At 75.4% G+C, this 44,613-nt stretch carries 4 protein-coding genes; all 4 read right to left on the bottom strand.

Annotation, left to right across the window (positions count from 1 at the left end):
* The coding region (locus QSK20_RS30805) for a type I polyketide synthase (protein WP_285792135.1) at nt 1-6,520 on the bottom strand (6,520 nt) is incomplete at its 3' end.
* A gap of 44 nt (nt 6,521-6,564) precedes the next feature.
* Nucleotides 6,565-21,363: a type I polyketide synthase gene (locus QSK20_RS30800; protein WP_285792134.1), complete on the bottom strand. Its 14,799-nt coding sequence runs from the start codon at nt 21,361-21,363 to the stop codon at nt 6,565-6,567.
* Between the two features lie 42 nt (nt 21,364-21,405).
* A complete protein-coding gene (locus tag QSK20_RS30795) occupies nt 21,406-31,704 on the bottom strand; it encodes a type I polyketide synthase (RefSeq protein WP_285792133.1) in 10,299 nt (3,432 codons plus the stop codon).
* Nucleotides 31,705-32,059: 355 nt separating this feature from the next.
* A partial coding sequence (locus QSK20_RS30790; protein ID WP_285792132.1) for a type I polyketide synthase occupies nt 32,060-44,613 on the bottom strand: 12,554 nt, incomplete at its 5' end.

The raw sequence follows: 44,613 nt of genomic DNA, 5'->3' as shown, positions 1-44,613 counted from the left end.
ACACCTCCACCCGGTCCAACCACGACTCGTCCTCACCGGTCAACACCGACACGACATCCACATCCAGGAACGGCGCGAACGCCCGCTGACACTCCGCGAGACGCGCATCGAACACCGGACAACGACCAACCAGACCCGCCGCCATCCGCGCCGACTGACCACCCTGACCCGGGAACACGAACACCACCCCGGCACCAGTCTCGCCGGCCGGTTCGGTCACCACGTTCTTCGCCGACGTGCCGGTCGCCACCGCGTCCAGCCCGGACAGCAACTCCTCGACGCCCGCCCCGACCACGGCGGCCCGGTGCGCGAAGGTCGACCGGGTGGTGGCCAGCGACCAGCCGACCGCCGCCGGGTCGAGCCCGTCCCGGTCGCGCAGGTGCCGGGCCAGCCGGGCCGCCTGGCGGGTCAGGGCGGTCCGCGACCGCGCCGACACCGGCCACACCGTCACGTCCGCGTCCACCAGACCCGGCGCGGTGTCCACCGGCGGCGCGATCTCGTCGGTCGCCTGCTCGATGATGGTGTGCGCGTTGGTGCCGGACACGCCGAACGACGACACCGCCGCCCGGCGCGGCCGGTCCACCTCAGGCCACGGACGGTTCTCGGTCACCAGCTCCACCGCGCCGGCCGACCAGTCGATGTGCGGCGACGGAGCGTCCACGTGCAGCGTCGCCGGCACGACCCCGCGCCGCATCGCCTGCACCATCTTGATCACACCCGCGACACCCGCGGCCGCCTGCGTGTGACCGATGTTGGTCTTGATCGACCCGAGCAGCAGCGGCACGTCCCGGTCCTGCCCGTACGTGGCCAGCAGCGCCTGCGCCTCGATCGGGTCACCCAACGTGGTGCCGGTGCCGTGCGCCTCCACCACGTCCACGTCACGCGGGGTCAACCCCGCCGACGCCAGCGCCTGCTGGATCACCCGCTGCTGCGACGGACCGTTCGGCGCGGTCAACCCGTTGGACGCGCCGTCCTGGTTCACCGCCGAGCCGCGCACCACCGCCAGCACCGGGTGTCCGTTGCGCCGCGCGTCGGAGAGCCGTTCGAGGAGCAGCATGCCCACGCCCTCGCCCCAGCCGGTGCCGTCGGCCGCCGCCGCGAACGCCTTCACCCGCCCGTCGGCGGCCATGCCGCGCTGGCGGGAGAACTCCACGAAGAGGCCCGGCGTCGCCATCACCGTCGCGCCACCGGTCAGGGCGAGGTCGCACTCTCCCTGACGCAGCGCCTGCACGGCCAGGTGCAGCGCGACGAGGGACGACGAACACGCCGTGTCCACCGACACCGCAGGTCCCTCCAACCCCAACGCGTACGCCACCCGACCCGACACCACGCTCGCCGCGTTCCCGGTGCCGCCGAACCCCTCCACCTGGTCGCCGGCCACCACCAACAGGGACCTATAGTCCTGACCGTTCGTGCCCACGAACACCCCTGTTCGTGAACCCCGCAACGACCCCGGAACGACCCCTGCCCGCTCCAGCACCTCCCACGACGACTCCAGCACCAGCCGCTGCTGCGGGTCCATGGCCAGCGCCTCACGCGGGCTGATGCCGAAGAAGGCGGAGTCGAAGTCGCCCGCGTCGTACACGAAGGCGCCCTTGTCGGTGTACGTGGTGCCGGGCTTCTCCGGGTCCGGGTCGACGAGGCGGTCGAGGTCCCAGCCCCGGTCGGTGGGGAACTCGCCGACGGTGTCCACACCGTCGGCGACGAGTCGCCACAGCTGCTCCGGATCGGTGACGCCGCCCGGGAGGCGGCAGGACATCGCCACGATCGCCACCGGGTCGTCGTCGACCGGCACGGACGGGGCGACGGTCCCGGTGGCGGCCCCCGTGTCGCCGAGCAGTCCGGCGAGCAGGAAACGGGCCAGCGTCACCGCGTTGGGGTGGTCGAAGACCAGGGTCACCGGCAGCGGCTGCCCGGTCGCGGCGACGAGCCGGTTGCGCAGCTCGACGGCGGTCAGCGAGTCGAAGCCGAGGTCCCGGAACGCGGTGCCGGCCGGGATCGCGGCGGCGTCGTCGTGGCCGAGCACGTCGGCGGCGAGTTCCCGGACCAGGTCGGTGAGGGTCTCCTCCCGCCGGTCCGGGGTCAGCTCGGCCAGTCGGCGACGCAGCGTCGCCGCGACGCCGTCGTCCTCCCCCGCGTCGGCCGGCACGCCGCCGTCGAGGGCCGCCTTCGCCTCCGGTACGCCCTCCAGCAGCGGCCGACGCCGGGCGGAGGCGTACGTGGGGGCGAACCGGGACCAGTCGACGTCGACCACGGTGAGGGTGACGTCGTCGTGGTCGAGGGCCTGGTGGAGGGCGCTCATCGCGATGGTCGGGTCCATCGGGGGCACGCCCCGGTCGCGCAGCTTCCGGTCGGAGTCGGCGGTGTGCATGCCGCCCTCGCCCCACGATCCCCAGGCGACGGCGGTGCCGGCCCGTCCGTCGGCGCGCCGCTGCTGCACGAGCGCGTCCAGGTAGGCGTTGCCGGCGGCGTATCCGGCCTGACCAGCGCTGCCCCAGGTGGCGGCGATGGACGAGTAGACCACGAACGCGTCGAGGTCCTCGTCGGCGAGGAGGTCGTGCAGGTGCGCGGCGCCGGTGGCCTTGCCGGCCGCCACCTCGGCCAGCTCGGTGGGGGTGACCGCCATGAGCGGGGTGGTCTGTGCGACGCCGGCGGTGTGCAGGACGACGCGTACCGGAGGGCCGTCGGCCCGGACGCGGTCGAGCAGGGCGGCGACGGCGGTGCGGTCGGCGACGTCGCAGGCGGCCACGGTGACCCGGGCGCCGAGGTCGCGCAGCTCGGCGGCCAGCTCGGCGGCACCGGGGGCGTCGGGGCCGCGCCGGCTGACCAGCACGAGGTGCTCGACGCCGGCCGAGGCGAGCCAGCGGGCGGCCCGGGCACCGAGACCACCGGTACCGCCGGTGATCAGCGCGGTGCCGGTGGGCGTGAAGCGCCGGACCGGGGGACGGCCGCCGAGGCCGGCGCGGACCAGGCGGCGGACGAAGACCCCGGAGGCACGTACGGCGACCTGATCCTCGCCGTCCGCCCCGGCGAGGACGGCGGCGAGCCGGTTGGCGGCCCGGCTGTCGAGGCGGGACGGCAGGTCGACCAGGCCGCCCCAGCGGTGCGGAGCCTCCACGCCGACGACCCGGCCGAGGCCCCAGATCGCGGCCTGCCCTGGGTCGGCCAGCCGGTCGTACGAGGCGACGGCCACCGCGCCCCGGGTGACCAGCCACAGCGGCGCGTCGACGCCGGCGTCGCCGAGCGCCTGCGCCAGGGTGAGGGTGGTGACCAGGCCGGGCAGGACGGCATTCCCGCCGGCCGGCGGTTCCCAGGCGAGCAGGGAGACCACTCCGGCCAGGTCGACGCCGGCCAGGGACGCGGCGAGCCCGGCCCGGTCGGCGTCGGCTCCGACGGTCAGCGGCCGGAGGTCGGCTCCGGCCCGGGTCAGCGCGGACCGGACGTCGTGCACCGCCGGGTCGTCGTCGAGGCCGGCGGGCAACGCCAGCAGCCAGGTGCCGTCGAGCCGGCCGGCGGTCGGTTCGGGGGTCACCTGCCAGTCGGCCCGGTACCGCCAGCCGTCGAGCAGGGAGTGTTCCTGCTGCTGGCGTCGCCAGCCGGCGAGAACGGGCAGCAGGGTGCGCAGCGAGTCGACCGCCTCGGCGTCGTCGACGGCGAGGGTGCCGCGCAGGGCGTCCAGGTCGGCGCGTTCGACGGCGTCCCAGAAGCGGTGGTCGAGCAGGTCGGCGCCGGTGACGGGAGCGGCGGGTTCCCCGGCCGGCACCCAGTAGTGCTGTCGCTGGAACGGGTAGGTGGGCAGGCCGAGGAGGCGACCGGAGCCACCGGCGAAGGCGGGCCGCCAGTCGACCGGTGTCCCGGCCACGTACACCTCGGCGAGGGCACGGTGGAAGCGGCCGAGGCCGCCCTCGTCCCGGCGCAGGCTCCCGGTGACCGTGACGGCGGCGTCGGCGGCCTCGACGGTCTCCTGCATCGCCATGGTCAGCACCGGATGCGCGCTGACCTCCACGAACGTCGAGTAGCCGGCCGCGACCAGACTCCGCACCGCCTCGTCGAACCGCACCGTCTGCCGCAGGTTCCGGTACCAGTACCCGGCATCCAGGGCAGCGGTGTCCAACCACTCCCCCACCACCGTCGACCAGAACCGCACCCCACCACTGCGCGGCGACAACCCGGCCAACAGCTCCAGCAGCCGCTCCCGCAGCGGTTCGACGTGCGCCGAGTGCGACGCGTAGTCCACCGGCACCCGGCGGACCCGAACACCCCGGGACTCGTACTCCGCGACCAGCTCGTCGAGGGCGGCCACGTCACCGGAGACGACGACCGAGGTCGGCCCGTTGACGGCGGCGAGGGCGAGACCGTCCCAGCGGGTGACCGTCGCGGTCGCCTCGTCGGCCGTCGTGGCGACCGACACCATGCCACCGGCACCGGCCATCTCCGCGATGACCCGACTGCGCAACGCCACCACCGCCGCCGCGTCGTCCAGGCTCAACGCCCCCGCGACGTGCGCGGCGGCGATCTCCCCCTGCGAGTGACCCACGACCGCCGAGGGGTGGACCCCGTACGACTGCCACAGCGCCGCGAGCGACACCCCGACCGCGAACAGCGCCGGCTGCACCACGTCGACCCGCTCCAGCGACGCCGCGCCCGGCACGCCCCGGACGACGTCGAGCAGCGACCAGTCCACGTGCGGACGCAACGCCTCCGCACACGCGGTCAGCTTCTCGGCGAACACCGGAGCGGTGTCCAGCAGCTCGGCGGCCATGCCCACCCACTGCGACCCCTGCCCCGGGAAGACGAAGGCGACCTCACCGGTCGCACCGGCGACCCCGGTGACCGCCTCCGCCACCGGACGGTCGTCGGCGATCCCGCCCAGCGCGGCGGTCAGCTCGTCCCGGCCGGCGGCGAACACCACGGCGCGGTGTTCGAGGGGCGAGCGGGAGACCACCGAGGTCCAGGCGACGTCGACCGGGTCGGCGTCGGCGGCGACGTACCCGGCCCAGCGCTCGGCCTGCTGCCGCAGCGCGGTACGGGTGCGGCCGGTGAGCAGGACGGGCGCGGGCGCGGCCAGCTCCGGTCGGGTGGCCTCGGCGGGGACGTCCTCGGGCTGTTCGAGGATGATGTGCGTGTTGGTGCCGCTCATGCCGAACGAGGAGACGGCGGCCCGGCGCGGCCGGTCGACGGCCGGCCACGGGGTCGGTTCGGTGACCAGGTCGACCGCGCCGGCCGTCCAGTCGACGTGCGGGGTCGGCTCGTCGACGTGCAGGGTGGCGGGGACGAGGCCGTGCCGCATGGCGTGGACCATCTTGATGATCCCGGCGATGCCGGCGGCGGACTGGGTGTGCCCGATGTTCGACTTGATCGAGCCGAGCAGCAGCGGGGCGGCGTCGCCCCGGTCCTGCCCGTACGTGGCGAGCAGCGCCTGCGCCTCGATCGGGTCGCCGAGCGTGGTGCCGGTGCCGTGCGCCTCGACCACGTCCACCAGGTCGGGGGTGAGCTTCGCGCCGGCCAGGGCCTGCCGGATGACCCGCTGCTGGGCGGGACCGTTCGGGGCGGTGAGCCCGTTCGACGCGCCGTCCTGGTTGACGGCGGAGCTACGGATGACGCCGAGCACCGGGTGCCCGTTGCGGCGGGCGTCGCTGAGCCGTTCGAGCAGCAGGACGCCGACGCCCTCGGCCCAGCCGGTGCCGTCGGCGGACGCGGCGAAGGACTTGCACCGCCCGTCGGCGGCGAGGCCGCGCTGCCGGGAGAACTCGACGAAGGCGCTCGGGGTGGCCATGACCGTGGCCCCGCCGGCCAGGGCCAGGCCGCACTCGCGTTCGCGCAGCGCCTGGCAGGCGAGGTGGACGGCGACGGACGACGACGAGCAGGCGGTGTCCACGGTGACCGTGGGGCCTTCGAGCCCGAACGTGTACGCGATCCGGCCGGAGACGACACTGGCGGCGGTGCCGGTGAGGACGTACCCCTCGACGCCGGGGGCGCGGTGCATGACGGCGGCGTAGTCCTGGCCGGAGGTGCCCACGAAGACGCCGGTGCGGCTGCCGCGCAACGACAGGGGGGCGATACCGGCGCGCTCGAACAGTTCCCAGCTGACCTCCAGCAGCAGCCGCTGCTGCGGGTCCATGGCGACCGCCTCGCGGGGCGAGATGCCGAACAGGGCGGCGTCGAGCTGCCCGGCGGCGTCGAGGAAGCCGCCCGACGCGGCGTACGAGGTGCCGGGGTTGTCGGGGTCGGGGTGGTGCAGCCGGTCGAGGTCCCAGCCCCGGTCGGTGGGGAATCCGCCGATGGCGTCGCCGCCGTCCGCGACGAACTGCCACAGCTCCTCGGGCGAGTTGATGCCGCCGGGGTAACGGCAGCTCATGGCGACGATGGCCACCGGCTCGGACTCCTCGGCGGTGACCTCACGCAGCCGCTGGCGGGTCTGGTGCAGCTCGGCGACGACCCGTGTCAGGTACTCGCGGAGCCGCTCCTCGTCCGACACGGTCGGGCGGGGACCCTCGTTCTCCACCGGCACGTTCGCCATGGTTGTCTCACTTCCTCGTTCTGCAGCGGTACGTGACGCGTGCCTCAGGAGAGCCCGAGGTCCCTGTCCAAAAGATCGAAAAGCTCCTGGTTGCTGGCGGTCCGCAGCCGGTCGGCCACGTCGGCGGCCCCGTCGGTCCGCTCGCCGTCACCCCGCTCGGCGGTACCGAGGCGCTCCAGCAGCCGGTGCAGCCGCATGGTGATCCGGACCCGGCCGATGTCGTCGGCCTCGCGGCCGGCGAGCGCCTCCTCCAGCCGGTCGAGTTCCTCGACGGTGGGCAGCGCCTCCACGGACGCCTCGCTGACCAGCTCGGCGCGCAGGTGCTCGGCGAGGGCCTGCGGGGTCGGGTAGTCGAACACCACGGAGCTGGCCGGACTGAGCCCGGTGGCCTTCGCCAGCCGGCCGCGCAGCTCCACGGCGGTCAGCGAGTCGAAGCCGAGGTCACGGAAGGGCCGGTCGGCCTCCAGGGCGTACGGGCTGTCATGGCCGATCACCTCGGCGGCGGCGGTGCGGATCAGGTCGACCAGCAGCCGGTTCTGCTCGGCGGTGGTGAGGTCGGCGAGCCGCTTGCGCAGGCCGGTGAGCACCTCGTCGCCGTCGCCGGCCGGGTCCGGTCCGGTGCGCAGCGCCGCCACCTCCGGCAGGTCGCTGATCAGCGGACGGGGCCGGGCGGAGGCGAAGACCGGGGCGAAGCGGGACCAGTCGACGTCGGCGACGGTGAGCACCGTGCCGTCGCCCTCGATCGCCGCGCGCAGGGCGGCCATCGCCGGCTCCCGGTCCAGCAGGGACACACCGCGTCGGCTCATCGCCACCGCGTGCTGGTCGCTGACCATGCCGCCGCCGGACCACGGTCCCCAGTTGACCGAGACCACCCGGGCCCGCCCGGCGGGCCGGGACTGCGCCCACGCGTCGAGGAACGCGTTGCCGGCGGCGTACGCGCCGTGGTCGCCGACGCCCCACGCGGCGGCGATGGAGGAGAAGTAGACGACCAGTTCCAGGTCGTCGGGGTCGAGGAACTCGTCGAGGTGCCGGGCGCCGGCGGTCTTGCCGGCCACCACGTCGGCGAGTTCGTCGGTGTCGACCACGCTGACCGGGTTGAGCCGGCCCACCCCGGCGGCGTGCACGACGGCGTCGACCGTCTCGCCGTCGCGCCGCAGGCCGGCGACGAGGGCGGCGACGGCGTCCCGGTCTGCCAGGTCGCAGGCGACGACGCGACCCTGCGCGCCGAGGTCGGTCAGCTCGGCCAGGGTGTCGGCGACGCCGGGTGCGTCGCCGCCGCGCCGGCTGACCAGGATCACCCGGCGGGTGCCGTGCCGGGCGAACCAGGCGGCGGCGTACCGGCCGATGGCCCCGGTGCCGCCGCTGATGAGCACCGTGCCGGGCGGCTGCCAGGCGGGGGTGTCGGGCAGGTCGACCCGGGCGGCCCGGACGAGCCGCCGCAGGTGCGTCCCGAGGGGGCGGACGGCGATCTGGTCCTCGGCGTCGGTGTTGGTCAACGCCCGTAGCAGGTGTCCCTCGACGGTCGGGTCCAGCTCGGCCGGCAGGTCGAGCAGGCCACCCCAGTGGGCGGGGTGTTCCAGGGCGGTGACCAGGCCGAGACCCCAGGTGGTGGCCTGGGCGGGGTGGGCGATCGGGTCGCCCGGTCCGGTGCTGACGGCCTGCCGGGTGAGCAGCCAGAGAGGGCCGGTCGGGGCGGCGTCGGTGACCGCCTGGACGAGGGCGAGGTTGCCGGTCAGTCCGGCGGGGACCGCCGGGTGGTCGGGGTGCGGTCGCTCGTCGAGGGCGAGCAGCGAGACCACCCGGGACGGGGTGCCGGTGCCCGGGGTGAGCATCCCGGCGAGGCTGCTGCGGGTGACCGTGGCCGGGTCGACGGCCACCGTGCGGACCGTGCCGCCGTGCCCGCCCAGCAGCGCGGCGATCCGGTCGCCGGTTCCGGTGGCCGCCCCCTCCGGGACGACCAGGAGCCAGTCGCCGGTGACCGGGCCGGCGGCGGGTTGCCGCTGCGGCCAGGTGATCCGGTAGCGCCAACCGTCGACCAGCGCGTCGGTCTGCCGCTGCCGGTGCCAGTGGGCGAGGGTGGGGAGCTGGGCGCGGAGCGGCTGGTCCGGGTCGACGCCGAACCGGGCGGCCAGCCCGTCGCCGTCCTCGGCGGTCACCGCCGCCCAGAACGCCTCGTCGACGGTGCCGGCGGTCGACGCCGGCGCGGTGGCGCCGACCACGGTGCCGTCACCGACCGGCCAGAACCGCTGGTGCCGGAAGGCGTACGTGGGCAGGGTGACCGGGTCGGCGGTGGGCAGCAGCGCCGCCCAGTCGACCGGTACGCCGTGACAGTGCAGCCGGGCCAGCGCGCCGAGCAGGGTCGCCACCTCGTCCCGGCCGTGCCGCTGCACGCCGGTGACCAGGGTGCGGGTGTCGTCGGGCAGGGCGTCGGCGGCCAGCGCGGTGAGCACCGTGTCCGGGCCGACCTCCAGCAGCGTGCCCACCCCGAGCGAGTGCAGGTGGGTGACGGTGTCGGCGAAGCGGACGGCGTCCCGGACGTGCCGCACCCAGTAGTCGGGGGTGCGGATCTCGTCGGGGTCGGCGACCCGGCCGGTCAGGTTGGAGACCAGCGGGACGGTCGGGGCGGCGTACTCGACGGTGGCCGCGACGGCGGCGAACCCGGCCAGCATCGGCTCCATCAGCGGGCTGTGGAACGCGTGGCTGACGGCGAGCCGCTTGACCCGTACGCCGAGGGCGGTGACCTGCCCGGCCAGCTCGGTGAGCGCGTCGACGTCGCCGGAGACCACCACGGCGGCCGGGCCGTTGACGGCGGCGACGGCCAGCCGGTCGGCGTACGGGGTGAGCAGTTCACGTACCTCGGCCTCGCCGGTGGCGACGGCGAGCATCCCACCGCCGGCCGGGAGGTCCTGCATGAGCCGTCCCCGGTTGCCGACCAGGGTGCAGGCGTCGGGGAGGGTGAGCACCCCGGCGACGTGGGCGGCGGCGATCTCGCCGACGGAGTGCCCGGCCACCAGGTCAGGGGTGATCCCCCAGCTCTCCACCAGCCGGTACAGGGCGACCTCGACGGCGAAGAGCGCGGCCTGGGTGAAGACCGTCTGGTCGAGCAGGGCGGCCTCGGCGCTGCCCTCGGGGGCGAAGAGCACCTCCCGGAGCGGTCGGGGCAGGTGGGCGTCGAGGTGCTGACAGGCCTCGTCGAGGGCAGTGGCGAAGACCGGGAACGTCCGGTACAGCACGCGTCCCATCCCGGCGTGCTGGGCGCCCTGGCCGGAGAAGAGCACGGCGAGGGTGCCGCCGGGCTCGGCGACGTCCCGGGTGAGGGCCGGGTGGCCCTGCCCGGCGGCGAGCGCCCGCAACCCGGCCAGGTACGTGTCCCGGTCGTCGGCGAGCAGCACCGCGCGGTGCCGCAGGTGCGACCGGCCGGTGGTCAGCGCACGGGCCACGGCGTCGTCGGTGGCCGTCCCGGTGGTGGCCCAGTCGGCCAGCCGGGCGGCCTGGGCGCGCAGTCCGTCCTCGTCGTTGCCGGAGACCGGCCAGGGCAGCAGCGGCAGCGCGGCGGCACCGGGGTCCGCCGGGGTGGTGTCGACGGCGGGCTCCGCCGCATCGTCCGGCTCCGGGGCCTGTTCGAGGATGACGTGGGCGTTGGTGCCGCTGACCCCGAAGGCCGACACGGCGGCTCGGCGTGGGCGGCCCGCGTCGGGCCACGGGGTGGGCGCGGCGAGCAGCGCGACGGCCCCCTCGGACCAGTCCACGTGCGGGGTCGGCTCGTCGACGTGCAGGGTGGGCGGGAGCACGTCGTGCTGGAGCGCCATCACCATCTTGATGACGCCGGAGACACCGGCGGCGGCCTGGGTGTGGCCGAGGTTCGACTTGACCGACCCGAGCAGCAGCGGCCGGTCGGCGGGCCGGTCCTGCCCGTACGTGGCGAGCAACGCCTGCGCCTCGATCGGGTCACCGAGCCGGGTGCCGGTGCCGTGGCCGTCGACGACGTCCACGTCGGCGGGGTCGAGCCGGGCGTTGGCCAGGGCCTGCCGGATGACGCGCTGCTGGGCGGGGCCGTTCGGGGCGGTGAGCCCGTTCGACGCGCCGTCCTGGTTGGTGGCGGAGCCACGCACCACGGCGAGGATCCTCCGGCCGTCCCGGCGGGCGTCGGAGAGACGCTGGAGCAGCACCAGTCCGACGCCCTCGCCCCAGCCGGTGCCGTCGGCGGCCCCGGCGAAGGACTTGCACCGCCCGTCGGAGGCGAGGCCCCGCTGCCGGGCGAACTCCAGGAACGGCCCGGGGGTCGCCATCACGGTCACGCCGCCGGCCACCGCGGCCTCGCACTCCCCGGCGCGCAGCGCCTGCACGGCCAGGTGCAGGGCGACCAGCGACGACGAGCAGGCGGTGTCGACGCTGACCGCCGGTCCCTGGAGACCGAAGGTGTAGGAGAGCCGTCCGGAGAGGACCGCGGCGACGTTCCCGGTGGCCTGGTAGCCCTCGGTCTCGGTCCGGGCGGCCATCAGCAGGGTCGCGTAGTCCTGGCCGTTGGTGCCGACGAAGACGCCGGTGTTGCTGTCCCGCATGTCGGCGGGGGCGATGCCGGCCCGTTCGAACAGTTCCCAGCCGGTCTCCAGCAGCAGCCGCTGCTGCGGGTCCATCACCAGCGCCTCGCGCGGGGAGATGCCGAACAGGCCGGCGTCGAACCCGCCGACGTCGCCGATGAACCCGCCCTCGCGCACGTACGAGGTGCCGGGGGTGTCGGGGTCGGGGTCGTAGATGGCGTCGAGGTCCCAGCCCCGGTCGGCGGGGAACGCGGCGATGGCGTCCCGCCCGTCGGCGACCAGCCGCCACAGGTCCTCGGGGCTCTCCACCCCGCCCGGGTAGCGGCAGCTCATCGCGACGATGGCGATCGGCTCGTCGAGGGCGCCGACGGCCCGGGTGGGCGCGTCGACAGGCGCGGTGACGCCGAGGATCCGGTCGGCGAGCCAGCCGGCGAGCAGCGCCGGGGTGGGCTGGTCGAAGACCAGGGTGGCGGGCAGTTTCAGCCCGACGGCCTCGCCGAGCCGGTTGCGCATCTCCACCGCGCTGAGCGAGTCGAAGCCGATCTCCCGGAAGGGCCGGTCCGCGCCGACCGCGTCGGCGGAGGCGTGGCCGAGCACCGCCGCGGCGTGCACCCGGACCAGGTCCAGCAGGGTACGGCGGCGTTCCGGTTCGGCGAGACCGGCGAGCCGGCCGCGCAGCGGGGACGCGTCGGCCGGTTCCTCGTCGTCGCGGGTCCGGGCGGCCAGGTTACGGGCCACCTCGGGAATGTCCTCGATGAGCGGTCGGGGGCGGGTCAGCGCGTAGGTCTGGTGGAACCGGTCCCAGGCGATGTCGGCGACGGCGAGGGTGACCTCGTCGGACGCGAGGGCCTGGGCGAGGACGGCGACGGCCAGGTCGGGGCGCATCGGCCGGACGCCTGCGCGGAACATCTGGTCGGCGCCCTCGGCCGCCATCATCCCGCCGCCGTCCCAGGCCCCCCAGGCCACGGCGGTGGCGGGAAGACCCCGGCGGCGGCGGTCCTCGGCGAGGGCGTCGAGGAAGGCGTTGCCGGCGGCGTAGCCGCCCTGGAAGCCGCCGCCCCAGACGCCCGCGCCGGAGGAGAAGAGAACGAAGGCGGCCACGTCGTCGCCGAACGCCGCGTCGAGGTTGACGGCGCCGGCCACCTTGGCGTGCAGGCCGTCGGCGAGCTCCGCCACGTCGGTCCCGGCGAGCGGGCCGGCCTGGGCGACACCGGCGGCGTGGAAGACCGCGTCGATCCGGACGTCCTGCCCGGCGAGCCGGTCGACCAGGGCGTGCAACGAATCGGGGTCGGTGACGTCGCAGGCCGCCACCGTCACGGTCACGCCGAGGGCGGTCAGCTCCGACTCCAACTCGGCCGCGCCGGGCGCCGCCGGCCCCTGCCGACCGGTCAGCACCAGGTGGGACGCGCCGTCGCGGGCCAGCCACCGGGCCACGTGCGCGCCGATCGAGCCGAGGCCACCGGTGACCAGGACGGTGCCGGCGGGACGCCACCCGACAGCCTCCGGCCGGGCCTCGACGCCGGCACGGACGAGCCGACGGGTGAACAGGCCGGAGGCGCGTACGGCGAGCTGGTCCTCGTGCCCGACGCCGGCGAGGGCGGCGGCGAGCCGGCCCCGGGCCCGCCGGTCCAGGACGGCCGGCAGGTCGACGAGGCCGCCCCAGCGGTCGGCGTGCTCCAGGGCGGCGACCCGGCCGATCCCCCAGACCAGGGCCTGCCGGGGGTGGTCGAGCGGGTCGGCGCGACCGGTGGAGACCGCGCCCCGGGTGGCGCACCACAGCGGTGCGGTGATCCCGGCGTCACCGAGGGCCTGCACGAGGGCGAGAGTGCCGGCGAGGCCGACGGGCACGACCGGGCGCTCCGGGTGGTCGGCCTCGTCGAGGGCGAGCAGGGAGAACACGCCGGCGACGGCACCGGCGTCGAGGTCGGCGAGCTGCCCGGCGAGCGTCACGCGGTCCGGGTCGGCGACGGTCACCGGCACGACGTCCGCGCCGGCCTCGCCGAGGGCCTGGATGGTCTGCCCGACCAGGGCGTCCCCCACGTGCGCGGCGGACGCGACGAGCAGCCAGGTCCCGCCCAGCCGGGCGGAGGACGCGGCGGGCAGCGGCTTCCAGCGCACCCGGTACCGCCAGGCGTCCACGGTGGACTCGTCGCGGCGGCGCTGCCGCCACTCGGACAGCACCGGCAACGCCTCGCCGAGCGCCCGCGCCCCGGACTCGTCGACCCGCATGGCGGCGGCCAACGCGTCGGCGTCGGCGCGCTCGACGGCGTCCCAGAACTGGCGGTCGGCGGGGTCCTCGGCGGTGGTGGCCGGTCCGGTCCGCACCGGCGCCTCGGGCCAGTACCGCTGGCGGTGGAAGGCGTACGTGGGCAGCGGCACGGCCGGGCCGGTGCCGACGCCGCAGACGGCGGTCCAGTCCGCGTCGACGCCGTGGACGTGCAGCTCGGCCAGGGCGGTGAGCATGCGGGGCCAGCCGCCCGCGCCCCGGCGCAGGGTGTTCACCACGGCGGCCTCGGGCTCGCCGGAGTCGATGGTCTCCTGCATGCCGAAGCTGAGCACCGGGTGCGGGCCGACCTCCAGGAAGACCTGGTGGCCGTCGGCGAGCAGGTTGCGCACCGCCTGCTCGAAGTTCACCGTCTCGCGCAGGTTGCGGTACCAGTAGCCGGCGTCGAGGGTGGTGGTGTCGGTCGGTCGGCCGGTGAGCGCGGAGTAGAACGCCAGCTCGGCGGGGCGGGCGGTGATCCCGTCGAGGCTGGCCAGGAGCCGGTCCCGGACGGCCTCGACGTGCGGACAGTGGGAGGCGTAGTCGACGTCGAGCAGGCGGGTGCGCACGTCGTCGGCCGCGCAGGCGGCGGCCAGCTCGGCGAGGGCGTCCGGGGCGCCCGCGACCACGACCGACCCGGGACCGTTGACGACCGCCACCCAGAGTCGGCCGTCCCACCGCGTCAGCAGGTCACGGACCCGGTCGGCGGCCAGGGCGACCGACAGCATCCCGCCCTGGCCGGCGATGTCGGCCAGCACCTGGCTGCGCAGGGCCACGATCCGGGCGCCGTCCTCCAGGGAGAGAGCGCCGGCCACGCAGGCGGCGGCGATCTCCCCCTGGGAGTGTCCGACCACCGCGGCCGGCCGGACGCCGAGCGAGCGCCACAGCCGGGCCAGGGAGACCATCACCGCCCACAGGGTGGGCTGCACGACGCCGGAGGCGACCAGCGGCGGGGTGCCGTCGGCACCGCGCAGCACGTCGGTCAGCGACCAGTCGACCCAGGGCGCGAGGACGGCCTCGCACTCGGCGATGGACGCGGCGAACACCGGGGAGGTGTCCAGCAGGTCGGCGGCCATGCCGGGCCACTGCGAGCCGTGCCCGGAGAAGACGAAGACGGGGTTGCTGTTGCGCAGGGCCGTGCCGGTCACCACGGCGGGAACGGTTTCCCCGTCGGCGAGTGCGGTCAGGCCCCGGATCAGCTCGGCCGGGTCCTGGCCGAGCACGACGGCCCGGTGCGGGAACGCCGCCCGGGTGGTCGCGAGGGCGTACGCCACCTCGGCCGGTTCGATCTCGGGGTGCGCGGCGAGGTGCGACCGCAACCGGACGGCCTGCTCCCGCAGCGCGGGCCGGGCGGTGGCGGACAGCACGAGCGGGACGAGCCCGGCGTCGGCGGCGACGCCCGGGGAGAACTCGGCGACGACGGTGGACTCCGGGGCCTGCTCCAGCACGACGTGCGCGTTGGTGCCGGAGATCCCGAACGACGACACGGCCGCCCGGCGCGGCCGGTCCACCGCCGGCCACGGCGTCGACTCGGTCGCCAGGGTCACGGCCCCGGCGGTCCAGTCGACGTGCGGGGACGGCTCGTCCACGTGCAACGTCGGCGGCACCGTGCCGTACCGCATCGCCAGCACCATCTTGATCACACCGGCCACGCCGGCCGCGGCCTGGGTGTGCCCGATGTTCGACTTGACCGATCCGAGCAGCAGCGGCCGGTCGGCCGGCCGGTCCTGCCCGTAGGTGGCGAGCAGCGCCTGCGCCTCGATCGGGTCGCCGAGGGTGGTGCCGGTGCCGTGCGCCTCGACGGCGTCCACGTCGGCGGTGGTCAGCCGGGCGTTGGCCAGGGCCTGCCGGATGACCCGCTGCTGCGAGGGCCCGTTCGGCGCGGTCAGCCCGTTCGACGCGCCGTCGGAGTTCACCGCGCTCCCCCGGACCACGGCGTGGATCCGCCGGCCCTCGCGCTGGGCGTCGGAGAGCCGCTGCACCAGCAGCACGCCCACGCCCTCGCCCCAGCCGGTGCCGTCGGCGGACGCGGCGAACGACTTGCACCGGCCGTCGGCCGACAGGCCGCGCTGCCGGGAGAACTCGATGAACGTCCCCGGCGTCGCCATCACGGTCACCCCACCGGCGAGCGCCAGGTCGCACTCCCCGGAGCGCAGCGCCTGCACGGCGAGGTGCAGGGCCACCAGCGACGAGGAGCAGGCGGTGTCGACGGTGACGGCCGGGCCTTCGAGGCCGAACGTGTACGCGACCCGTCCGGACAGGACGCTGCCGGAGGTTCCGGTGCCGATGTAGCCCTCGACCTCGGCCGGCTGGTCCATCAGTCGGCTCGCGTAGTCGTGGTACATCACCCCGGCGAACACGCCCGTGCGGCTACCGCGCAGCCGCACCGGGTCCAGGCCGGCCGACTCGAACGTCTCCCACGAGGTCTCCAGCAGCAGCCGCTGCTGCGGGTCCATCGCCATCGCCTCGCGGGGGCTGATGCCGAAGAACGCCGGGTCGAACTCCGCCGCCCCGAACAGGAACCCGCCGTGCCGGGCGTACGACGTGCCGCTGTTGTTCGGGTCCGGATCGAACAACGACTCCAGGTCCCAGCCCCGGTCGGCCGGGAACTCGCTGATCCCGTCCCCGCCCGCGGCCAGCAACTCCCACAACTGGTCCGGGTTGTCCACCCCGCCCGGGAACCGGCAGGCCAGGCCGACGATGGCGATCGGCTCGTCGAGGCGGGTGCCGGTCGCCACCTCGCTCGCGGGAGCCACGGCGCCCCGCCCGCCGGCCAGTTCGGCGTACACCTGGGCGGCCAGGATCTGCGGGGTCGGGTAGTCGAAGACCAGCGTCGAGGCCAGCCGCAGGCCGGTCGCGGCGTTGATCCGGTTGCGCAGGTCGACGGCGGTCAGCGAGTCGAAGCCCAACTCCCGGAACGCCCGGTCGACCGGCACCGCCTCCGCCCCGCCGTGCCCCAGCACCTGGGCGACGAGGCCCCGGACGAGGGCGTCGACCTGGTCGCGGGCCTCCTGGGGGTCCAGGCCGGCCAGCCGGTCGGCCCAGTTGCCCCGGCCGGCCTGGCGGCGGGCGGGGACCGCGCCGAGCAGCGTCCGCAGCAGCGACGGCACCCGCCCGGCGACGACCTGCGACCGCATCGCCGGTACGTCGACGACGGCGGGCACGAGCGCGGCCCGGCCCGCGACCACCGCGGCGTCGAGCAGTTCCAGACCCGTCTCGGCGCTCATCGGGGTCAGGCCGGCCCGCGTCGACCGGGCCCGGTCGACCTCGGACACCGACGCGGCCATGCCGGGTGTGTCCCACATGCCCCAGGCCAGGCTGACCGCCGGCAGGCCCGCCTGGTGGCGGTGCGTGGCGAGGGCGTCGAGGAAGGTGTTCGCGGCGGCGTAGGCGGCCTGGCCCGGGGAGCCGAGCACGCCGGCCACGGACGAGAACAGCACGAACAGGTCGAGGTCCAGACCGCGCGTGGCCTCGTGCAGCCACCAGCCGGCGGTGGCCTTGGGGGCCAGGACGGCGGTCAGCCGCTCCGGGCTGACCGCCGAGACCACGCCGTCGTCGAGCACGCCCGCGGTGTGCACCACGCCGGCCAGCCGGCCGGGGACGGCCGCGACCAGCGCGGCCACCCGGTCCCGGTCGGTGACGTCGGCGGCGACCACCTCGACCCGGGCGCCGAGGCCGGTCAGCCGCTCGGCGAGCGCGTCCGCGCCGGGGGCGGCCGGGCCCTGCCGGGAGACCAGCAGCAGCGACCGGACGCCGTGCGTGGTGACCAGGTGCTCCGCGACGAGGGCGCCCAGCGCCCCGGTGCCGCCGGTCACCAGCACCGTGCCGTCGCCGACGGTGGGCGCGGCGCCGGCCGGCGGGAGCGCGGCCCGGACGAGGCGGGGAGTCAGCACCACGTCGGCGCGCAGCGCCACCTGACCGCCGGTGGCCGGCAGGTCGTCGACGACGCCGGCCAGCACGGCGAGGGTGGCGGCGTCGGCGTCCCGGTCGAGGTCGGCCAGGACGATCCGTTCCGGATGCTCGGACTGGGCCGACCGGAGCAGGCCCCACACGGCCGCGCCGGCCAGGTCGGCGAGCCGGTCGGTGTCCCGGGCCACCACCGCGCCCCGGGTCAGCACCACCAGTCGCGAGTCGGCGAGGGCGTCGGCGGCCAGCCACGCCTGCACCGCCGCGAGCACGTCCGAGGCGGCCGTCCGGACCGACTCCGGCACGTCCACGCCGGACGGGGCGGCCACCGGCAGCACCAGGACACCCGGCAGCGACCCGGTGTCGGCCACGGTGGCCAGCACGGCCGGCACGTCGGCATACCCGGGCAGGTCGGCGGGGTGGGGTCCGGACGGGCCGGCGAGCAGCGCCCAGCCGGACAGGTCGTCGACGGGCGTGACCTCCTCGGCCTGCCAGGCGACCTCGAACATCGACCGGGCCGCGACGCCGGGGGCGGTCACTCCGGTCATCTCGCGCAGGACGAGGGTGTCCACGGACACGACGGGGGCACCCGCGCCGTCGGCGGCGACCAGTCGCACCACGGACCCGTCGCGGGTCAGCCGGACGCGCAGCGCCGACGCGCCGGACGCGTGGACCTGGACGCCCTCGAACGCGAACGGCACCCGGGGGCCGCCGGCCTCGCCGGCCAGCAGCAGCCCGACGGGGTGCAGGGCGGCGTCCAGCAGCGCCGGGTGCACCGCGAAGCCGCCCGCGGCCTCCGCGACGTCCTCCGGCAGGGCGACCTCGGCGTACACCTCGCCGTCGCCGGTCCACAGCCGGCGCAGCCCCTGGAACGCCGGCCCGTAGGTCAGTCCGCGCCCGGCCAGCGCGTCGTACCAGTCGTCGAGCGCGACCTCGGTCGCGGCGACGGGCGGCCACGCCCCGAGGCCGGGCTCGTCGGTGGCGGCCGGCTCCAGCACGCCCTCGGCGTGCCGGACCCAGCCGGCGTCCGGGTCGTCCTCGGCCTGGGCGTGCACGGTCACCGCGCGGGCGCCGGCGTCGTCGGCCGGGCCGACCCGCACCTGCACCCGGGTGCCGCCGGTGGTGGGCAGGAGCAGCGGCGCGGCGACGGTCAGTTCCCGGACCCGGGAGACGCCGATCTCGTCGCCGGCCCGCACCGCCAGCTCGATCAGCGCGGTGCCGGGCAGCACCACCGCGCCGGAGACCGAGTGGTCGGCCAGCCACGGGTGGGTGGCCAGCGACAGCCGGCCGGTGAGCAGCACCATGTCCTCGCCGGCGACGGAGACCGCCGCGCCGAGCAGCGGGTGCCCGGCCGCGCCCAGGCCGGCGCCGGAGACGTCGGCGAGCCGGCCCACCGGCTCCAGCCAGTACCGCTCGTGATCGAACGCGTACGTGGGCAGGTCGATGCGGCGGGCACCGGTGAGCAGGACGTCCCAGTCGACGACGAGACCGGCGGCGTGCAGTTGGGCGAGGGCCTCCAGGACGGCACGGGGCTCGGGCCGGTCCTTGCGGGCCAGCGGCACCAGCACCGCCGTCGGATCGGTGAGGCAGCTCTGCGCCATCCCGGTGAGCACCCCGTTGGGCCCCAGCTCGACGTACGTGCCGACGCCGGCCGCAGCCAGGTGGTCGACGGCGTCGGCGAATCGGACGGCCTCCCGCACGTGGCGCACCCAGTAGTCGGGGCTGCACAGCTGCTCCGGCTCGGCGACCCGGCCGGTCAGGTTCGACACGATCGGCACGGTGGGCGGCCGGAACGTCAGCCCCCGGGCGACCGCCGCGAACTCGGCGAGCATCGGGTCCATGAGGGCGCTGTGGAAGGCGTGACTGACCCGGAGCCGGTGGGTGGGCACGCCCCGCCCGGCCCAGTACGCGGCCACCTCGTCGACAGCGTCGGCGACGCCGGAGACGACCACGGCGGACGGGCCGTTGACGGCGGCGATGTCGACCCGGCCGGCGACGCCGGCCAGCGACCCGGTCACGGCCGCCTCGTCGGCGCCGACGGCGAGCATCGCCCCGCCGGCCGGCAGGGCCTGCATGAGCCGGCCCCGGGCGACGACCAGCGTGGCGGCGTCGGCGAGGGTGAGCACCCCGGCGACGTGCGCGGCGGCCAGTTCGCCGATCGAGTGGCCGACCAGGAAGTCGGGGACCAGCCCGAACGACCCGGCGAGCCGGAACAGGGCCACCTCGACGGCGAAGAGCCCGGCCTGGGTGAAGACCGTCTGGTTCAGCAGGGCGGCCTCGGCCGAGTCCTCCGGGGCGAACAGCACCTCGCGCAGCGGGCGGGGCAGGTGCGGGTCGAGCTGCGCGCAGACCTCGTCCAACGCGGACGCGAAGACGGGGAACGCGGCGTACAGCTCACGGCCCATTCCGGCGCGCTGTGCGCCCTGGCCGGAGAAGAGGAACGCGACCCGGCCACGGCCGGTGGCGGTGCCGGTGACCACGGCCGGGGCCGGCTCGTCGGCGGCGAGGGCGCGCAGCCCGGCGATCAGGTCGGTCCGGTCGGCGGCGAGGACCACGGCGCGCCGGTCCAGCCCGGCCCGGCGCAGCGCGGACGCGGCGACGTCGACCGGCCGGACGGAGTCGTCGGTGGCCAGGTGGTCGGCCCAGCGGCGGGCCTGCGCGGCGAGGGACTCGGCGCTGCGGGCGGAGAGCGGGACCGGCACCAGCGGCGGCGCGGCGGTCGGCGCGGCCGGCTCGGTCTCCTCGACGGCGGGGGCCTGCTCGACGATGACGTGGGCGTTGGTGCCGCTGATGCCGAACGACGACACGGCGGCCCGTCGCTCCCGGCCGGCCGCCGGCCAGGGGCGGGCCTCGGTGAGCAGTTCGACCGCGCCGGCCGACCAGTCGATGTGCGGGGACGGCTCGTCGACGTGCAGGGTGCGCGGCAGGACGCCGTGCCGCATCGCCAGGACCATCTTGATGATGCCGGCGGCCCCGGCGGCGGCCTGGGTGTGGCCGAGGTTGGACTTCACCGAGCCGAGCCAGAGCGGGTCGCCACCGGCGCGGTCCTGCCCGTACGTGGCGAGCAGCGCCTGCGCCTCGATCGGGTCGCCGAGCGTGGTGCCGGTGCCGTGCGCCTCGACCACGTCCACGTCCGCCGGGGAGAGCCGGGCGTTGGCCAGCGCCTGCCGGATGACCCGCTCCTGGCTGGGGCCGTTCGGGGTGGTCAGACCACTGCTCGCGCCGTCCTGGTTGACGGCGCTGCCCCGGATCACCGCATGGATGTGCCGGCCCTCGCGTTGCGCGTCGGAGAGCCGCTGGAGCAGCAGCACGCCGACGCCCTCGGCCCAGCCGGTGCCGTCGGCGGCGGCGGCGAACGACTTGCACCGCCCGTCGCCGGCGAGCCCGCGCTGCCGGGAGAACTCGGCGAAGACGCCGGGGGTGGACAGCACGGTGACCCCACCGGCGAGGGCGAGGTCGCAGTCGCGCTGGCGCAGCGCCTGCACGGCGAGGTGCACGGCGACCAGCGACGACGAGCAGGCCGTGTCGATGGTGACGGCCGGCCCTTCCAGGCCGTACGTGTACGCGACCCGGCCCGACACGACGCTGCCGGAGTTGCCGGTGCCCAGATACCCCTCCACACCCTCGGGCAGGTCCAGCACCCGGGAGGCGTAGTCGTGGTACATCACCCCGGCGAAGACCCCGGTGCGGCTGCCCCGCAGCCGGTGCGGGTCGAGGCCGGCGGACTCGAACGCCTCCCAGGCGCTCTCCAGCAGCAGCCGCTGCTGCGGATCCATGGCGAGGGCCTCACGGGGCGAGATGCCGAAGAGGGCCGGGTCGAACGCGGTGGCCTCGTAGAGGAAGCCACCCTTGTCGGTGTACGAGGTGCCCGGGTTGTCCGGGTCGACGGAGAAGAGTCGTTCCAGGTCCCAGCCCCGGTCGGTCGGGAAGTCCCCCACCCCGTCCCGGCCGTCGGCGACCAGCTGCCACAGCTCGTCCGGGTTGGTGACGCCGCCCGGGTAGCGGCAGGCCATGCCGACGATGGCCATCGGCTCGCGGTCCTTCGCCTCCACCTCGCGCACGCGCCGCCGCGCCTCACGCAGGTCCGCCGTGGCGCGCCGGAGGTAGTCGAGGAACTCTTCCTCAGTGGGCATCGAGCCACTCCGTATCGTGGTCGCAGGTCCGGGGCATCCGGGTCAGGCCATTCCGAGCTCGTCGTCGAGGAGGTTGAACAGCTCCTCGGCGCTGGCGGTGCTGAGGTTGCCGTCGCCCGTGGCGGCCTCGGCGGCGCCGGCCTCGGCGTACGTCCACACGGACAGCAGCTCCCGCAGCCGGGCGGCGACGGCGGTGCGGTCGGTGTCGTCGGCGGCGACCGCGCGCATGGCGGTCTCCAACTTGTTCAGCTCGCCGAGCACGGAGAGCGCGGTGGTGGTCCGCTCGGCGAGCAGCGCGGCGCGCAGGTGGGCGACCATCGCACCGGTGGTCGGCCGGTCGTAGATCAGCGTGGACGGCAGGCGCAGCCCGGTGGCGGCGGCGAGCCGGTTGCGGAACTCCACTGCGGTCAGCGAGTCGAAGCCCAGCTCGACGAAGCCCTTCTCCTCGTCGATGTCGCGGATCGAGGCGTAGCCGAGCACCGCCGCCGCGTGGGTGCGGACCAGGTCGGACAGCACCCGGTCCCGGTCCGCCTCGGGAGTGGCGGCGAGCGTGTCGCGCAGCGCCGCCGCCGCGTCGGCCGCCGGAGTCGCCGTGACCGGGGCGGTCCCGGCGGGGCGGACCAGGCCGTGCAGCAGCCGGGGCAGCGCCGGGCCGAGCCGGCCGAGCAGCCCGTGGTCCAGGCTCACCGGTACGACCACCGGGTCGCCGAGGCACAGTCCCTCGCTGAACAGCTCCATGCCCTCGGCGGCGTCCAGCGGGTGGAAGCCGGCCCGGCTCATCCGCTCCTCGTCGACGTGCCCCTGCGGTCCGCCGGACTCGCCGGGGTTGGCCCACGGTCCCCACGCCATCGAGGTGACGGCCAGCCCGCTCGCCCGACGATGGTGGGCGAGCGCGTCGAGGAAGGCGTTGGCGGCGGCGTGGTTGGCCTGGCCGGGGCCGCCGAAGAGCCCGGACGCGGAGGAGAACAGCACGAACGCGGCGAGATCGAGCTTCTCGGTCAGCTCGTGCAGGTGCCAGGCGGCGTCCACCTTCGGCCCGAGAACGGTGTCGAACCGGGCCGGGGTGAGCGCCGGCAGCACCCCGTCGTCGAGGATGCCGGCGGCGTGCACGACGCCGACCAGCGGCCGGTCGGCGGGAATCTCGTCGAGCAGCACGGCGAGGGCGTTCCGGTCGGTGACGTCGGCGGCGACGACCTGGGCGGCGGCGCCGAGCCCGGTCAGCTCGGCGACGAGGTCCGCCGCGCCGGGCGCGTCGGCTCCGCTGCGGCTGACCAGCAGCAGCCGGGGCACCCCGTGCCGGGTGACCAGGTGCCGGGCGACCAACCGTCCGATGACGCCGAACGCACCGGTGACCAGGACGGTGCCGGCGGACAGGTCGGGCGTCGGCCGGTCCTGCGGCGGCGGTCCGGTCCGGACCAGCCGGGGCGCCCGCAGTTGTCCGGCCCGGACGGCGAGCTGCGGCTCCCCGGCGGCCAGCGCTGCCGGCAGGGCGACCGCCGAGCGGGGGTCGTCGTCGAGGTCGAGCAGCACGTACCGGCCCGGGTTCTCCGACTGGGCGGAGCGGACCAGGCCCCACACCGTGGCGGCGGGCAGGTCGGCGGGCCGTTCGTCGCCGTCGACGCAGACCGCGCCCTGGGTGACGACGACGAGCCGGGCGTCCGCCAGGGGTTCCCGGGTGAGCCAGTCCTGCGCCAGGGCCAGCGTCTCGTGGCTGACCAGGTGCGCGGCGCGGGCGGGGTTGGGCTCGTCGGCGCGCCGTCCGACGCGGGTGGCGACCACCGCGTCGGGCACGGCCGCCCCGGCGGCCACGGCCGCGGTCAGGTCGTCCAGATCCTGGTAAGCCTCGATGCCCGGCCACCCCTCGGCGTCGCCGAGCACGGCGATGCGGGCGGTCCGGGCCGTTCCCGGCTCGGGGCTGACCCAGTCGAGCCGGTGCAGCGACCGGTTGGCCGTACGGCGGGCCGCGTCGAGTTGGTCGGAGCTGATCGGCCGTAGGACCAGGGCGTCGAGGGAGGCGACGGGCACACCGCCGGTGTCGGTGATGGTCGCCGCCACCGACCCCTCGGTCGCGGTGAGCCGCACCCGCAGCTCGCGGGCCCGGGTGGGGGCGACGGACAGCCCCGTCCAGGAGAACGGCAGCCCGGGCTGCGCCGCGCCGGGCCGCGACGGGGCGTCCTCGGCACGGTCGAGGGCGCTGGCGCCGATGGCGTGCAGGGCGGCGTCGAACAGCGCCGGGTGCACCGAGAACCCGGCGGCGTCGGCGGCGTCGGCGTCCAGCGCCACCTCGGCCAGGATGTCGTCGCCGTGTCGCCAGGCCGCGCGCAGCGCCCGGAAGACGGGGCCGTAGTGGTAGCCCTGTTCGGCGAGGTGGGGGTAGAGCGTGTCCAGCGGGACGGGCTCGGCGTCGGCGGGCGGCCAGGCGCCAGCCGGAGCGGTCACCGCCCGGGTGGGGGCGAGCAGGCCGGTGGCGTGCCGCTGCCACTGTCGGGCCGTCCCCAGCCGGTCGGTGCCGTCGTCGACGTACGAGTGGACGGCCACCGGACGGCAGCCGTCGCCGTCGGTCGGGCCGACGCGGACCCGCAGGTCGACGCCGCCGGTCTGCGGGACGACGAGCGGCGCCTCCAGCACCAGTTCCGCCACGTGGGCGCAGTCCACGGTCCGACCGCTCCAGGACGCCAACTCGACCAGGGCGGTGCCGGGCAGCAACACGGTGCCGAGGACGGCGTGGTCGGCCAGCCACGGATGGGTGGCCAGCGAGATCCGCCCGGTGAGCAGCAGGCCGTCGTCGCCGGGCAGGTCGGCCACGGCGCTGAGCAGCGGGTGGTCCACGGCGTCGAGGCCCACGGAGGGCAGCCCGGCCCGACCGGCCCCGCCGCGCGCCAGCCAGTACCGGTCCCGTCCGAACGGGTAGGTGGGCAGGTCGACGGTGGCTGCCGGGGTGAGGACCTTCGTCCAGTCGACGGGCAGCCCCAGCACGTGGGCCGTCGCCAGGTTCGTCAGCAGCCGCGCCGGATCGTCCTCCCCCCGACGCAGCGTGCCCAACGTGTGGCCGGTGGCCCCGGCGTCCTCCAGGATCGCGGTGACCGGCAGCGTCAACACCGGGTGTGCCGACACCTCCACGAACGTGGTGTACCCGGCCTCGACCGCCACCCGCACGGCGGCGTCGAAACGCACCGGATTCCGCAGGTTCTCGTACCAGTAGGTCCCGTCCATCACCGTCGGATCCGCCCACTCACCGGTCAGCGTCGACACCAACGGCGTATGCCCCGCCCGCGGAGCCAGGCCCGCCAGATCCGCCAACATCCGCTCCCGGACCCGCTCCACCGCCGGAGAATGCGACGCGTAGTTGAACCGGATCGGCCGAGCCCGCACCCCCTCGGCCCGGAACTCCGCCACCAGCTCCGCCACCAACTCCGGCGGACCCGAGACCACCACCGTCGCCGGCCCGTTCACCACCCCCACCACCACCTCGGGACGATCGACCAGCCGCGCGGCCACCTCCCCGGCAGGCAGATCCACCGCCGCCATCGCCCCCGTACCGGCAAGCCCCGCCAACGCACGAGCCCGCAGAATCACCGCCTTCGCCGCATCCTCCAACGACAGCACACCCGCCACACACGCCGCCGCGATCTCACCCTGCGAATGACCGATCACCAACCGGGGAACCACCCCCGCCTGCCGCCACACCTCCGCCAAAGCGACACCCACCGCGAACAGAACCGGCTGCAACACCTCCACCCGGTCCAACCACGACTCGTCCTCACCGGTCAACACCGACACGACATCCACATCCAGGAACGGCGCGAACGCCCGCTGACACTCCGCGAGACGCGCATCGAACACCGGACAACGACCGACCAGACCCGCCGCCATCCGCACCGACTGACCACCCTGCCCCGGGAACACGAACACCACCCCGGCACCGGGGTCGGAGGCCGAACCCACCACCACGTTCCCCGGAGCCGAACCCGTCGCCACGGCGTCGAGGCCGGCGAGCAGGTCGTCGGTGCCGGTCCCGACCACGGCGGCCCGGTGCTCCAGAGCGGCCCGGGTGGTGGCGAGCGACCAGGCCACGGCGGCCGGGGCGATCCCGTCGTGCTCGCGGACGTGCCGGGCGAGCCGTTCCGCCTGGTCGCGCAGTGCCACGCCCGATCGCGCGGACAGCGACCACACCAGCGGCTCCGCGTCGACCAGCCCCGTGGTGGGCAGGTCGGCGACGGGTGTGTCGGGCTCCGCCTCGTCCGCCGGCTGCTCCACGATGACGTGCGCGTTGGTGCCGGAGATTCCGAACGACGACACCGCCGCCCGGCGCGGCCGGTCCACCTCAGGCCACGGACGGTTCTCGGTCACCAGCTCCACCGCGCCGGCCGACCAGTCGATGTGCGGCGACGGAGCGTCCACGTGCAGCGTCGCCGGCACGACCCCGCGCCGCATCGCCTGCACCATCTTGATCACACCCGCCACACCGGCGGCCGCCTGCGCGTGCCCGACATTCGACTTGATCGACCCGAGCAGCAGCGGCACGTCCCGGTCCTGCCCGTACGTGGCCAACAGCGCCTGCGCCTCGATCGGGTCACCCAACGTGGTGCCCGTGCCGTGCGCCTCCACCACGTCCACGTCGACGGTCGAGAGCCGGGCGCTGGCGAGCGCCGCCCGGATGACCCGCTGCTGCGACGGACCGTTCGGCGCGGTCAACCCGTTGGACGCGCCGTCCTGGTTGACCGCGGAACCCCGCAGCACGGCGAGGACGTGGTGGCCGTTGCGCCGCGCGTCGGCGAGCCGCTCCACCAGCAGCATGCCCACGCCCTCGGACCAGCCGGTCCCGTCCGCCGACGCGGCGAACGACTTGCACCGACCGTCGCCGGCCAGGCCGCCCTGTCGGGAGAACTCGGCGAAGGTGTCCGGGGTGGCCATCACCGCGACGCCGCCGGCGAGGGCGAGGTCGCACTCGCCCCGGCGCAGCGCCTCGCCGGCCAGGTGCAGGGCCACCAGCGACGACGAGCAGGCGGTGTCCACGGTCACCGCCGGTCCCTCCAGGCCGAGGGTGTACGCCACCCGGCCGGAGATGACGCTGTGCGCCCCGCCGGTCATCAGGTAGCCCTCGGTGCCCTCCGGCACCTCGGTCAGTCCGGTCCCGTAACCGGAGGTGGACGCGCCGACGTAGACGCCGGTGCGACTGCCCTTGAGTCCGGTCGGGTCGAGCCCGGCCCGCTCCAGGACCTCCCAGGACGCCTCCAGGGTGAGCCGCTGCTGCGGGTCCATGGCCAGGGCCTCGCGCGGGGAGATACCGAAGAACGCCGGGTCGAACCCGGTCGCGTCGTACAGGAAGCCGCCGGCCGGGGCGTAGCCGCCGTCCGGGGCGGGGACGTCCCAACCCCGGTCGGTGGGGAACGGGCCGATGGCGTCAACGCCGTCGACGACCAGCCGCCAGAGCTCCTCGGGGCTGCCGGCGCCTCCGGGGTAGCGGCAGGCCATGCCGACGATCGCGATGGGCTCGTCGACGCCGGCGGTGGACGCGAGCACGGCGGGCACGGTGGTGTCCGCGCCGAACGCCGTCTCACGCAGGTGCCGGACCAGGTCGGCCGGGGTGGGGTGGTCGAAGACCAGGGTGGACGGCAGTCGCAGCCCGGTGACCTCGTTCAGCTTGGTGCGGAAGTCCACGGCGGTGAGCGAGTCGAAGCCGAGGTCCTTGAACGGCCGACCGCGCAGGTCGTCCGGGGTGGCGTGGCCGAGCACCCGGGCGGTCTGCTCGTTGACGATCCGGACCAGTTCCCGCTCCTGCTCGGCCTCGGGCAGGTCGGCCAGGGAGCGCAGCGCCTCGGTCGTGCCGGCCGGCGCGCCGGCGCTCTCGGCCTCGGCCTCGGCGAGCGCCCGCACCTGCGGCAGCCCGGACAGGAGCGGGCTGGGCCGGGTGAGGGTGAACGCCGGGTGGAAGCGGCTCCAGTCGACGTCGGCGACGGTGACGCCGGGGCCGGACCGGCGCACCGCCCGGTCCAGGGCGACCAGGGCCCGCTGTGGATCGATGGTGGGCAGGCCCATCCGGTGGAGCTGTTCGGTGGCGGTGTTCTTGGCGGCCATGCCGTCGGTGCCGCCCCACGCCGTCCAGGCCACGGCGGTGGCGGCGAGCCCTCGGTCGTGGCGGTTGGCGGCGAGCGCGTCGAGCAGCGAGTTGCCGGCTCCGTACGCGCACTGGCCGGCGCTGCCCCACGTCCCGGAGACGGACGAGAAGAGCAGGAACGCGGCGAGCGGACGGTCGGCGAGACACTCGTCGAGGTGCAGCGCGCCGAGCACCTTCCCGGCGACGACGTGGGAGAACTCGTCCAGGGTGGTGCCGGTCAGCGGGGTGAGCTGGTCGGTGCCGGCGGCGTGCACCACCACTGTCAGGTCGGGCAGCGAGTCCAGCAGCGCCGCGACGGCCGACCGGTCGGTCATGTCGCAGGCGGCGGCGGTCACCCGGCCGTCGCCGTACTCGTCGAGGAGGCCGGCCAGGCCCGGGGTGGCGGCGCCCCGGCGGCCGACGAGGACGACCCGCCGGGTGCCCCGGTCGAGCAGCCAGCGGGTGACGTGGCTGCCGAGCGCGCCCGTACCACCGGTGACCAGGACGGTGCCGTCGGCCCACCAGTCCGTGGCGGGGCGGTCCGGGGCGGCGGCCGGGGTGAGCCGGCGGCCCCAGACGCCCCCGGCGCGGACCGCGACCTGGTCCTCTCCGCTGCCGCCGGCCAGGACGGCGGCGAGCCGGCGCAGCACGGCGGCGTCGACGGTGGCCGGCAGGTCGACGAGGCCGGCCCAGCGGTGCGGTTGTTCGACGGCGGCGGCCCGGCCGAGGCCCCAGACCAGGTTCTGGAGCGGGTGGTCCACCCGGTCGGCGGGCCCGGCCTTGACCGCTCCGCTGGTCACGCACCAGACGGGCGCGTCGAGGTCGAGGTCGGCGAGCGCCTGGAGGAGCACGAGGGTGGTTGCGGCGGCGACGGTCGTGCCGGGGTGGGCGGGCAGCAGCCGGTCCTGCCCGGCGACGACGTGCAGCACCCCGCCGACCGGCCGGTCGGCGACGGCGGCCCGCAGCCGGCCGGCGAGGGCCGTCCGGTCCAGGTCGTCGGCGTCGACGCGCAGCACCGTCGGTTCGTCGCCGTCGGCGCGGAACAGGTCGACGAGGTCGTCCGCCCAGGCCGGGGCGGCGTCCACCGGCAGCACCAGCAGCCACTGCCCCGCCGGCCGGTCACCCTCGGCGACCGGCACCGGCTTCCAGGTCACCTGGTACGACCAGCCGTCGGCGACCGCGTGGTCCTGCCGGTTGCGCCGCCAGGAGGCGAGGACGGGCAGCGCGGGCAGCAGGGTCCGCACCGGGTCGTCGTCGCCGGTCGGGTCGACGCCGAGCTGGTCGCGCAGCGCGTCGACGTCGGCCTGTTCGACCGCCGACCAGAACGCGGCGTCCTCGGCGGGGACCTCGCCGGTCGGGGTGGCCGGGGGCGGCTCGGGCCAGAACCGCTCACGGCGGAACGCGTACCGGGGCAGCGGGACGCGACGCGGGTCGACGCCGGTGAAGAGGTGCCGCCAGCCGACCGGCACCCCGGCGACGTGCAGTTCGGCGAGCGCGGTGAGCAGGGACGCCGGCTCGGGGCGGTCCCGGCGCAGCAGCGCCACGGCGGCCGTCGGGTCGTCCTCGGCGCCGAGGATGTCCCTGGTCAGCGCGGTCAGCACGCCGCTCGGTCCGACCTCCAGGAAGGTGCCGACGCCGAGCGTGCGCAGCCGCTCGACGCCGTCGGCGAAGCGTACGGCCTCACGGACGTGCCGCACCCAGTATTCCGGGGTGCGGATCTCGTCGGCGTCGGCGAGCGTCCCGGTCCGGTTGGAGACGACCGGCAGGGTCGGCGCGGCCAGCTCCAGCCGGTCCACCACGGCGGCGAAGTCGGCGAGCATGGGCTCCATGAGCGGGCTGTGGAAGGCGTGGCTGACCCGCAGCCGCCGGGTGCGGACCTGCCGGTCGGCGAAGGCGCGTTCCACCTCGGCGACGGCGTCGGCGGCACCGGAGACGACCACGGCGGCGGGCCCGTTGACGGCGGCCACCCCGATCGGGCCGTCGACGCCGGTGAGGACGGCCTCCACCTCGTCCCGCCCGGCGGCGACGGAGAGCATCGCTCCACCGGCGGGCAGCTGCTGCATGAGCCGGCCCCGGGCGGCCACCAGCGCGGCGGCGTCGGGCAGGGACAGCACCCCGGCGACGTGGGCGGCGACCACCTCACCGATGGAGTGGCCCATCAGCACGTCGGGGGTGACCTGCCAGGACTCCAGCAGCCGGTACAGCGCCACCTCGACGGCGAAGAGCCCGGCCTGGGTGTAGAGGGTCTGATCGAGCAGGTCGGCCGCGTCGCTGCCCGGCTCGGCGGCGAGCACCGGCCCGAGCGGGCGGGGCAGGTGCGGGTCGAGGGCGGCGCACACCTCGGCGAGCGCGCGGGCGTAGACGGGGAACGTCGCGGCGAGTTCCCGGCCCATGGCGGGACGTTGGGCGCCCTGCCCGGAGAAGAGGAACGCGAGCTGCCCGCTCCGGGGACCGGCGCCGACGACGGATCCGGAGCCGGTGCCACCGTCGGCGAGGGCCCGCAGGTCACGCAGGAGACCGGCGCGGTCGGCGGCGAGGACGACGGCCCGGTGTTCCAGGGCCGCGCGGGTGGTGACCGAGGACCAGCCGACGTCGACCGGCCCGGCGTCGGCGGCGTCGGGGTGGGCGTCGAGCCAGTCGGCCCAGCGTCCGGCCTGGACGGTGAGACCGGCGTGGTCACGGGCGGAGAGCAGCACGGGCACGAGCCCGGCGGCCGTCACCGGGGCCGGATCGGCGGCCACCGCCGGTCCGTCGGCACCGCCGGCGTGGACGTCACCGGCCACGGTCCCGGCGTCGCCGGTGGCGGTGACCGGGGAGCCGGACGCCACCGAGGGGGCGGTGGTGGCGTCCGGGGTCTCCACCGGGGGCTCTTCGATGATCACGTGGGCGTTGGTGCCGCTCATGCCGAACGAGGAGACACCGGCGCGGCGGGGCTGCTCCCCCGCCGGCCAGGGCCGTGCCTCGGTGAGCAGCGACACCGCGCCGGCGGTCCAGTCCACGTGCGGGGTGGGCTCGTCGACGTTCAGGGTGGCCGGCAGCGTGCCGTGCCGCAGGGCCATCACCATCTTGATCACCCCGGCGACGCCAGCCGCCGCCTGGGTGTGGCCGATGTTCGACTTCACCGAACCCAGCCAGAGCGGCCGGTCGGCGGGGCGGCCCTGCCCGTACGTGGCGAGCAGGGCGGTGGCCTCGATCGGGTCGCCGAGGCTGGTGCCGGTGCCATGTGCCTCGACGGCGTCCACGTCGGCCGGGGTGAGCCGGGCGCCGGCCAGGGCCTTGAGCACGACCCGCTGCTGGGACGGCCCGTTCGGGGCGGTCAGGCCGTTCGACGCGCCGTCCTGGTTGACGGCGCTGCCGCGCACCACGGCGAGCACGGGGTGGCCGTTGCGACGGGCGTCGGTGAGGCGCTCGACGAGCAGGACGGCGACGCCCTCACCCCAGGCGGTGCCGTCGGCGGCCCCGGCGAACGCCTTGATCCGACCGTCGGCGGCGAGACCGCGCTGCCGGGAGAAGCCGACGAACGCGGCCGGGGTGGACATGACGGTGGCGCCGCCGGCCAACGCGAGGGAGCACTCGCCCTGCCGCAGGGCGTGACAGGCCAGGTGCAGCGCGACCAGCGAGGACGAGCAGGCGGTGTCGACCGAGACGGCGGGTCCCTCGATCCCCAGCACGTACGAGATCCGGCCGGAGACGACGCTGGCGGCGGTGCCGGTGAGGACGTACCCCTCGACGCCGGGCGGGGGCGCCTGGAGCAGCGCCGCGTAGTCCTGGCCGGTGGTGCTGGCGAAGACGCCCACCTGGTGGCCGCGCAGGGTCGCGGGGTCGATACCGGCGTGCTCGAACGCCTCCCAGGAGGTCTCCAGCAGCAGCCGCTGCTGCGGGTCCATGCCCAGCGCCTCGCGGGGGGAGATGCCGAAGAACCCGGCGTCGAACTCGGTGGCCGAGTCGAGGAACCCGCCCTGCCCGACGTACGAGGTGCCGGGGTGGTCGGGGTCGGGGTGGATCAGCCGTTCGAGGTCCCAGCCCCGGTCGGTGGGGAAGTCGGAGATCGCGTCGTCACCGGCGTCGACCAGCCGCCAGAGGTCCTCGGGCGAGCGCACGCCACCGGGAAACCGGCAACCGATGCCGACGATGGCGATGGGCTCCCGGTGCGCCGCCTCCAACTCACCGAGCTTCCGCTTCGTCTGGTGGAGATCCGCGGTAACCCATTTAAGGTATTCCCGGAGAGTGTCCTCAGTCGCCATCAGTGCCACCTTTTCGAGCCGAAAGAATCAGGCGACCCAATACCATCGACCGACGCCTCGACCGTGTCACCACAGCCAATTCAGCCCGACCACGAATTGCAGATAATCAACAGCGTCGAAGCGCCGACCACGCCCTACTTACCGGAGGAAGGTATTGGTCGGCCGGTGACGGTCACAACCCCTAGGCTGCCCCTACGGCCGCCCCTAACGCAGACGGCCGTCGGACCGTCCCCAGGCTGGCCGGGGGCGGCCCGACCGGGGGTCGTCGCGGCGGCTGCGCGGAGCGGGTCGCGGTGGCCGTGACAGCCACCGCGACCCGCTCGGCCGACGCCTGCCGACAATGCCCGGCGACGGCTCAGAAAACGCCGCCGACATTGCCGCCGGGACCGCCGAGCTCCCGGTGGATGAAATCGAACAACTCGGCGTCGCTGGCCCCGTCGAGGGTGGGTGCCGCCGGAGCCTCGGCCGGGGTGGCCCGGTCGTCGCCCCAGCGGGCGAGGAATGCCTGCATCTGCACCAGCAACTTCTGCCGGGTCAACGGATCCGGTGCGCTGGCGGCGAACAGGCCGTCCAGTTTCTCCAGTTCCGACAGCAGGCCGGCGGTGGCGGCGCCCCCGTCCTCCACCAGCAGCGTGCGCAGGTGGCGGGCGAGCGCCAGCGGGGTCGGATAGTCGAACACCACGCTGGCCGGCAGGGTGACCCCGGTGGCCGCCCGGAGCCGGTTGCGCAACTCCACCGCGGTCATCGAGTCGAACCCGACCTCCCGGAACGCGCGGGCCGGGCCGAGGTCTCCGGTGCCGGGGTGGCCGAGCACCGCCGCGGCCTGGGTGGACACCAGCTCGACCAGGACGCTGTCCCGTTCCGCGTCCGACAGGGGCCGGAGCCGCTCGCGCAACGCCTCCGCCGCCCCGTCGTCCGCCGGTTCGCCGCCGTGCAGGTCGCGCAGCGCGTCCCGGGCCTCGGGGATCTCGGCGAACAGCGGCCGGGCCCGCACCGCGGCGAGCGCTGGCACGAACCGGTCCCACCGCACGTCGGCGACCACCACCTGGGTGCCGTCGACGGCGGCCTGCCGCAGCGCGGCGGTGGCCAGGTCCGGCGCCATGCCGGGCAGGCCGCGCCGGCTCAGCTGCTCCAGGTCGGCGTCGGTGAGACCGTCGGCCCAGGGCCCGAACGCCACCGACGTCGCCGGCGACCCGGCCTGCCGCCGGTTGGCCGCGATGACCTGGAGGAGGGCGTCACCGGCCGCCTGGCCGGCCCGCCCGCCCGAGCCCCACACACCGGAGGTGGAGGAGCAGAGCACCAGCGCCCCGAGGGTCTGGTTCTCCGGTTCGTCGGCGTAGCGGGGGATGTCACCGACGGTGGCGACCAGGTCGGCGGCGAGGCCCGCGAGGGTCAGTTCCACCAGCGGTACGGTGCCGGTGTCCGCCGGCACGTGCAGCAGCGCGGTCACCGGGCGACCGTCGGCGGCGAGCTGTTCCATCCGATCGGTCAATTTCCGGCCGGCCGGCTGGTCCAGCGGCACCACGGCCACGCCCTGCCGTTCCAGCCAGCCGGTGGCGTGCCGGGCGAGGACGCCCGCCCCGCCGGTGACCAGGACGGTGCCCTGCGGCGTCCACCCACCGCCCGTACCACCGGTCGGGCCGGCGTCGCGGACCAGCCGCCGGGCGTACGCACCCGAGGCGCGGACCGCGAGCTGGTCCTCCTCCTCGACGTTGGTGAGCGCGGCGACCAGCGCGGCGCCGAGGTCTCCGGTGACCGTGCCGGGCAGGTCGACGAGGCCGCCCACGTGCCGGGGGTGTTCCAGGGTCGCGGTCAGGCCGAGGCCCCAACTGGTGGCCTGCCACGGCCGGCTGGCCGGCTCGTCGTCGGTGGCGACCGCACCGGTCGTGGCGAGCCACAGCGGAACCGGCGTGTCGACCTCCCGGCCGACGTGCGCCTGGAGCAGCAGCAGGTTCGCCGCGAGCCCGGACGGCAGGGCGTCCTGGCCCGGGTGCGGCGCCTCGTCCAGGGCGAGCAGGGAGAGCAGCCCGGTCGGCTGGTGCTCCGCGCACGCCCGGGCCAGGTCGGCGGCGAGCCCGTCCCGGTCGGCGGTGGACGGGTCCACCGTCAGCAGGTGCACGGTGGCCCCACCGGCGCGCAGCGCGTCGGCGATCGTCCCGGCCGCCGGCCGGCGCGGAGCGACGACCAGCCAGGTGCCCGGTTGGCCGGCGGTGAGCCGCTGGGGCCGCCAGGTCACCCGGTACCGCCAGCCGCCGATCGTGCCGTCGGTGTGCTGCCGGCGTCGCCACGAGTCCAGCTCCGGCAGCAGGTCCTTCAGCGGCTGGTTGGCGTCGATGCCGAGCCGGTCCAGATCGCCGTCGGTGACCGCCCGCCAGAACTCGGTGTCGGCCGGATCGGTGCCGCCGGTCAGCGGCCTGGTGAGGGTGGGCCAGTAGCGCTGCGGCTGGAACGCGTACGTGGGCAGTTCCGGCAGGTCACGCGGGGCGGGCCGGGGGCCGGCGAGCGGCGTCAGCGCCGCCGCCCAGTCGACGTCCCGGCCGCCGGCGTACCGGGTGGCCACGGCGGTGAGCAGCGCCGTCACCTCCGGCACACCGGTGCGCTGGGTCGCCAGGGTGGTGGCGTCGCCGGGCAGCAGGTCCGCGTTCATGGCGGTGAGCACGGCACCCGGGCCGACCTCGACGAACGTGTCGACGCCCGCCTCCCGCAGGGCTCGCACCCCGTCGGCGTACCGGACCGCCTCGCGGACGTGCCGCACCCAGTAGTCCGGCGTGCGCAGGTCGTCGGCGTCGGCGAGCGCGCCGGTCAGGTTCGACACCACCGGCATCAACGGCGCGGCGAAGCTCAACCCCGCCAGCACCGACCGGAACTCGTCCAGCATCGGCTCCATCAACGGACTGTGGAACGCGTGACTCACCGTCAACCGGCGGGTCCGTACCCCACGCCCCCGCCAGACCGCCTCGACCTCGTCCAACGCCTCTTCCGCGCCGGACACCACGACCGCCGACGGGCCGTTCACGGCGGCGACCCCCACCCGGTCGGTCAGACCGACCAGCGACTCCACCACCGCCTCCTCGGACGCGGCCACCGCCAGCATCCCGCCACCAGCCGGCAACGCCTGCATCAACCGGCCCCGCGCCGCCACCAGGGCACACGCGTCCGCCAGCGACAACACCCCGGCGACGTACGCGGCCGTGATCTCACCGACCGAATGACCACCCACGAAGTCCGGCACGATCCCGAACGACTCCACCAGACGGAACAACGCCACCTCGACCGCGAACAACCCGGCCTGCGTGAACACCGTCTGATCCAACAACGCCGCCTCAGGCGTGCCCGCCTCGGCGAACAGCACCGGCTTCAACGGCTGCGGCACCAGCGGGCCAAGCTGGGCACACACCTCATCCAAGGCACCCGCGAACACCGGGAACGCCTCGGACAGCTCCCGACCCATCCCGGCACGCTGCGCACCCTGACCCGAGAAGAGGACGGCGGTGCCGCCCGTCGTGGCCGGGAGGGCCGGGACGAGCGCGGGGTGCTCACCGCCGGTGGCGAGGGCACGCAGCGCCGTCAGCCGGGTCTCCGGGTCGGCGGCGACGACCACCGCCCGCTGGGCCAGGTGGGCCCGCCCCTCGACCAGGGCCCAGGCCACCGCCGGATCGTCGGGCCGGTCCCCCGCCCCGCGGCCGGGGTCGCCGAGCCGCCGGGCCAACCGGTCGGCCTGGTCCCGGAGTCCGGCCGCCGTCGCGGCGGAGACCGGCCACGGCAGCACCCCGACGCCGGTCGCCGACCGCTCGGCGGTGTCCGTGGTCGCGGGCCGGTCGGCCCCGTCGACCGTCGACGGTCCGTCGACCGGCTCGGCGGGATCCACGGCCGGTGCCTGTTCGAGGATCACGTGGGCGTTGGTGCCGCTGATGCCGAACGACGAGACGCCGGCCCGGCGGGGATGTCCGTCGGCGTCCCACGGGCGCGCCTCGGTGAGCAGCGCCAGCGGGCCCGACGCCCAGTCCACGTGCGGGGACGGCTCGTCGACGTGCAGGGTCGCCGGGAGCGTCCCGTGCCGCAGCGCGAGCACCATCTTGATCAGGCTGGCCACGCCCGCCGCGGCCTGGGTGTGGCCGATGTTCGACTTCACCGAGCCCAGCCAGAGCGGCCGGTCGGCGGGGCGGCCCGGCCCGTACGCGGCCATCAGCGCCTGTGCCTCGATGGGGTCACCGAGGGTGGTGCCGGTGCCGTGCGCCTCGATGGCGTCGATGTCGCCCGGGTTCAGCCCGGCGTTGGCGAGGGCGTGCCGGATGACGCGCTGCTGCGCCGGCCCGTTCGGGGCGGTCAGCCCGTTGGACGCGCCGTCCTGGTTGACGGCGCTGCCCCGCACCACGGCGAGGACGCGCCGGCCCTCCCGTTGCGCGTCGGAGAGCCGTTGCAGCAGCAGGACGCCGACGCCCTCACCCCAGCCGGTGCCGTCGGCGCTCGCGGCGAACGCCTTGACCCGCCCGTCGGCGGCCAGACCGCGCTGCCGGGAGAACTCCAGGAACGCCCCCGGCGTCGACATCACGGTCACCCCGCCGGCCAGGGCGAGGTCGCACTCGCCGGAGCGCAGCGCCTGGGCGGCCAGGTGCAGCGCGACCAGCGACGAGGAACACGCGGTGTCCACGGTGACCGCCGGGCCGTGCAGCCCGAACGAGTACGCCAGCCGGCCGGAGACCACCGACGCGCCGTTGCCGGTGGCCTGGTAGCCCTCCACCTCGGACCGGGCACCCAGCAGCAGGGTCGCGTAGTCCTGCCCGTTGGTGCCCATGAACACGCCGGTGGCGGAGCCCCGGACCCGCTGCGGGTCGACACCGGCCCGCTCGAACGCCTCCCAGGTGGTGTGCAGCAACAACCGCTGCTGCGGATCCATCGCGAGGGCCTCCCGGGGGTTGATCCCGAAGAACGCCGCGTCGAAGTCGGCCACGTCGTCGAGGAAGGCCCCGCTGCGGGCATAGCTGGTGCCCACCCGCTCCGGGTCGGAGTCGAAGAGGGTGTCGAGGTCCCAGCCCCGGTCGGTGGGCATCGGCGTCACCGCGTCCACCCCGTCGACCAGCAACTGCCACAACTCCTGCGGGGACGACACCCCGCCGGGGAAGCGGCAGGCCATCGAGACGATGGCGATCGGCTCGTCGACTGCCGGCCGGACCACGGCCACACCGGCCGCCGGCCCGTCGCCGACCACACCGGCCACCAGTTCGGTACGGAGGAAGCGGGCCAGTTCCGCCGCCGACGGGTGGTCGAAGACCACGGTCGACGGCAGGGTCACGCCGGTGGCCCGGCCCAGCCGGTCGCGCAGCTGCACGGCGGCGAGGGAGTCGAAGCCGAGTTCGCGGAAGGCCCGCCCGGCCGGCACCTGGTCGGCGGAGCGGTGACCGAGTACCGCCGCCGCCTCCGCGCGGACCAGATCGACCAGGAGGGTCTCCTGCCCGGTGGCCGGCAGCGCGGCGAGTCGGATCCGCAGCTCCTCGGTGGCGGCGTCGGCCTCCGGCCGTTCCGGTTCCACCGCGACGGCCGGGGCGACCCGGTCGAAGAGCTGGCTCGGCCGGGCCGCGGTGAACGCCGCGACGAACCGGGACCAGTCCACGTCGGCGACGACCGGCGCCGCCTCGGGGGCGTTCACCCAGCGGCCCAGCGCCGCGACGGCGGTGTCGGGCGCGAGCGGGGTGAAGCCCCGGCGGCGCAGACCCTCGGCGGTCTCCCCGGCGGCCATGCCTTCGGCCGCCCACGGTCCGTAGGCGAGGGCGGTGGCGGGGAGGCCGGCCGCCCGTCGGGTGGCGACGAGGGCGTCGAGCAGGGCGTTCCCGGCCGCGTAGCCGGCCTGCCCGCCGCCGCCCCAGACCCCGGCCACCGAGGAGAAGACGACGAACGCGTCGAGGTCCCGGTCGCGGCACGCGGTGTCCAGGTGCAGGGCGCCGAGCACCTTGCCGGCCAGCGTCGCCGACAGGTCGACGTCGGTCAGCTCGTACGCCGGGGTGGTCCCGCCGGACGCGCCGGCGGTGTGCACCACGGCGGTCAGCGCCGGCAGCCCGGCGACCAGCTCGGTGACCGACTCGGCGTCGGCGACGTCGCAGGCGACCACCCGCACGGTGCCGTGCGGGGCCAACTCGTCGACCAGCTCGACCGCGCCCGGGGCGTCGGGACCACGCCGGGAGGCGAGCACCACCTCGGCGGCGCCGTTGGCCAGCAGCCAGCGGGCCACCCGTCGGCCCAGCGCACCCGTACCACCGGTGACCAGCACGGTGCCCGAGGGCTGCCAGCCCGTTCCGGCCGGCGGCGCGGCCGGGACCAGTCGGCGACCGAAGACACCGTTGCGGCGGACGGCCACCTGGTCCATGGTGCCGTCGGCGAGCACCGCGACGAGCGCGGCGCGGGTGGTCCGGTCGGCGCGGGCCGGCAGGTCGACCAGACCGCCCCAGCGGTCCGGCTGCTCCAGGGCGACGGCACGGCCGAGGCCCCAGGTCAGTGCCGCCCAGGGGTCGCCGGCCTGTCCACCCGGTTCGACCGGCATGGCGGCCCGGCTGAGCGCCCACACCCGGCCCGGCAGGCCGGTGTCGGTCAGCGCCTGGACGAGGGTGAGCAGCACCGCCGTGCCGGCGGGTACGCCCGGCGCGTGCGGGAGCGACCGGTCCTGCCGGGGCAGGACGCACAGCACGCCCGCCCAGCCGTCGGCACCGGTGCGGCGCAGCCGCTCGCCCAGTTCCGACCGACCGAGAGTCGGCGCGACGGTCAGGGTGTCGACCCGCGCACCGGCCCCGGTGAGCGTCTTCGCGACGCCCGCGTCGGTTTCCGCGCCGACGGTGACCACGAGCCACCGCCCGGACAGCCCGGCCGCCGGGACCGGTCGTACCGGCTCCCAGCCGATCCGGTACGACCAGCCGTCCAGGCTGGTGTCCCGGGTCCGGGCCTGACGCCAGGAGCTGAGCGCGGGCAGGGCCGGGGCGAGGGCGTCCACCGCGTCCGCCCCGAGCTGCTCGGCAAGGCCGCTGAGGTCGCCACGCTCCACCGCCGCCCAGAACTCGGCGTCCCCGGCGTCGGCGACGGCTCCCTGCGGCCGGTCCACTGGCGCGGGCCAGTACCGCTGGTGCTGGAACGCGTACGTCGGCAGGTCCACCCGCCGCGCGTCGGCTCCGGTGAACCACTGCGGCCAGGTCACGGTCACACCGTTGACGTGCAACTCACCCAGAGCCGCCAGCAGCGCCGACACCTCCGGCCGGTCCCGCCGCTGTGCCGCCACCGCGAGGACATCCCCGTCACCCGGCAGCACATCGCCGGCCATCGCCGTCAGCACACTCTGCGGCCCGACCTCCACGAGCGTGTCGACCCCGGCGGCGCGCAACGCGGTGACCCCGTCGGCGAACCGGACCGCCGACCGCACGTGCCGCACCCAGTAGTCCGGCGTGCGCAACTCGTCGGCGTCGGCGAGCGCGCCGGTCAGGTTCGAGACCACCGGCACCAACGGCGCCCGGAACGTCAAAGCCTCCAGAACTGCCCGGAACTCGTCGAGCATCGGCTCCATCAACGGACTGTGGAACGCATGACTCACCGCCAACCGACGCGTCCGCGCACCCCGGTCCCGCCAGACGCGCTCCACCTCCTCCAACACCTCGACCGCGCCGGACACGACGACCGCTTCCGGACCATTGACGGCAGCGATCCCGACCCGGTCGGTCAGCCCCTCGATCGAGGCCGCCACCTCGGCCTCCGGCGCGGCGACCGCCAGCATCCCGCCACCAGCCGGCAACGCCTGCATCAACCGACCCCGCGCCGCCACCAGGGCACACGCGTCCGCCAGCGACAACACACCGGCCACATACGCGGCCGTGATCTCACCGACCGAATGACCACCCACGAAGTCGGGAACGATCCCGAACGACTCCACCAGACGGAACAACGCCACCTCGACCGCGAACAACCCGGCCTGCGTGAACACCGTCTGATCCAACAACGCCGCCTCAGGCGTGCCCGCCTCGGCGAACAACACCGGCTTCAACAGCTGCGGCAGAGCCGCGTCGAGATGCGTGCACACCTCGTCCAACGCACCCGCGAACACCGGGAACGCCTCGGACAACTCCCGACCCATCCCGGCACGCTGCGCACCCTGACCCGAGAACAGCAACGCCACCCGACCACGAACCGCAGCCGTGCCGGCGACCACCGCACCCGAGGGCTCGCCCGCCGCCAACGCCCGCAACGAGACGAGCAGGTCGTCCCGGCCGGTGACGGCGAGCAGGGCGCGGTGCTCCAGAGCCGGACGCGTGGTCACCGACGACCAACCCACGTCCACCGGACGCAGCCCTTCGTCGGCGGCGAGCCAACGGGCCCAACGGTCCGCCTGCCCCGTCAGAGCTGCCGCCGACCGCGCCGACACCAGCACCGGCACGAGCGCATCGGGCAGGGTCCGGTCGACGATCTCGCCCTCGACCACCGCCACCGGCGGCTGCTCGATGATCACGTGCGCGTTGGTGCCGGAGATGCCGAACGACGACACCGCCGCCCGACGCGGCCGACCGGTCTCCGGCCACGGCGTCGGCGCAGTCGCCAGGGTGACCGCTCCGGCCGACCAGTCCACGTGTGGCGACGGCTCGTCCACGTGCAGCGTCGGTGGGACAAGACCGTGCCGCATGGCGAGGACCATCTTGATGATGCCCGCCACACCGGCGGCGGCCTGCGTGTGACCGATGTTCGACTTGATCGACCCGAGCAGCAGCGGACGGTCGTCCGGCCGGTCCTGCCCGTACGTGGCCAGCAACGCCTGCGCCTCGATCGGATCACCCAACGTGGTGCCGGTGCCGTGCGCCTCCACCGCGTCCACATCGGCGGTGGTCAGGCGGGCGTTCGCCAGGGCCTGCCGGATCACCCGCTGCTGGGAAGGGCCGTTCGGCGCGGTCAAACCATTCGACGCACCATCCTGGTTCACGGCGCTGCCCCGCAGAACAGCCAGGATCTTGTGTCCCCGCCGCTGCGCGTCGGAAAGCCGCTCCACCAGCAGCATGCCGACACCCTCACCCCAACCGGTGCCGTCCGCTCCCCCGGCGAACGCCTTGCACCGACCGTCCGGGGCGAGACCCCGCTGCCGGGAGAACTCGATGAACGTCCCCGGCGTCGCCATCACCGTCACACCACCGGCCAGGGCCAGATCACACTCCCCGGACCGCAGTGCCTGCGCCGCCAGGTGCAGGGCGACAAGCGACGACGAACACGCCGTGTCCACGGTGACCGCCGGCCCCTCCAGACCGAACGTGTACGCCACCCGACCCGACAACACACTGCCCGACGTGCCCGTGCCGAGGTAACCCTCCACCTCGGCCGGCAGGTCCACCAGGCGCGTCGCCCAGTCGTGGTACATCACGCCCGCGAACACGCCGGTACGGCTGCCCCGCAGTCGGTGCGGGTCGAGGCCGGCGGACTCGAACGTCTCCCACGATGCCTCCAGCAGCAACCGCTGCTGCGGGTCCATCGCGAGGGCCTCGCGCGGCGAGATCCCGAAGAACGCCGGATCGAACTCGGCCGCCCCGTACAGGAAGCCACCCTGCCGGGCGTACGAGGTGCCGCTGCTGTTCGGATCCGGGTCGAACAGCGACTCCAGGTCCCAGCCTCGGTCCGCGGGGAACTCGCCCACCCCGTCCCCACCGGTGGCCAGCAGCTCCCAGAGCTGGTCGGGGCTGTCCACCCCACCCGGGTAGCGGCAGGCCATCCCGACGATCGCGATCGGCTCGTCGGCAGCAGCGGAGGCGACCACCTCCGTACGGGCACCCACCATCCCGGTGAGCTGCTCGTACACGTACCCCGCGAGAGCCGCCGGCGTCGGATAGTCGAACACCAACGTCGACCCCAACCGCAGACCCGTCGCCCCGTTCACCCGGTTCCGCAGATCCACCGCCGTCAACGAATCAAACCCGAGCTCACGGAACGCCCGATCCGCCGGCACCGACTCCGCACCACCATGCCCCAACACCTGCGCCACCAGGCCACGCACCAACACGTCAACCTGGGCACGGGCCTCGTCCTCGGTAAGTCCGGTGAGCCGTGCGGCCCATGCGCCAGCGCCCTGTCCCGCCTGGCGGCGGCTGACGGTCGTGCCGAGCAGCGTGCGGAGCATCGTGGGTACGGCGTCACCGGAGGCGGCCCGCATCGCCGGTACGTCGACGACCACCGGCACCAGGACGGCCGGTCCAGCCGTGAGGGCGGCGTCGAACAGTTCCAGACCGGTCTCGGCGCTCATCGGCGGGAGACCGGCGCGGGCCGACCGGGCGCGGTCGCCGTCAGCGATCGACGCGGCCATGCCGTCGGTGTCCCACATCCCCCACGCCAACGACACCGCCGGCAGCCCCAGCTCACGCCGGAACACCGCGAGACCGTCCAGGAACGCGTTACCCGCCGCATACGCCGCCTGCCCCGGCGACCCCAACACCCCCGCAACCGACGAGAACACCACGAACAGGTCCAGACCCAGACCCGCCGTCACCTCGTGCAGATACCAACCCGCATCCACCTTCGGCGCCAACACACCCGCCAACCGACCAGCAGAAAGCCCCTCAACCACCCCGTCGTCCAGCACACCCGCCGTATGCACCACACCCGACAACCGACCACTGCCGGTGAGTTGATCCACCAGGTCACGTACGGCGTTCCGGTCGGTGACGTCGCACGCGACCAACCGCGCCGACGCGCCCAGGGCCGACAGCCGCTCCACCAGCGCGTCCGCGCCCGACGCGGCCGGCCCCTGCCGGGACACCAACACCAACGACCGCACCCCGTACGCCACCACCAGATGCTCCGCCACCAGCGCACCCAGAGCACCCGTACCACCGGTCACCAGCACCGTGCCGTCACCGACCAGCGACGGTTCCGAAGCCACCGGCGCGGAGGCCCGCACCATGCGGGGAACGAACACCTCGCCCGTACGGATCGCCACCTGGCCACCCGACGCGCCGCCGGCCGCCCACCCGAGCAGGCCCCGCAGGTCCGTGTCCGCATCCGCGTCGACGTCGACCAGCACGACCCGGCCCGGGTGTTCCGACTGCGCCGACCGCAGCAGACCCCACACCGCCGCACCCGCCAGGTCGGTCACCCGATCACCCGACCGAACCGCCACCGCACCCCGCGTCACCACGACCAACTTCGAGTCCGCCAGCGCCCCGGCCGCCAACCACGCCTGCACCGTCGCCAGCACGTCGGCCGTCAACGCCCGCACCGAGGCAGGCACGTCGGTGTCGGTCTCGGAGTCGGCGAGGAGCGGCAGCAGCAGTGTCTCCGGCGTGGCACCGGCCTCGACGGCGGTCAGCACCGACGCCACGTCCGGGTACGCCGGCACCGCCCAGCGGGCGGCCAGGTCAGCGTGACTGCTCCCGGGCCCGGTCAACAGCACCATGCCGGACGCCTGCGGGTTCAGGACCGCCTGCTCGACCTGCCAGCGCACCTCGAACAGCGAGCGGGCCGCCGCGCTCGGGGCGGCCGGGCCGGTCAGTTCACGCAGCACGAGGGAGTCGACCGACACCACCGGAGCGCCCGCCTCGTCGCAGGCGACCAGACGCACCCCGGAACCCGACCGGGACAACCGCACCCGCAGCAACCCCGCACCCGAGGCGTGCACCTGCACACCCTCGAACGCGAACGGGATGCGCGGAGCGGTGCCAGCCTCCGCGTCGAGCAGGCCGATCGCGTGCAGCGCCGCGTCGAGCAGCGCCGGGTGCACCCCGAACCCGGAGACGTCCGCCGACTCCTCGGGGAGCGCGACCTCGGCGTAGACTGCGCCGTCGCCGGTCCACGCACGTCGCAGGCCCTGGAAGACCGGCCCGTACGCCAGGCCGTGCCCGGCCAGCGCCCCGTACCAGCCCGCCACGTCCACCTCGGACGCACCGGCCGGCGGCCACGCACCGACCACCGGCTCGTCAACCGACACCGGCTCCAGCACACCGTCCGCGTGCCGGACCCAACCCGCCTCGGTGTCGTCGTCCTGGCGGGAGTAGATGGTCACGGCACGCTGTGACGAGCCGGCAGCGCCGTCCACCCGCACCTGGATCCGCACGCCTCCCGTCTGGGGGACGGTCAGCGGCGTGGCCACGGTCAGCTCCCGGAGCCGGGACAGGCCCACCTCGTCGCCCGCCCGCACGGCCAGCTCGACGAGGGCGGTGCCCGGCACCAACGTCACGCCGGCGACCGCGTGGTCCGCCAGCCAGGGGTGCGTGGTCAGCGAGAGTCGGCCGGTCAGCACCACCTCGTCGTCGCCGGCCAGGTCGACGGCCGCGCCGAGCAGTGGGTGCTCGGCGTCGCCCAGTCCCGCACCGGACACGTTCCCGACTCGCGGCCGGCCCGTCGCGGGCCAGTACCGCTGGTGTTGGAACGCATACGTCGGCAGGTCCACCCGTCGCGCGCCGGCCCCGGTGAACCACTGCGGCCAGGTCACGGCCACCCCGTTGACGTGCAGCTCGGCCAGGGCGGTCAGCAGTGCGGACACCTCCGGCCGGTCCCGCCGCTGAGCGGCGACGGCGAGCACGCCCCCGTCACCCGGGAGCACGTCAGCGGCCATCGCGGTCAGCACACTCTGCGGCCCGACCTCCAGGAACGTGTCCACCCCGGCAACCCGCAACGCGGTGATCCCGTCGGCGAACCGGACCGCCTCCCGCACATGCCGCACCCAGTAGTCCGGCGTACGCAACTCGTCGGCGTCGGCGAGCACGCCGGTCAGGTTCGACACCACCGGCACCAACGGCGCGGCAAAGCTCAACCCCGCCAACACCGACCGGAACTCGTCCAGCATCGGCTCCATCAACGGACTGTGGAACGCATGGCTCACCGTCAGGCGACGGGTCCGGACGCCGCGCTCCCGCCAGGCCGCGTCCAGGTCGTCCAGCGCCTCGACCGCACCGGAGACGACCACGG

This window comes from Micromonospora sp. NBRC 101691 (assembly GCF_030269285.1).
GTDB lineage: Bacteria > Actinomycetota > Actinomycetes > Mycobacteriales > Micromonosporaceae > Micromonospora > Micromonospora echinospora.
This window is presented reverse-complemented; position numbering and strand designations above follow the sequence as displayed.

What these genes read in the sequence shown, in the direction of transcription:
- QSK20_RS30800 (WP_285792134.1), bottom strand. Translation starts at nt 21,363, where the DNA reads ATGCCCACTGAGGAAGAGTTCCTCGACTACCTCCGGCGCGCCACGGCG.
- QSK20_RS30795 (WP_285792133.1), bottom strand. Translation starts at nt 31,704, where the DNA reads ATGGCGACTGAGGACACTCTCCGGGAATACCTTAAATGGGTTACCGCG.